Below are 57,671 nucleotides of genomic sequence, written 5' to 3'. Positions count from 1 at the left end.
AGTGGTAGATCATGTACCGCCAATCCTCTACGCAGAGCCTCCACGCAGGGCATTGAATTACAGCGGCAGATTTTCGATCAACAAAAAACCTTGTTCATCGTTGAAGCGCATTGTCGAAAAGTGTAGCACGCAGGCAGCATTTCACTGCCTGCGACAACAACAAATCAATTGGCCGTCGCGGCAGTTTCTTTCGATGACTCGGCTTGTTGCTTGGCCTGGACAACGGCTTGCGCAAACACCGCATCAAAATTGATTGGCGCCAGCATTAACGGCGGGAAGGTGCCGCGATTCAAAATACTGTCGATCGCCTCGCGCGCATAAGGGAACAGAATTTGCGGACAAGCAGTGTTGATCACCTGGCTCAACTGAATACCTTCAAAACCGGAGATGGCAAAGATACCGGCCTGCTTCACTTCCACCAGAAAAACGGTGCGACCTTCGATCTTGGCGGTGATGGTCAGCAGCAGCACAACTTCGTGAGTGCCTTCATCCAGTTGATTAACCTGTACGTTCAAATCCTGCTGGATGTTTGGCTTGAATTGTTTGGTAAACGCTTCAACACCCATGGGGGTCTCAAAGGAAATATCCTTGAGGAAAATACGCTGAATGGCAAAATTCGGACCGTCGGCCTGCTCGTGATTATTAAGTTCTTGTGAATTATTTTCTTCGGACATAATGCACTCTATTAATTACTGTTACTGAAAGATAAAGCCGGAAGTGACTACAGCGACAAAGATTATTTTGCCAATAACTCATCCAGCTTGCCGTTTTTATCCAGCGCCCACAAATCGGTAAACCCGCCGACATGCACATCACCAATCCAGATTTGCGGCACCGTGCGCTGTTTACTTTTTTCCATCATTTCCTGCCACAAATGAGGCTCACGATCGACGCGAATTTCTTCTGCGGCTACGCCTTTTTGCGCCAATAATTTTTTGGCGTTATTGCAATAGGGACATACTGCTGTGGTGTACATCAAAACCCGCGCCATGGTGACCTCCCGTGCCAACTACTTTTTTACCAGCGGCAGATTCTGCGCTTGCCACTCCGCAATACCACCGGAGAGGCGACGCACGACAAAGCCCTGCTTTTCCAGCGTACGCCCGACACTACCGGCGTGCTGACCCAGCTTGTCGGCAACGATGATGATCTTGCTTTTGTGGCTTTCCAGTTTATCCAGCTCAGCGGCAACCTTGCTGAATGGAATATTGATGGCACCGACAATGTGGCCCGCTTTGAATTCTGCATTGTCGCGAACATCGAGCAGAACAGCAGAATCCTTGTTGAGCAATTGGGTGACTTCATGCACGGAGATGGGACGACCACTCTTGATGCGCTCACGCCAGGCGTAGATATAAATCAAAACCACCAGCGTACTAACCAACAGCCATTCTTGACTGATAAATACAAAGAAATTCACAGGTTACAGATTCCTTTAGCAATGAGCCGCAACAGGTCGCATCACCTTGTCATCATCGCTGACAGCGATAAGCCTGCGCTGAATGTGGAGGCAGGCAGGTGGATATCAAGGCGATAAACGCGCTATTTGTTACAGATAAATTTTTTCAAACGGACCCGGACACCAAATCCCGGTAACATGGACCGCAGCTAACACGATGACCCGAATATCCGTTATGGGGCGCAAAGAAGGGCGGCAGTATACACCATGCACCGGGTATTTCTCAGTCATTGTCATAGTGTTCACTGGTTTAACCGGTTAGAATATGCCGCACTCGCCGATGGACAGCAGGGATGAAAAATCATCCTGATGTCGGCAAATTCCTGAATATTTCCCCCACCTCTGGATTGTAGAAGCGACGACTGAGTATGACCGCGACCAAAAAACCTCTCGTATTGATTATCCTCGACGGCTTTGGCCATTCGGAAAACACCGAACACAACGCCATTTACGCGGCAAATACGCCGGTATGGGACAAGGTCTGGGCCAACAACCCCAAGAGCCTCATCGCCACCTCGGGCCTTGAAGTCGGCCTGCCGGAAGGCCAGATGGGCAACAGCGAAGTGGGCCATATGACACTGGGTGCCGGGCGCGTGGTTTACCAGAGTCTCACCCGCATCAACAAAGCCATCAGCGACGGCGATTTTTTTACCAATCCGGTGTACGTCGAAGCCATCGACGCTGCGGTCGCCAGTGACAAAGCCGTACACATCCTCGGCCTTCTGTCAGACGGCGGTGTGCACGCCCACCAGGACCATATCTACGCCATGATCAGGTTGGCAGCCCAGCGCGGCGCCAAACATATTTACCTGCACGCCTTCCTCGATGGCCGCGACACAGCGCCACGCAGCGCCGAAGCATCACTGCAACAAGCTGAAGACCTGTTCCGTGAACTGGGCGTAGGCAAGGTTGCTTCCATCGTCGGCCGCTACTTCGCCCTCGATCGTGACAATCGCTGGGATCGCGTAAAAGCAGCCTATGACGTAATGGTAACTGGCGCTGCCGAGTTTGATGCGCTGACCGCAGTCGAAGGACTCAAAGCAGCTTACGCGCGCGATGAGAACGATGAATTTGTGAAAGCCACCATCATTTGCGGTGAAGATGAAGAAGCCGGCACTATCCAGGATGGCGACTCAGTGATCTTTATGAACTTCCGCCCCGACCGTGCCCGCGAGATTACCCGCGCCCTGATTGAGCCTGAGTTCGATGGTTTTGAGCGCGAGTTAGCGCCGAAGATCGCGCACTTTGTCCAAACCACCGAATATGCCTCTGACATCAAGGCACCCATTGCTTTTCCGCCGGAAGATCTCACCAATTCCTTCGGTGAATACCTGTCCAACCAAGGCAAAACCCAGTTGCGCATCGCTGAAACGGAAAAGTACGCACACGTGACTTTCTTCTTTAACAGCGGCACAGAAACCGTTTACCCCGGCGAAGATCGTATCCTCGTGCCGTCGCCCAAAGTGGCGACTTATGATCTGCAACCGGAGATGAGCGCGCCGGAAGTCACTGACAAACTGGTGGCTGCGATTGAGTCCGGCAAGTACGACGCCATCATCTGTAACTACGCCAACGGCGATATGGTTGGCCACTCCGGCATCTTTGAAGCGGCGGTGAAAGCGGTGGAAGCGCTGGATATTTGCCTGGGTCGCGTGCTGGGCGCGCTGGAAAAAGTGGGCGGAGAGGCCTTGGTTACCGCCGACCACGGCAACGTGGAGGAGATGTTCGATGCAGAGTCGGGCCAGGTCAGCACACAGCATTCCACCTTGCCGGTGCCTTTTGTGTACTGTGGCAAACGTCAGGTGAATATCGCCGATGGCGGCTCTCTGGCGGACGTGGCACCGACCATGTTGCACTTGATGGGAATGCCGCAACCCGCCGAGATGACCGGGCGCAACCTTATCACCGTAAAATAATGCGTTGCGTGAAAGACTGTTAATAAAAACAACTGCTATGCCATCCGGGCCGCTCTGCGGTCCGGGAATCTCTCCGCAGGAACTGGTTCCATGAGCAGGTATTCATCAATCTCCATCCTCTTCAATTTACGCGTTTACGCCGTCACGCTCCTGTGTTTACTGGCTTCCGTCAGTGTCGCTGACCAACAGGAAGACATGAAGGTACTGCAGGAAAATATCCAGCAATTGCAGAAGGAACTGAAATCTATTCAAGGTGAACGCAGCGAACTGCAAAAAAACCTGCAAAAGTCCGAAACGGAAGTCGGCGAGCTATTGAAGAGGATCGAGCAAATCAATCGCAACCTGAAGGATCAAAACAATCAGCTCAAGGAATTGCAACAGGAGCGCGAAACCCTGCAGGGCGCCAAACGTTCGCAGCAGGCAGAGGTCGCAAAGCAAGTTGCTTCTGCGTATCAACTCGGCCAGCAAAGCCAGATCAAATTGCTACTCAACCAGGAATCGCCGGAACGCGTGAGCCGCATGCTCAAGTATCACCAATATTTTCTCGCGGCGCGCGCTGAAAAACTGGCCGCTTACATGGCCACCCTGGAACAACTGGACGAGCTGGAACCGCGCATTGCTGCCAAGACCCTGGCACTGGGTGACAGCCAAAAAGCATTACAAGCGCGCCATACCGAATTGAAACAGCGCCAGAAAGATCGCCAGCAAGCCCTGGCGAAAATCAACAGCACCCTGAAAAACAAAGATCAGGAGTTGCGCCAACTGGAAGAAGACCGCGAGCGTCTGCAAGCCTTGTTGCAACAAGTTACTCACACTGTTGGCTCCGTGCCCTTGCCCACCGGGAATGAAAAATTCAGCAGTCGTAAAGGCCGCCTGCCCTGGCCTACCGACGGTAAGGTAATCCATCGTTTCGGCAGCCCGCGAGTGAGCGGCCAGATGCAATGGAGCGGATTGATGATTCGCGCAACCGAAGGCAAACCCGTGGTTGCCGTACATCACGGCCGCGTTGTCTTTGCCGATTACTTTCGCGGACATGGTTTGTTACTGATTGTCGATCATGGTGAGGGTTATTTAAGCCTTTATGCACACAACCAAAGCCTGTTCAAAACCACAGGCGATTGGGTGCGCGCCGGCGATGCCATCGCCAGTGTGGGCAATAGTGGCGGCCAGGCTGAAACCGGCCTGTATTTCGAGATCCGCCAAAACGGCAAACCTACCAACCCGGCCACCTGGTTGGCGCGGGCTTGACTGATTCTGCAGCCATTTATGCCAATCGGGCCGGTTTTTTTGCTGATTGAACGTTATATAACGCAAAGTGTGCGCCTGCTGCTGGCCAGCAGCAGCAACTTGTTTTAGATTGACCCTCTTTTTACCCGATACATAAGAATGCGGAGCTGAATACCGCAGGAGATTCCGATGTTCTACGCTCACCGCAAATGCTCATTCGTGTTGCTGGCTTTGGTCAGCCTGGCGTTACCGATCCAGGCCGAGGAGGCAAAAGCACCCAAGCAGGATGAGGGTTTGTTGCCCCTGGAAGACCTACGCACCTTCACCCGCGTTTATGACCATATTCGCAGCGGTTATGTGGAAGAAGTCAGCGACGCCAAATTACTGGAATATGCCATCAAAGGCATGATTGCCGAGCTGGACCCGCACTCCAGTTATCTCGACAAAAAAGCGTTTGAAGACTTGCAGGAAAACACCACGGGTGAGTTTGGTGGCGTGGGCGTTGAAGTGGGTATGGAAAACGGTTTTATCAAAGTGATCGCGCCCATCGACGACACGCCCGCACAAAAAGCCGGCATCGAGGCCGGTGATCTGATCATTCGCCTGGATGACAAACCGGTTAAAGGCATGAACCAGAACGATGCCATCCAGATGATGCGCGGCCCCAAGGGCAGCAAACTCAAGATGACCATTGTGCGCAAGGGTGTAGAACAGCCGTTCGATGTCGAGATTGTGCGTGACATCATCCGCACCCAGAGCGTGCGTACCCGCCTGCTGGAAAACGATTATCTCTATGTGCGTATCGCTCAATTCCAGCTCAACAGCGGCAAGGATATGACGCGCAAGATCCGCGATCATCAGGAAAAAAATCCGGAATTGCGCGGGATCGTGCTGGATTTGCGCAATAACCCCGGCGGTGTGCTGCAATCCTCCGTCGAAGTCGCAGATGCCTTCCTCGACAGCGGCCTGGTGGTATACACCGAAGGGCGGCTGGAAAATAGTGATGTAAATTACCATGCGACCCCTGGTGATATTGCCAAGGGCTTGCCCATGGTGGTGCTCATCAATGATGGCTCTGCCTCTGCTTCAGAAATTGTGGCGGGCGCCTTGCAGGATCATAAGCGCGCCGTGTTGTTGGGCACGCGCAGCTTCGGCAAGGGCTCCGTTCAATCCATCATCACCATCAACGAAGACCGTGCGGTGAAACTCACCACCGCGCTGTATTTCACCCCCAGCGGCCGCTCTATCCAGGCCCAGGGTATCGAGCCCGATGTCATTGTTGAGCGCGCCCAGGTCACCGCGCTCAAACCTGCCGGTAATACCACAGAAGCCGATCTTGCCGGCCACCTGAGCAATACCCGCGGTGGCGACGAGAGCACCAGTCAAAAACGTGAGAAAGATCGCCTTGCCACCCAGGAGCTGCTGACCAAGGACAACCAGCTCCACGAAGCCCTGAACCTGCTTAAGGGTTTGCATATCTTCCGCCAACAGCAGTCCATCATGCTCCACGCCGCGCTGGACGCTGAAGTTGAAGCAGAGCCCACTGCAGACACACCGACGTTGACTACCGATCCCCAGGATTGATACCGGAGTGAGCTGGCGATTAAGTATCGCTATCCTGCTGTGGTGCTTTGTCCAGCCCGCTTTTGCTGCCCGGCTCGCCATCATCATTGACGATATTGGCTACAACGGACCCCTCGGCAGACGCGCCGCCGATCTGGATGGCGCGTTCACCCTCGCCGTCTTACCCTTCACACCCCATACCCGGGAACTCGCCCAGCGCGCTCATGAGCAAGGCAAAGAAATTATCCTGCATGCTCCCATGAGCAATACCCGGCATATGCCGCTGGGCAAGGGGGGGCTGGAGAGCGGCATGGATTATGATGAATTCATGATCACCCTTCGCGCCGATCTGGCTGACGTTCCTCACCTCGCGGGGGTGAATAACCACATGGGCAGCCAACTTACCCAGGAACCGGAACCTATGGGATGGGTGATGGATGAACTGGTTCGTCGCAACCTCTATTTTGTTGACAGTCGAACCAGCGCCGCCAGTCAGGCGCTGGCAGTCGCAGAAGCTTATGGCGTTCCATCGTTAAAGCGGGATGTATTCCTCGACAACATCCGCACCCGGGAACATATTAGTGAGCAGCTATTGAAAGCCATACAACTGGCCAAACGGCGGGGCAGTGCGGTAGCCATCGGCCACCCTTACCCGCAAACACTGAGTGTGCTGGAACACGCACCCAGGTTATTGGCAGCCCATGGCGTCGAACTGGTTTTTGCGTCGGATTTAATGAGAGAAGCATCACAGCTTATAGCGAAAACAGGAACCTCCTGCCTGGCGCCACCTCCAAAATTGTGGAAACGGCCATCCGCCCAATCAGAACCTGTAACCATCCACAGCCTGCTCGAAGGTGTCGTGGAATTTGGTTATCAGTAGTAAGAGATGACAGATCAACTCGATATATCCATTTTCAGGGACGCAGGTTTATAATCTTTTAGTGGTGATTTTTATCTAAAAGACCTTACTTAATTATCAAGGACGGCCTTGGATGGCTACCACAACTGGCTGTGTATTCAGTCGCATCAAGCCAACAGTAACTACAGGAACCAGACTATGAACAATCGAGCAGGCGAACAAGGCAAGGTCCCCATTCGTAGTGGCCGCTTCTTGAAGAAAGAAGGTTACTGGTACTACAGCACGCGCGAGGGGGTGGATATAGGCCCATTCGACAGCCGTGAGGATGCAGAAGTGGGTGTGGGTGAATTCATTGATTTCATCTGTGCATCCGAGCCAAAGGTCTTGGCGGCGCTTAAACAATACCGCGCCGCGTGATTCGGTAACTCCGCAGTCATTACACAAACATCCTAATAAAAAAGGACGCTTCAAAAGCGTCCTTTTTTATTACCTGCTTTATTACCTGCGTCAAATATCTTTATCAAAGACGTACTTCGATTCCTTTTTCCTGCATATAAGCTTTGGCTTGGGGAACCGTGAATTCGCGGAAGTGGAAGATACTCGCGGCAAGCACAGCGTCAGCGCGGCCCTGCGTAACACCATCCACCAGATGTTGCAGGTTGCCAACACCGCCGGAGGCGATGACCGGCACGGGTACCGCATCGCTGATCGCGCGCGTCACCCCGAGATCAAAACCGTTTTTGGTTCCATCGCGATCCATACTGGTTAACAATATTTCCCCCGCACCGTAGCGCGCCATACGCGCCGCCCACTCCACCGCATCAATACCCGTTGGCTTGCGTCCGCCGTGGGTGAAGATCTCCCAACGCGGTGTTTCACCTTCTGCGCTGACTCGCTTGGCATCAATGGCGACCACGATACATTGCGCACCAAAGCGGTCCGATGCCGCTTTCACAAAATCCGGATTGAACACAGCAGCAGAGTTGATACTGACTTTATCGGCACCGGCATTCAGCATGCGGCGAATATCGTCCACGGTGCGAATACCACCGCCGACGGTGAGCGGAATAAAGACTTCGCTGGCAATTTTTTCTACCGTATGAACCGTGGTATCCCGCTCCTGATGGCTGGCGGTGATGTCGAGAAACGTAATCTCGTCGGCACCTTCCTGGTTGTAGCGCTTGGCAATCTCTACCGGGTCGCCGGCATCGCGGATATCGAGAAACTGCACGCCTTTAACGACGCGACCATTGTCGACGTCGAGGCAGGGAATAATGCGTTTTGCGAGGGGCATGGTTTACCTGTCAAAGATGATTCAGATTAATTGGCATCACACCAGGCTTGTGCTTCGGCCATATTGAGTGTGCCTTCATAAATAGCGCGACCGGTAATAGCGCCGCAGATACCTTGGTGGGCTTCTGCTTTGAGCGCTTTGATGTCGTTCATGTCAGTAATACCACCGGAAGCGATTACCGGAATACTGGATGCCTGGGCCATAGCCACGGTGGCTTGGACGTTAACGCCTTGCATCATGCCATCGCGGGCGATGTCGGTGTAGACAATGCTGCTTACGCCGTCCTGTTCGAAACGTTTGGCCAGTTCGCTGGCCTGGATATTGGACACTTCGGCCCAGCCGTCAGTGGCAACCCAACCGTCTTTGGCGTCGAGGCCGACGATGATATGGCCGGGGAATTGTTTGCACATGTCGGTGACGAATTGCGGTTCTTTTACGGCTTTGGTGCCGATGATGACGTATTGCACTCCGGCCTGGAGGTAGTGCTCGATGGTTTCGGCGCTGCGAATGCCGCCACCGATCTGGATCGGCAGTGTGGGGTAGGCTTTGGCGATAGCGGTGACGACGCCACCGTTAACAGGCTTACCTTCGAAGGCGCCGTTGAGGTCAACGAGGTGGAGGCGGCGGCAGCCTTGGTCGACCCATTGTTTGGCCATGGCGACGGGGTCGTCGGAGAAGACGGTGGAGTCGTCCATGAGGCCTTGGCGGAGTCGGACGCATTGGCCGTCTTTTAAGTCTATGGCGGGAATAATCAGCATTAATCTTTCTCTTTAGTGAAGGGTCCGTCGGCAGTGGAGAGAGATTCCTGAGACGCGCCGTGAACCCTTCCCTGGGGGCTCGGATGCGGCATCCCTGCCGCATACGGTCTCAGGAATCTCTCTCCACTACCGCTACATAAACCGGAGTCAATTCCGGCCATCCCAATGTAAAAAATTCTTTAACAGTTGCAAGCCGGCAGTGTGGCTTTTTTCCGGGTGGAATTGCACGGCGAACAGGTTGTCGCGCGCCAGGGCGGCGTCGAAGCGTACGCCGTAGTCGCAGCTGGCGGCGACCAGCTGGCGGTCCTGGGCGTGCACGTAGTATGAGTGCACAAAGTAAAACCGGCTGGACTGGGGGATGTCGGCCCATAGGGGGTGGGGGTTTTGTTCGACCTGGTTCCAGCCCATGTGGGGGACTTTGAGGGGCACGCCGTCTTGCAGGTGTTCGCCGAAGAATTTGACCTGGCCGGGCAGGATGCCGATGCAGTCTACGCCGTTGTTTTCTTCGCTGTATTCCATGAGTGCTTGCATGCCGACGCAGATGCCGAGTACCGGTTTGCCGGTGGCGATTTGTTCGCGCAGGAGTTGGCCGAAGCCGAGGCGGTTGATTTCGGCCATGCAGTCGCGGATGGCGCCGACACCGGGGAAGATGACGCGGTGGGCGTCGGCGACCTGTGCGGGGGCGTCAGTGACGATGACGCGCATGTCGGGCGCGACGTGGCTGAGCGCGCTGGCAACGGAGTGGAGGTTGCCCATGCCGTAGTCGATGACGGCAACTGTTTGTCTGGTCATAGGTTTAATCAAAAAAATTCGGGTTCAGTGCGGCAGACGTGCCGATTTACTACTGTCAATTACAGCGTTCCTTTACTTGTAAGGTTCCTTTTACTTACAAGGTGCCTTTGGTGGACGGCATCATGCCGGCCATACGCGGGTCGAGTTCCAGCGCCATGCGCAGGGCGCGACCGAAGGCTTTGAATACCGTTTCGATCTGGTGGTGGGCATTGTGGCCGCGCAGGTTGTCGACATGCAGGGTAACGCCGGCATGGTTGACGAAGCCCTGGAAAAATTCCCAGAACAACTCGGTATCGAATTGGCCAATACGCTTTTGGGTAAAGGGAATCTGCATCACCAGACCGGGGCGCCCGGAGAAATCGATCACTACACGCGATAAGGCTTCATCCAGCGGCACATAGGCATGGCCATAACGACGGATGCCTTTTTTATCGCCCACCGCTTTGGCAATGGCTTGGCCAATGGTGATGCCGATGTCTTCTACCGAGTGGTGGTCGTCAATGTGGGTATCGCCGTCGCAGGTGACATCCAGATCGATCATGCCGTGGCGGGCGATCTGGTCCATCATGTGTTCGAGAAAGGGCACCCCGGTGTTGAACACCCCTTTGCCGGCGCCATCCAGATTGAGGCTGACGCTGATTTTGGTTTCGAGGGTGTTGCGGGTAACTTGGGCGATACGGTCAGACATAAATGACTCCAGCATGCGCACACCAACCTGATGACGGCGTGTCGCGACAGATGTGCGCGAATTATATAGATAAGCGCTGCTGAATTCACCGCTGGCGGTTTAATCGGTGTGATTGCCTGCGTGCATCAGCAAAAATCCGTTAAGCTTGGGTACAGGTTTCTCGCACTAGTATCCCGTTCAATAACAGGCGCCAAAGGAGTCCCTATGCCTACACTGTTCCGTTTAGCCCGTCTTGCTTCCCTGCCATTGCTGTTAGCGGCCACACCCGTTCTTGCCCAGGATGTTTACGAAAGCCGCACCTATGGCCCCACCAGTGGCTGGAGCTGGTCGGCCCATGTCGATCACATCAATATCGATGCTGACGCCGCCGCCGAGCAGGGTGTAGAGGATTATTTTACGGCGATCGGCGGTGCTGCCGAGTATTACACCAATGAAAGCGACATGACCTTGTCGATCGGCTTGAGCATCATGTTGTACGAGGATAACGCCGAGTTCAGCCAGTATGTAGAGGACTGGTGGGGCGATGAATACTATGAAAGCTCCGATGCCACTGGCGGCCAGGCATTTATCGAATATGGTCCCAAATATAAGTTCGGCGCCAACGACAGCAGCTTTTTTGTGGTGCGCGGCGGCTTGAGCGGCATCTTCTTTTCCGAACGCAGTATCAGCAGCTGTAACAATTGTTATTCAGAAGATATTGATATCGATGGCGGGCTTTATGGCGTACTGGGCGTAGGCCACAAACTTGGCTATTTCGATATCGGACTGCAATTCCACCAATATTTCACTGGTGACCTCGATAACGGCTTTCGTCTCAAGCTGTCATCTTCTTTCTAGCGGGGCGACCTGCGGGGGAGGCTCATGGACATAAGAATACCCTGCAAGGACGCAGACCTTTAAACCCTTCCATTATCCATCTGTCCAAATGTTGATCCCGATCAATAACCTTAGGGATCAACCGCTCCAGGATACGTTAAACGTCATCAACAGGAGGACATCATGGAAATCGCCGGTATTATTGCGATTGTTTGTTTGGTCGGCAGTTTGGCTCTGCTTGCATTGGGTGGGGCGCTGCTCATCCCTATCGATAATCACCTTCACCCGGACAATTCTCATCATCATTAATTCAGTAAGCCGCGGTGGCTTAAAACCTACCGGTCTGGCCTGCTCGTAGTAGCGCACCTATAATGCCCGCACGCTTTTGATGGGCATACGCATTCAGCGGCGCCCCTTGTTAACGGACGCTGCTGTTACCTATGTCCTACCATCCTGTCACGCACACTGGAACGCCTGCCGATCCGGTATCACTTATCGATACGCAACCCGATTGTAATGGCCTGCGGATCTGTCTGCTGGGTTATCGCAGCCATCCCCATGTCGGAGGACAGGGGATTTATTTGCATTACCTCAGTAAAGCGCTGGTTGACTTGGGTCATCAGGTGGATGTGATCTCCGGCCCGCCCTATCCCGAACTGGATAGTCGGGTGAAATTAATCCGCTTACCCAGCCTTGATTTATACGCCGTTGAAAAACCGTTTCGCGCGCTGCGTTGGCACCACCTGCGTTCGTTTACCGATGTGTATGAATGGTGGAGCAAAATCAGCGGCAGCTTTGCCGAGCCCTATACCTTCGGTCGACGCTTGGTCCGCTACTTCCGTCAGCAGCCGACGCGCTATAACATCATCCATGACAATCAAAGCCTGTGTTACGGATTGTTGAAACTACAACAACAGGGATTGCCGGTCGTGGCCACGGTTCATCATCCGATTACACGCGATCTGGAGCTGGCTTTAGCCTCCGCAAAAAGTCGCGGTCACCGCTGGCTGATCAAACGTTGGTATAACTTTTTACCGATGCAGAAAAAGGTCGTGCAACAACTGCGGCATGTGATTACCGTTTCTGAACAATCGCGATGTGATATCGCAGACGCCTTCGCGCGGTCAATGCATAAAATTCAGGTCATCCCCAACGGCATTGATGTAGACACTTTCAAACCCCTGCTGGATATTCAACGCAATCCCTGGCAATTGATGACGACGGCATCTTCCGATCAACCCTTGAAAGGGCTATCAGTTTTGTTGCGTGCGCTGGCCAGGTTGCGTAAAAAAAATCCCCGGGTATCACTGCTGGTTATCGGAAAATTAAAACCCGATGGCACCACCGAACAGGAACTGCAACAACTGAGTTTATGTGATTGTGTGCAATTTGTTTCCGGCATCTCCGCTGAAGACATGGTTAAACATTACGCTGCCTCGTGCATTGCTGTAGTGCCGTCGCTCTATGAAGGCTTCGGGTTGCCCGCCGGCGAAGCCATGGCGTGCGGCATCCCTCTCGTGTGCAGCGATGGTGGTGCGCTGCCGGAAGTGGTGGGCAATGCCGCACGCCTGGTCAAGGCCGGCGATGTGGAAGATTTATATCAAGCGCTCGATGATTTATTGCAACAACCTGAACAGCGCGCATTGTTAGGCCGACGCGGACGAGAGCACATATTGCAACAGCTAAGCTGGTCGGTGGTTGCGCAACAAATGACGGCTTACTATCGCCAGATGCTGGGCCAACATGCCAGCGCTGAATCGATCACGCCCTTGGCCGATAATCCTTCCACAGCCGTGGTCACGGAAGCCTATGTTAACGATTGATTTTAAATATTTTCCGTTGCAAACCGGCGAGCGCGTGCTGGATATCGGTTGCGGCGAAGGGCGGCATGTTATCAATGCCTATCTACAGGGTGATGTCACGGCTATCGGTATCGATTTAAATCCCGCTGACTTGCGTGTTGCACGCGAGCGCTTCGCACCTTTTGCACAACTGGAAAATCCACAGAAAATTTTTTCCCTGCAAGTTGCAGATGCTACGCGCCTTCCTTTTTTAGATAACAGTTTCGACAAAATTATTTGCAGTGAAGTCCTGGAACATATCCACAATTACGAAGCTGTGCTGGGTGAAATTCGTCGTGTACTAAAACCCCATGGGCTATTGGCAATCAGCGTGCCGCGTTACTGGCCGGAAAAAATTTGCTGGCAACTCAGTCGCGCCTACCATGAAGTAGAAGGCGGTCACATCCGCATTTTTAAAGCAGCGCACTTGCGGCGCGTTGTGGAAACGCACAACATGCAATTTCTCCATCGTCACTGGGCTCATGCGTTGCATTCGCCGTTCTGGTGGCTGAAATGTTTGTTGTGGGATAAACAGGATGACTCACGCCTGATAAAACTCTACCATCGCCTGCTGGTGTGGGACTTGATGCAACGCCCCTGGCTGACCCGCACACTGGAGAAATGCCTGAACCCGCTGCTGGGCAAAAGTGTGGTGATGTATTTTCAACAGCGCGCAACGGACAAGGCGACCGAATCGTGAATGAATTATTGCTGAGCAAAGGATTTTTCCCCGAGTCACTGTTGCGGCCAACTGTGAACTACATCCTGCAAACCCAATTACCCAATGGTTGCATCCCCTGGTTTCCCAACGGCAAGGCAGATCCCTGGGACCATATTGAAGCGACCATGGGACTCACCATCGGCGGAGAATATACCGCAGCACAACGCGCCTACCGGTGGTTAGCCAACGAGCAATTGGCCGACGGCAGTTGGTGGGCCAATTATTACGCCGACCAGCCAGTGGATCGCAACCATCGTGAAACCAATTTTATTGCGTATATTGCTACCGGGCTCTGGCATTATTTTTTAGTCACGGAGGATAAAGCATTTCTGGTTGAACTCTTTCCCTGCGTTGAACGAGCCATTGATTTTGTCCTGCGTTATCAATCTCCCACCGGCGAAATCTATTGGGCCGTAGCGGAAGATGGCTCACCCAAAGAAGACGCGCTGGTTACCGCCTGCGCATCCATCTACAAGAGTCTCGAATGCGCAAATGCCATCGCCGACACCTTGGTTATCGACAAACCTACCTGGCGCAAAGCACAAATCCGACTGGGCAAAACGCTGCGCGAACACCCGGAATGTTTTGACCGCACCTGGGAGAGCAAAGAACGTTTCTCCATGGACTGGTTTTACCCGATCCTTACCGGTGTTATCAGCGGCAAAGCGGCGCAACAGCGCATCGATAAAAAATGGTCTTTATTTGTTGAAAACAATATCGGTTGCCGCTGCGTAAGCGATGAACCCTGGGTAACCGTAGCGGAATCCTGCGAACTGACCCTGGCGTTACTCGCCGCTGGCGACCACGCGCGCGCGCTGCATTTATTCAGTTGGCTGCATCAGTTTATGGATGAAGATGGTGGCTATTGGACGGGCTATAACTTTCGCGACAAAGTCATTTGGCCGAAGGAAAAAACTACCTGGACGGCAGGGGCCATTTTATTGGCGGCGGATGCGTTGATAGAACACACTGGAGCGGCTCATTTATTTACCAAAGCCGTAGAAACTCCAAATACAATCGAAAATAATTTTCTACATAAATAAAAAAACCGTGTTTCCCCAAGTCTAACGCTCGCACAATGCAAGTTTGGCGTTGGGCCTTTTGTTTCGAAACCCTCAAGTCAGGGACGACTTGAGGGAGCTACAGGGATGTATTCATGCGTTTTCGAAACAAAAGGCCCAATGACAAACGACCTACGAAGCACACTCAATGCAAATCCATTATTTAACCACAGGTGTTCTCGGCGTTTCGTTAACCGCCATAAAACGAATCGCCATGGGGTAATTGCGAATCACGCCGTCTTTCGCATTGATTGCGCCCATCACCGTAAAGATGATCGAGCAGACGATCAACGCCAGCAACAGGAAGACGCCCACTACAATCACCATCAAGATGATGCAGCCAATGGTGTAGATAAAGGCACTGATAATCCAGTTAAAAATTACCCGCCCTTGCTGATCAATGTAGTCATCGTCCTTCTTGGTCAGCCACATAATTAAAGGAACTACCCAGCCGAGCACCGGTAAAAAAATACAGCAAAACTGCGAGAAGTGCATGATCATGCTGTAGTTGCGGCTGTCCATATTACTTAAATCAAAAGACTGCACCGGCTTGTCTTCCAATGCCTGGGCTTTGCCCTTCTGGAATTCCTCTTCGGTAATGATCCCTTTTTCCTTCAACTCATTAAGCTTTTCTATTTTTTCGAGATCCATAATGGCTCCTTGTTGTCGAGAGTGAACCGGTCAGCGGTTTACATCCGCCGGTATTTAAACAGTTGTTCGTACTGCCAGTTGCGCAGGGCGAGCACCAGAGTGTAACCCTGTCGTTCGGGCAGCGCCAGACCGGCATCGGCGTTATTCAGTTGATCGAATTCCCGCGCCAATCGTTCAATTTTTTTCTGCAACTCGCCGTTCGATTGCGGCGATAACATGCCGTTGAGTACTACCAGCCGGTGGTCTGGTTTATCGAACTGCGCCTGGAATAATTCTTTCTCGATGGTACTGAGGAAGAACCGCTGGATAGGGCCGTTCTTGCGCCAGCTGAAGTTGGGGGCGACCAATAGTTTGATGCGGTTTTTCGGCAGTAATTCGATGATCTTCAAACGATCCAGTCGCGCCAGCTTCTGCACACATTCGTGCTCGGTAAAGGTGTAATGGCGCAGCATGTCTTCGAGGGTCCAGCGGTTGAGCACACATACGGTGATGATCAGGAAGCCGGGATCACGCACGATTTCTTCTTCCTGTTCTTCACTCAATTCCTGCAAACGCGCCTGTCGTTCCACCATCAACTGCACCAGGTCGGAGATTTCCATGCCCATCATCAGGCATACTTGCTGGATTTGTTGCAGGCTGAAGGTGCGGCTGCTGAACAGGCGTTTGATCGAGGCTTCCGATAGCTCCATCGCCTGAGCGACATCGCGGTATTTGAGGTTGTGGGATTTCAGGGCGGATTTAAGGGTCTCCACCAGGGCATCGACTTGAGCCATAAGAAACTCCAAGGGTATCATTAAACAATACCCTTGAGTCTATACAGCGCAACATGGAATGCAAAGGTCGAAGATAAAAATACAGTCTGGCAGAGTGCAGCTATCCCAAAGCCACACCTTCATAAAAAGGAATACGTATGTCACAGCTCGTCAAGATTCGCGGGTTTATCCCTTACCTGCTGGTGGTTTTCCTCAATGCGTTTGTGGATCTCGGCCACAAGATCGTTATCCAGAATACAGTCTTTAAAGTCTATGACGGACAACAGCAGATTATCCTTACCGCCATTGTCAACGCCCTGATCCTGCTGCCGTTTATCCTGTTGTTTTCTCCCGCCGGTTTTTTCTCTGACCGTTTCCCCAAAAATAAAGTGATGCGCTTCAGCGCCTGGGCGGGGGTAGTCATTACCTTGATGATCACCGCCTGTTATTACGCTGGCTGGTTCTGGGCCGCGTTCGGCCTGACATTTATGCTCGCCATCCAGAGCGCTATCTACAGCCCGGCGAAATACGGTTACATCAAGGAATTGGTTGGCACGGAACGCCTGGCCCATGCCAACGGTGCGGTACAAGCCATTACTATTGTTGGCATTCTCCTGGGTACTTTTGTGTTTTCCGGCTTGTTCGAAATTCTGCTGCTGGAACGCAGCACCGATAACACGACGGTGATATTGGAACGTATTGCGCCGTTGGGTTGGTTGCTGGTGTTGTTGGCCAGCATCGAACTGGTGTTGAGTTATCGGTTGCCCCAACAATCACGCCCCGATGTGCAAAAAATATTCTCCGTTTCACGTTATGTGAAGCTGGATTACCTGCAACAAAATCTGCGTGCGTTGCGCGGCCGCCCGGTCATCTGGTTGTCTATCGTCGGACTCTCTACTTTCTGGGCTATCTCACAAGTTTTGCTCGCCGCCTTTCCCGATTTTGCCGAAACACGCCTGGCCGAAACCAATACCCTGGTGATTCAGGGGCTGCTTGCGTGCAGTGGTTTGGGCATCATGATCGGCGCCGTCCTCGCTGGCCGTTTTTCGCAAAAACATATCGAAACCGGGCTCGTTCCGCTCGGCGCCCTGGGCATTGCCATCACCCTGGCGCTCTTACCCACGCTCGACTCTTACACGGCACTGGCTTTCAATTTTACGGTGCTGGGGATGATGGGTGGCCTGTTTATGATTCCGCTGAATGCGTTAATTCAATACCACGCAAAAGAACAGGAGTTGGGTACCGTACTGGCTGGCAATAACTGGGTGCAGAATGTGACCATGCTCAGCTTCCTGGGCCTCACTGTTGCCTTTGCTTATTTTGGTTTTAACAGCGCGATGCTGCTCGGATTATTAACGCTGGTGGCTGTTGTTGGTACGGGCTATACCGTAAAACAATTACCGCATTCGTTTGTGCGTTTCCTGGTGAGCTTGTTGTTTAAACATCGCTATCGCATTGATGTTTTACATTTCGACAATTTGCCGGCGCGCGGCGGTGTATTGCTGCTGGGCAATCACATCAGCTGGATTGATTGGGCACTGGTACAGATCGCGTGCCCACGGCCGGTGCGTTTTGTGATGCAACGGGAGATTTACAACCGCTGGTACCTGAAACCCTTGCTGAGTCGTTTGGGCATGATTCCGATTTCCTCCGGCAACAGCAAAGAAGCGCTTGGCCGTGTTAATGAATTGCTGCGCAACGGCGAAGTGGTTTGTTTATTTCCGGAAGGTGCCATCAGTCGCAATGGTCATTTAGGAAAATTTCATTCCGGTTATGAACGCACGGTCGAAGGTGTAGAGAATGCCGTGATCGTACCCTTTTATTTACGTGGATTATGGGGTAGCGCCTTCTCACGTTCAGCTGGCAAATTGCGCGATGAAACCTCATTACTGGATCGCAGTCTCGGTAATCGTCGCGATATCATTGTTGCCTTTGGCAAATCATTACCACTCACCACCAAAACCGCTGAACTCAAACAAAAAGTCTTCGAACTTTCTGTGGATGCCTGGGAAGAACACACGCACAACCTGGACCCGCTGGCCTTAACCTGGCTGAAGACCGCCAAGCGCAATCGTCTGCAACATTTTATGGTTGATGGCGAAGGCACAACCTTCAATTATGGACGCACTCTCGCAGCCACACTGGCCTTTGCTAAAGCGATGCGCGGTTATACCAACGACGCGAACGTTGGCTTGGTACTACCCGCTTCCAGCGCAAGCCTGATCAGCAACATGGCCGTATTGCTCAACGGTCAAACCACCGTAAATATCAACTACACCAGTAGCGTCAGCGCCGTGCAGGCAAGTTTGCGCACAGCCGCTATCAAGACCGTGTTTACCTCGCGTCGTTTTATGACAAAGCTGGAGCAACGTGGCATAGCCATCGAGACCATGCTGACGGATGTACAGATTGTTTTTCTTGAAGATGTGAAAGCTGCATTAAGCAAATGGGATTTGCTGCGCGCTATGTTGTTCTCATTATTACCTGCGGACATCATTTATTGGCTGTTGGGAAGGCAGCGTAAACTGGATGATCCGGCGGCGATTTTATTCAGTAGCGGCAGCGAAGGTACACCAAAAGGTATCGTATTGAGCCATCGCAACATCATCGCCAACTGCAAACAAATCAGTGATGTATTGGATACCCGCAAAAGCGATGTCTTTATGAATTCGCTGCCTCCATTCCACTCATTCGGTTTAACCGTCACCACCATGATGCCGATGCTTGAAGGTATCCCTGTCGTCTGTCACCCCGACCCGACCGACGTTGTCGGTATCGCCAAAGCCATCGCCCGTTACCGCGCTACCGTGTTGTGTGGTACTGCCACCTTCCTGCGCCTGTATACTCGCAACAGCAAAGTTGAACCACTGATGCTCGATTCACTGCGCATCGTCGTCGCCGGTGCGGAAAAGTTACAGGAACGGGTGCGCAGTGAATTTGAAATGAAATTCAGTAAAAAAATCTTTGAAGGTTACGGCACTACTGAAACAACGCCGGTTATCAGCGTTAACATTCCTGACATGCTGGATACCGTTTATTGGAAACTGCAAAAAGGCAACCAACCCGGCACCGTCGGCATGCCATTACCGGGTAGCAGTATTCGCATCGTCGATCCGGATACGCTTGAAACCTTGCCTCAGGGTGAAGATGGTTTGATCCTGGTTTCCGGCACGCAATTGATGCTCGGCTACTTGAATGACGATGAAAAAACGGCCCAGGCTATCGTCACCCTCGACAACCGTCGCTGGTACAAAACCGGCGATAAAGGTCATCTCGATGAAGATGGTTTTCTCACCATCGTCGACCGCTATTCACGCTTCGCCAAGATCGGCGGCGAGATGATCAGTCTCGGTGCTGTTGAAGAGAAAGCGCGGGATATTTTCGATAATCCCGATATTGAATTAGCCGCCGTTGCGTTGAGCGATGAGAAAAAAGGGGAGCGCATTATTCTTTGCGTTACCGGCAACTCTACTGACACAACGCCTGCTGAACTGCGTCAACAACTGCTTAACGGCGGCATGGAAGGTTTGATGCTACCGGCAGAGATTCAGGTGATGCCAGAGTTGCCAAAACTCGGCACCGGAAAGATGGATTACAAAGCGCTGTTACAGCAATTACTGGCGTAAGCCTTGACGCTAATCGGTAGGGACCGGTTAGCGTCATGACAAGATCAGCTTTGCAATCTCGTTCTGAACATACTTTTCTTCCACCCACTCATTTAAATGGTCATTCATGAATTTCAGGAACTGGTTTGCCGCTGCCGGAAGACGTTTATCACCGCTCCTTACCACATACCAATGACTGAGCAACGGAAAACCTTTTACATTCACAACGGCCAGGTTTGCATTAGCCTGCGCCAGAGTATGCTCAGAAAGAACCGCCAGACCCAAGCCTGTTTCCACACTCAGGCGAATCGCTTCATTGCTTTCAATTTGCAGGGTTTTTGTCAGCTGGATATTGTGGTCACGCAACCAGGTCTCGGTCACCATGCGCGTTGCGCTGCCGGGCTCGCGCATCAAAAAACGTTCGTTGATTAACGCCGCAATATCCACCTCGTCCCGCCGTGCGGCCCAGTGAGTGACAGGGGCGATCATCACCAGCGGATTACGCAAAAACCTCCCGCTTATCACGTTGTTGCCTGTCGGCGGGTGGCTGAACAGATATAAATCATCCCGTTGATTATCAAACCGTTTAACAATCGTCTCACGGTTTCCGATATTCAGTGTAACGTCCACACCCGGGTATTGTTGCGCATAAGGACTGAGCAAACGCGGCACAACATATTTGGCAGTCGTGACAATACCCAGACTGAAATGCCCTCGGTTGCCCTGCTCCGCATCATTGAGAAAAAGCTTGAAGTCATCAAAACGGGTCAGCGCATCCAATGCCGCGCGGTATAGCTCTTTCCCAACCAGGGTTGGTTTGTACAAACCCTCTCGGTTCTCAAGCAGCGGATGACCCACGGCTTCGGTTAACCGTTTTATCTGGAGGGAAACGGTTGGCTGGGTCAGGTGTAAATCCATCGCCGCCTGGGATATGGAGCCTGTCCGGATGACGGCCACGTACACCTGCAGCAAGCGAAAGGTCAGATGGCGAACATTCATGTGCCATTCCTATATAGATGATCATAAATGTATACCATCATAGACATTAATTATCTTTTATGAAAAGAGCACCTCATACTGCGGCCACGAAATAGAGCACGAACTCAGAAGGGGATGGCTATGCCGGATATTGTGGTTGCGTTTTTCCTGTTAGGTATTCTTGCCGGGCTGGCAAAATCAGATCTTGTGGTGCCGAAAGCGGCTTATGACACGCTCAGCATTCTGTTGATGCTGACCTTGGGCATCAAGGGCGGGCTGGCATTGCACGGGCAGGTGAGCTGGGAGTTAGCCGCGGAAGCGGTCGTGGTCATTTTGATAGGCGCTGCAATTCCGCTCGCGCTTTATCCCTTACTGCGCAAGGCAGTAAAACTCAGCGAAGCCAACAGCGCAGGTGTGGCGGCCCATTATGGTTCAGCCAGCGCCGGCACATTTGCGGTCGCTCTCGCGTTTGCAGAAAGCCAGGGGCTGACTATCTCCCCGCAGACCACGCTTTATCTGGTTCTTCTGGAGCTGCCTGCGATTGTCGTAGCCATCATGCTCTATCAACGTATTCACGGTGGCGAAGGCAGTGCGGCAGCCGTATGGCACGAAGCGCTGACGAGCCGGGGCGTGTTATTGCTCGCCGGTGGGGTGTTGATCGGGTATAGCTACGGCCCGCAGGGCAGCGCCGATATCGCTCCACTTTTTCTTGGCGCTTTCAAAGCACTGCTCGCCCTATTTTTGCTGGAGATGGGTCTGTGCGCATCCAAGCACCTGTACCCCTTGCCTCTTCACCACTGGCGCCTGATCAGTTTTGCGCTTATTGCTCCTGTCTTTCTGGCCATGTTGGGTCTGGCTGTGGGTGTGCTTCTCGACATGCCGCTGGGCAGCACACTTATCCTTAGCTCTCTGGTTGCGAGTGCTTCCTACATTGCAGCACCTGCCGCGATACGCAGCGCAATAAAAGAAGCCGATGTAGGCATCGCCATTTTTGCCTCACTAGGTATCACTTTTCCTTTTAATGTATTGATAGGTATACCGCTGTATTACGAAATGCTGGTGTGGGTGACGGGTTAACAGTAAGGCTGCGTTATGCAGGTAATTGGGTGACGTCTCCGGATTGATTTTTTAACTACTGCAACATCTGCTGAAAGGGGCATCAATATGCACGGGGAAGATTCCAGGCTGACCAGAACCATGAGTTTGATCATCCGCTACGTTGCCAAAACTACAGCGGTCATCATGGTGTTTGTGATTATCTGGGGCGTTGCGGATATCGTTTATGTGCTTTATCAACGACTCAAAGAGCCACCTTTTCTGTTGCTTGAAATCAACGATATCCTGGCAACCTTCGGTGCATTTATGGCCGTTCTTATCGCCATCGAGATCTATCACAACCTGGTGCTCTACGTGCAGGACAATCATAACTCGCGCCTGGCCGTAGAGATTGTACTCGCGACGGCGCTTATGGCGGCGGCCAGGAAAGTGATCGTGTTCGATTACAACGAAATGGCATACCACTATGTTTACGCGACCGGTGCAGTCATCCTGGCGCTGTCGATTGCTTACTATTACATCGTCGTTGTTTCACAAAAGCATGCCAAATAACAGTGATCGCCTCAGCCAGGTTTGTTAAAAGTTAATTTTATAAGATTTACACTCATTGGCAGCTACACACTGCTAGAGAAGCATCCGGCATTAATATTGGACGAGGACATGATCTCAGAAGAAACTGAGAAAACAGTTCGCGAAAACTTAACTTCCGCCACAGTTGATAAAGCATACATTGATATCCTGCTGAAGGCTGCGGAAAAGTTTGGCAAGGGTGCAGAGGATTTTGTGATCAATAACGATTTACTGGATTTTCAGATAACACCTGACACGCAAAAGAAATTGTTCAAGATAAGTTATAACCATGAAAGCCAAGAGGTTAAACGAATTTGTGAAAAGAAGGATGTAGAAAAGCTTTACGGAAAAACTGACTGGGATAAACTAAATTCCTATATCAAAGACATACTAATTGATTTGAAGTTTCGTGGTGACTATACCTCTTCAGCAAGACAGATCATACAGAAGAGCGTGGCTGACAATGATATCGTCACCTTTAAGAAAAAAATCAAAGACGAAAGCCACTGGAAAAACGTACCCAGCGATAGATTCAAGCGCAGGGTTTCTTTTATTGACAAAGCACCCTTGCCCGCTTCGAAATAGAGCCAATATCATGAAGAAACTACCCAGGCTATCCACATTCATTTTCTTATTTTCTTGCTGTATTTCTTGTTCAGCCGACACAGCAAACAAACAACCTGTTATTCCACTTTCGGTAGATCATGTTGAAACACACCGTGTTGGCGAGCATTTGGTAAGGGTTATTCAGCACAATATGGAACTGCTTCCACAGATTGATCTGGAGCTATTGTCTGTTCCAACGGTATCTTTGATAGATAGTATCGCTATCGATAGTATTCAATTGGACGGGAAAGAACGACGTTTTTCAGATTCGTCCGGTGTCTTTATTGAAGGTATCAACATCGAGAACAACAGTATCCAGATCAAGCTGGATTACTATTTTTCAGACGAGGATGCAGCCATAGTCAGCTGCTCTGTGCGTATCACAGATACCTTTCAATCCCCTGAGTGCTCAAAGGAATAGCCTCCAATTCCCTTGCCAATATAGCAATCCTGGCGGCATACCAGCCAGGATCGTTAAAAAATGTAAGTCACGGTGCAGCCTTGCAGCTGAACTCCTACACTCCCAGCCCTCATACCAATAACAATTCGCGAGGAGAAAGTGCATGTGTTCCCGTTCATTTTTATCTATTAAAAATTTAATCGCCTTACTCGGCGTGATGCTGGCTGTGCAGGTGTTCGCGCAGGCGGAAGATCCGGTGGCCAGTGATCGCAAGACGTATGAAAAAATCGGGCGTTTTGACGTAAGTCAGCTGAAAAACAAGCAGGATATTATCCGCGTGAAGGGCCATCAATTTGTCGATGCGCAAGGCAAGGTGTTTGTGTTTCGCGGTGTAAGCGTGGCCGATCCGGATAAGTTGGTGAAAGATAAACAATGGAAAGCCAGTCTGTTTGCGGAGTTAAAAAATTGGGGAGCCAACACCGTGCGCTTGCCGATTCATCCACGCGCCTGGCGCGAGCGCGGACAGGATGAATATCTCAAACTGATCGACCAAGCGGTAATCTGGGCGAACCAGCACCAGCTGTATCTGATCCTCGATTGGCATTCCATCGGTTTCCTCGCGTCCGGCAACTATCAGCACCCGATGTATTACACCGACAAACAGGAAACCTTCCGTTTCTGGCACGACATCGCCTACCGTTATCAAGGCGTGCCAACCACAGCGGTGTATGAATTATTTAACGAACCGACAACCTTGCAAGATCCTTGGGGTAAAACCGAGTGGGCGGAATGGAAAGCACTGAATGAACAGATGATCGATATCATTTATGCCATTGATAAAGATGTTATTCCGTTGGTCGCGGGCTTTAACTGGGCCTATGACCTGACGCCCATCGCCGATGCGCCTGTTGATCGTCCGGGCGTGGCTTACGCGTCCCATCCTTATCCGCAAAAAGAGCAACCCACCCCGCCCACCAAAGAAAATTTCTTTAAAGCCTGGGATGCGAAGTGGGGCTTTGCCAGCAAGAAATATCCGTTGATTTGCACTGAACTGGGTTGGGTGCAGCCCGACGGCTACGGTGCGCATGTGCCGGTGAAAAATGATGGCAGTTACGGGCCGCAAATTATTGAGTTTATGGAAGCGCGCGGCATCTCCTGGACGGCCTGGGTATTTGATCCGCAGTGGTCGCCGACCATGATCAATGACTGGTCGTTTACGCCGTCGGAGCAGGGGGCGTTTTTTAAGAAGGTGATGCAGGAAAAGGCGGGAAAGTAATCAGCAGCTTTTGTCGGGTTACGCTGCGCTAATCCGATCTACGGGTCGGGGAGCGAAGCGGTAATTGGTTATTTTTAGTGCTGTTTACTGATGGGCTATTCTGAGACAATAGCGGGCAATTTTTTGGGGCTGCAACGGCAGCCCTGTGGTTAATTTCCGGGTTCTTATGAATAGCTTCGCCAAAAATCTCTTCTCTTATGCTCGCCCTGCCGGGGCTGCCTACCAGCCTGCGCCGTTTTTGCCCATGTCCCGCGCCGAGATGGATGCGCTGGGCTGGGATAGCTGCGACATTATCATCGTGTGTGGCGATGCCTATGTGGATCATCCCAGTTTCGGTATGGCGGTGATCGGGCGTTTTCTGGAGTCACAGGGTTTTCGCGTCGGCATCATTGCGCAGCCGGATTGGCGCAGCGCCGAACCGTTTAAGGCATTAGGCAAACCGAACCTGTTCTTCGGCGTCAGTGCCGGCAATATGGATTCCATGATTAACCGCTACACCGCCGATTTGCGGCTGCGTTCGGATGATGCTTACACACCCGGCGGCCAAGGCGGTAAACGCCCGGATCGCGCCGTAACGGTATACAGCCAGCGCTGCAAAGAAGCCTACAAAGATGTACCCATCGTACTCGGCGGTATCGAAGCCAGCTTACGGCGTATTGCGCAGTACGATTACTGGAGCAACGAAGTGCGTCGCTCGGTATTGATCGATGCTACGGCGGATATTTTGTTGTACGGCAATGCCGAGCGCGCCATCGCGGAAATTGCCCATGAGCTTGCCGCGGGAAAAAATATTAAAGAACTGGACAGCATTCGCGGCACCGTCATTATAAAAAAAGAAGCGCCGGGCGGCTGGACGGAAATTGATTCTTCGCGTATCGATTGGCCGGGCAATATCGATAAATTACCCAACCCCTACGAGTACCAACACAACAACAAATCCGTCGTGGATGCTGCGCAAGCGGATATCAACAACTCGCAAGTTGGCCTCCGCCAATTAGATCCGGAAAAAATGTCTGCGCAGATTGCGCAACTGAATCCTGATAATGCGCTAACCACCCAGGGCTGCCCTGCACAGGGTGAGATGTCCAGTATTAACCCCGACGAACCGCAACCGATTCGCATTATTCCGATGCCGCTGCAAAGTCGCAGCGAAATTCCTGACGAAGAGAAGGTGTATATCCGCCTGCCGTCGTTTGATAAGGTGCGCAAAGATTCCGTGCTTTATGCACATGCATCGCGCGTACTGCACCAAGAAGCCAACCCGTTTAACGCGCGGCCTTTGATTCAGAAACATGAGAATCGTGAAGTTTGGGTAAACCCGCCGCCGATTCCATTGGAAACAGACGAGCTGGATGGTGTGTTTGATTTGCCTTATCAGCGCGTGCCGCACCCCGCCTATGGCAAACAAAAAATTCCCGCGTACGACATGATTAAAACCTCGGTGAATATCATGCGCGGTTGTTTTGGTGGCTGTACATTTTGTTCGATTACCGAACACGAAGGACGCATTATCCAGAGCCGCTCACAGGAATCCATCCTGCGAGAGATCGAAGATATTCGCGAAAAAGTGCCGGGCTTTACCGGTCATATCTCGGATCTCGGCGGGCCTACTGCCAACATGTATCGCCTGACGTGCAAGGATATGCCGACGCTGAGCAAATGCCGACGCTTGTCCTGTGTGTACCCGACGATTTGTAAAAATTTAACCACCGATCACAAGCACACCACCGCACTCTATCGCGCTGCGCGGCAGGTAAAAGGGGTTAAACGTATTTCGATTGCGTCGGGCCTGCGTTACGACCTGGCGGTACAAGACCCGGAATATGTGAAGGAATTGGTAACACATCATGTGGGTGGTTATTTAAAGATTGCGCCTGAGCATACCGAAGAAGGTCCGCTGGCGCAGATGATGAAACCCAAGATGAGCAGCTACTACGAATTCAAACGGTTGTTCGATAAATTTTCCAAGGAAGCGGGTAAAGAACAATTTTTGATTCCTTATTTTATTGCGGCGCACCCCGGCACCACCGATGAAGATATGCTCAACATGGCGCTGTGGTTGAAGAGGAATAATTTTGAAGTGGATCAGGTGCAGACGTTTTATCCATCGCCCATGTCGCTGGCGACGGCGATGTATGTATCAGAACGCAACCCGCTGAAAAAGCTGACTTACAAAAGCAAAAAAATCAGTATTCCTCGCGGGCTGGATCAACGTCGTTTACACAAGGCTCTGTTGCGTTATCACGACCCGGCTAACTGGCCGGTTATTCGCGAGTTGCTCGTTAAAATGCGCAAAAATAATTTAATCGGGTCCGGCGTTGGCGCATTGATTCCCGCCGAGAATGCATCACCGACCGGTGCGCGCGCCAATCCTCGCGGCAAATCCAGACCACACAAAGCAGCAAAAGCTTTTGGCGATAAGTTCGAAAGCGCGAAGAAATTTAACGCTGGCTTCAAAGGAAAGAGCAAACCCACCACAAAATTTGCTAAACCAAAAACCCCAAAAAAATAACCCCGTAGATCGCGTTAGACGCCTGCAAGGCATCGTAATCCGACAAAAAACTCGCCAAATAATTGCGGTGCGAAATATTCATGATGGGTATCGGATTACGCTGGCGCTAATCCGACCTACGGTGTGTTTCGTAGCAATGGCGGAGGAACTTTTCGATGGCGGTGATGGTGTATTCGGTGCGCACGCTGTGGAATAAATCGAAGCCGTGTTCTGCGCCGTCCAATTCTGTATAGACCACTGGCGCGAGCGATGTCTGGCGCAGCTCCTCAACAAATTCGCGCGCATCTTCAACAAAGACCAGGCTGTCAGTAGTGCCGTGAATCACAAACACCGGCGGCGCATTTTTAATAATCTGGTGACGTGGTGAGGCGATACGCAAAATGTCCGGTGTAGCCGGCATAATTTTTTTCTGCAAAAAACGGCCAACCATTCCTGACCAGGTGTGGGAATCTTCGGTGAGATCGTACACGCCATAAAGCGATACCACCGCTTGCACGCGGGTGTCAGCCGTTGCGTCCCATTGAAACTCCTCATGGCCGGCAGTCAACGCCGCGAGCATGGCCAGATGTGCGCCGGCGGATTCACCGGCTAAGGCAATAAATTGCGGATCGCCGCCGTACTCAGCGATATGTTGCTTCACCCAGGCGATGACGGTTTTTACATCCTGCAAGCAATGGGGATAGGGATGATGCGGCGCAAGCCGATAATTAATATCCACACACAGCCAATCATGTTGCGCAAGGAAATGCAGCAAAGGTTGCGCCTGCTGATGTTTGTGGCCAAGCATCCATCCACCGCCGTGCACCTGGATTAGCACCGGTCTTGGTGTGGCTATATTCTGAGTTGCGGAATTCCGGGTTGCGGGGCGATAAATATCCAATTGCTGACGCGGATGCGGACCGTATGCAATGTCACGCAAGTGCTCAACACCCTGCCGATGATAATAAAATGGATTGAGCCAGTGCCGCCACTGGATGACCGACGGCGCGATAACGTCTGACTCATCCAGTTCGGGTAAATTCTCACGCAGCGCATTGCGCAGGGATTTATCGGCGTGAAAGGTTTTGCAATGCAAATCGTACCAGCCCCACAATGTCAGCGCTGACAGAAGCAATGCCATAACATTTTCAGCAGAAAAGGGATCGACAAAAAACAGCAGGAAAAAAATAACAACGGATTGAAGCAGCGCCGCCGCCCAGGGTAATTCACTGGGCAGCAGGCTGAGGAAAAACCAGATGATTCTGATTATGCCGTTGCGAGGAGAACGATAACGGGCTATCAGCAACAGTAACAACATCACAATGCTGAAGCTTAGTAACATACCTCTTCCTTAACCTCGTAAGCGCCGCTGGCGAATATCGTGGATAAATGCAATCACCACGTAAAGCACAACGATCGGCAAGAGCCCGTAGATAATACCGCTTTGCAAAGTATTTAAATAAGGTTGCGACAGTGCCATAGCAACCAGGTACCAAACATATGCCACGTAAAGCGCAAGAAATAATAAACCTTCAACACGATGCAGGATGGAGCCGATAAAAAACAAGGGTACACACAAAATCGCCACACCAACCATTACCGGGATATCGATATTAGCCAATTGTTCACCCGCGAGTAGCGGCGTCGGTGACACCAGACCCGATAAGCCCAACACGCACAGAATGTTAAAAATATTACTGCCTACCACGTTGCCCACTGCAATATCGCGCTGGCCTTTGATGGTGGCAACCACCGATGTGACCACCTCAGGCAGGGAAGTTCCCGCCGCCACAATCGTTAAACCAATCACCGCTTCGTTTACACCCCAGGCAGTGGCAATCTCGACTGCGCTTTGCACTAACCAACGCGCGCCCCACACCAGCAGCGCCAAACCGCCGACAACCATCAGAACATTTTTCCAGGTCGGTACCGGTGTTTTCAGCATTTCTTCCACTTCTTCATCAGAAACATCTGCGCCTTGTTTTTTGCCCTGAAAAAATAAAAAGGCGGTGTAGCCAAATAAACCCAAAGCCAATATAGCCGCTTCAAGTTTGTTGATATTGCCGTTGAGCGTCATGAGCAAGGCCACCACGGACACTACAACCATGATGGGTACATCCTGGCGAATTAATTGTTTGGAAATAATCAGCGGCGAAACAACCGCCGCAACACCGAGGATAAACAGTACGTTAAAAATATTACTGCCTACCGCATTGGCAATGGCCAGCTCTGCCTGACCGGAAAACGCGGCTTTAACGCTGACAGCCAATTCCGGCGCACTGGTACCGAAGGCTACCACGGTCAAACCGATCACCAGACTGGGCACGCCGAAGTTGGCGGCGAGCCGCGCGGCGCCTTTAACCAATAAGTCTGCACCAATGACCAACAACACCAAACCGGCACCCAACAATAACCACGTCATGCTTGAAACTCCGATGAAAAAGATGGGCGCTAATGTAGCGAATTTGGTGATGGGAATATAGCGGGGGGTGTTTTTATTTTTTGGGCGGGAGGAGAAGGGTTTGGTGGCTGTGTCGGATTACACCACGTTGTGGCTAATTCGACCTAGGGTGCGACGGTGTATCCAGGTAGGTCGGATTAGCGGCGTGCAACGCCGCGCAATCCGACCTAATCAATCAGCCGTGCGATCTTCTTCATCGTCCTCAGCAGCAACGTAATCTTCACCCGCTTCCGGCAGCGATTCCAGGGGTTCATCTGCATCGCCATCCCAGGGTTTTTTATCGAGCGGATCGCGCCGCGCCAGTTCTGCTTCATCAAAACCGTGTCCGCCACCTACATCATATTTTTCCGTGAGATCCCACTCCGCCGGTTCCTCACCGCCGGGTTCTTTGGATGAGCGCGCGCCGTCTTCTGCTATCAGGTTTTCCGGTGTCAGATCATCATTCGTGTAATCATCATCGGGCACAGCGGCGCCACTCAAACCAGCCTCACGCGCACGTTCGGCGGCGCGATAATGTTGCACATCAGCCGGGTCAGGTGTATCGCCGGCTTTGCTCGGGCGCTCTTCCTCTTCAAAATCCAATTCATCAATTTCCGCCGGACGATTATTGTCGTCCAATGATTGGGTTTGTATCGGCGATTGCGTTTGTCTCTGGTTACCCTGCTGCTGACTCATGCCGTCTTGGCGCATACTTTGTTTCATGACGCTTCTCCTGTTTATTTAACCTCGTTAAATAATTGACGAACACTGCCGTGAATAATTCCCGCCCTTAATGTTTTGTTTACAGGCTTTTGTGTATTGCTGGTCAGCATGTCGATAAGTTCTTGAACCACAAGATGATTAACGCGCGACGCGTTTTACCAGAGTGTGGTGTCGCACAGAGCTGGCCTGGCATAGTTGTCATCATGAATTCGTCAAACTGTCATTAGGTGGTCATCTTGCGCTTGTTTATCGGCGCCCTTGTTAAGGACTGGGCGAGGCACTATGTCAGCACACACTTTTCGTCAACATAAATTATTGACTGCGCTCGGCATCCTCATCGGTGTGCTGTTTCTGGCGATCATCCTGATCATTATTTTTTCTGAACCTTTGGTGCGTTCATTGACGGAAAATCAGGGAAGCAAACGCCTCGGCCGCGAACTGGTGATAGCTGGCGATCTGGATATTGATTGGCATTTCACGCACACCGATGTGCATGTGGAAAAATTACGTCTCGCCAATGCGCCGGGGTACCCCGATGAAAACATGGCGAGTATCGAGACGCTGGACTTCAGTTTCAAACCGTTAAAATTATTAATAGGAAAATTGGAGTTCGGCGATATTGTATTGGTTGAGCCGCGCCTGACTCTCGAAAAAAAATCTGCCGACGAAAACAGCTGGCAATTCCCTGCATTATCCACGGCGAACGCTGCGCAGGAAGCGGTTGAGCCAGATAGCCGCCATGATTTTCCTTTGATCGGTATGCTGGAGTTGCGCGAAGGCCAGGTTATCTACCGCGATCACACGAAAGGACTTACTCTGGATTTGGCATTGGACACCGTCGTCGGAGAAGGCGGTGAATCAGACAATAAGAAAACAGAACGAAATTTTACGATAACCGGTACCGGCAGCATTCAGGACGAAACCTTTGAATTGGAAGCCTCCGGCGAATCCCTCGAAACCCTGCGCGATTCCACGCGCGACTACCCACTGACTTTACGGGTAACCATGGGTGATACCGAAGTCGTTGTCGACGGCAGTTTCCGCGATCCGATAAAACTCACGGGAGTTGATGCTTCGTTAAATATTGCCGGCGATAACATGGCAAATTTGTTTTATCTCACGGCTATTCCACTGCCGCCAACACCACCTTATACACTGGCGGGCCAACTCACCAAAAAAGACGGCGTATGGGGTTATGAAGCGTTTAAAGGTGAGGTCGGCGGCAGCGATCTCTCCGGCAACCTCACTTACGACACGCGCGGTGAACGCGGATTTTTGAAAGCGAATTTAACGTCCAATTTACTCGACAGCCAGGATCTCGGTGGTTTTATCGGTTTGTCACCGTCCGGCGAAGAAGCCTCGCCGGAACAACAGCAAGCTGCCGCCGAAAAAGAAGCCAGCCCCAATCTGATTCCCGACGTGCCATTGCGTGTTGAACGTCTGCGCGGCACCGACCTGGATGTCACGCTGCACGCCGCACGTATTGAAGCGCCCAATCTGCCATTCAAAGGGATGGATGTGCGTTTTGATTTGCAGGACGGTTTATTAAAGCTTGACCCCTTAAAAGTCGTACTGGCCGACGGCACCATCGATGGCATGATTGAAGTGGACGCTCAACAGGATGTGCCGCCAATGAAGCTGGATCTCAACCTGCGCAACCTGAGCCTCGCGCAATTTTTTGCCGGCACACGCTTTGCCGACACCACCGAAGGTTTATTCGGCGGCCAGATTACCCTCACCGGCCAGGGCGCTTCGCTGGCGGAAGTGCTCGCCGCGAGCAACGGTGAACTGGCGATTGTGATGGCCGATGGCAAGATCAGTTTGTTATTAATGGAAGCGTCGGATCTCGACATCGGTCAGGCATTACCACTTTTTCTGGGCCAGGATAAATCCACGCGTATTCGTTGCGGCCTCGCCGATTTCAATGTGGAAGATGGCTTGCTGACGTCGGATGTGGTGGTGCTGGATACCGAAGACTCTCTGCTGGTCGGCAACATGACCATCGATATGGAAGACGAAGTCATCAATGCCAAGCTGGATGCAAAACCCAAGGATAACAGCCTGCTTTCCTTGCGCGTTCCGGTAGTGGTATCGGGCCGGTTAAAAGAACCGGAAGTTGGCCTGGATACTGAACGCACTTTGTCGCGCGGCGCGGCTGCCGTAGCCTTGGGAACCCTGCTATCGCCCTTCGCGGCGATCCTGCCATTTATCGAAAGCGGCGATGCCGAAAACACCAACTGCCGCGAGTTGATCAATCGTAGTAGGTCGGATTAGCGCAGCGTAATCCGACGCGAATATCCCGGGCACCGCCCTATAGACCACATTGTCGGATTACGGCTTTGGCTAATCCGACCAACAAAATCCCCGTTGAATGTTATTGGTGCACGGCAGGTGCGGTGTCGGATTACGCTGCGCTAATCCGACCTACATGTAGTGCACCTTAATAAAGCATGTGAGTGGTGCATGATGCGTGCAAATTTTTCAGGCGCAACGAGTAAAACCAAACTTCGTTTTCAACGTTCAGTTTTTAGATATACAGGCATTATTTTTGAGCACCAAATAAGTTCATTGTGCTTTTATTTAGGGCGAATCCGCTTTTTTCGACGCGATACCCACTGCCAAACGCGTGGCAAAACCTGCCTAAGCCCTTGATTCTTCGTAAATCCTCATACTGGCATAAGCATTGCTAAATCAAAAACGCCACACAACTGCGCACTCTCTGAAACTGAATACCCGTCGCGCTCATATTGTGGCAAAAACCATGACCCAAATTTGAACACCGGCTGACGCTTGTCCGCCGACTTGCCCAATGGATGATGTTTCATGAGCTCCGTTAAATTGAATCTGCTCGACCTGTCGCAACCTTCCATCCGCATTCTGCATTTGTCCTGGTTTGCGTTTTTCCTGACCTTCATGATCTGGTTTAACCTGGCACCACTCAAGCCGTTGATCATGGAAGCTTTCGCCATGACAGACGCGCAGTGGAAAGCGTTATTAATCATGAACATTGCGCTGACCATTCCCGCGCGGATTGTGATCGGCATACTGGTAGATAAATTCGGGCCCCGAGCGATTTACAGCGGTTTGTTGATCGCCTCCGGCCTGTTGTGCCTCGCATTTGCCAGCGCGCAATCTTTTGAACAGTTAGCACTGTTTCGTTTTCTACTCGGCTTTGTCGGCGCGGGTTTTGTGATCGGTATTCGTCTGGTTGGTGAATGGTTTCCCGCACGGCAAGTTGGTTTAGCCGAAGGCATCTACGGCGGCTGGGGTAATTTCGGTGCAGCGGCAGCGGCGTTCCTCGTACCTTTGTTAGCATTGACCCTGTTTGGTGGTGAACTCGGCTGGCGTTACGCCATCGGCACCACGGGTGTATTTGCCATCATCTTCGGCGGCTTCTTTTATTACGCCGCACGCAACACCCCCAAGGGTTCTACCTATTTCAAGCCCAAAAAATCCGGCGGCCTTGAAGTTACCAGCAAAAAAGATTTCTGGTTTTATGTGGCGATGAATGTACCCATGTACGTTGTGCTGGCCATCCTCGCGTGGAAATTATCGCCCCATGAATTAGGCTTGTTGAGTTATGCCACCAGCTATGTGCTTTACGGGGTTTTGCTGGCGTTATTTTTATTCCAGTTCTCGCAAATCTATCGTGTCAATAAAGACATGCTGAAAAACGGCGCACCGCAGCACGATAAATATGAGTTCAAACAGGTTGCTATTTTAAACTGGGCTTACTTTGTTACCTTCGGTTCCGAGCTGGCCGTGGTGTCGGTATTGCCCGCTTTTTTTCTGGAAACCTTTACGGATTTGTCATTGGCGCAGGCGAGCATGCTGGGCGGCTCTTTTGCGATTATGAATCTGGTGGCGCGTCCCGGTGGCGGCTGGTTCAGTGACCGTTTTGGCCGTCGCCGTTCCATGTCAATTATCCTTGCCGGTGTTGCGGTAGGTTATTTGTTGATGTCACAGATCACCGCGACCTGGCCGTTGGTTTTTGCTTTCGCGGCTGTGATTATTTGTTCGCTGTTTGTGCAAGCTGGTTGCGGTGCGGTGTTTGCGATGGTGCCGTTGGTCAAGCGCCGCATGACTGGCCAGATCGCGGGTATGACCGGTGCGTACGGTAATGTGGGTGGCGTCACCTTCCTGACCGTGTACAGTTTTATGGATATCGGCACGTTCTTTTTGATCATTACGGCAACGGCAATTACGGTGCTCGGATTTGTGCAACTTTTGAAAGAACCGCAAGGGCATATGACGGAAGTAATGGCCGATGGCAGTGTGCAGCAGATTGAATTGACCTAAGCACGTTATGGAGCATTTGCAGTCGGCGTTACAGATTCGTTTTGCGCAGCGCAGTGAGGCGGGGCGTAAACCGGAGAATCAGGATACGGTGGGCGCGCGCCTGCCGGACGGTGCGGCCCTGACCAGCAAAGGCATCGCCATTGCGATTGCGGATGGCGTCAGCAGCAGTGAAGCGGCGCGCGAGGCAAGTCAAACAGCCATCACCGGTTTTCTCACCGATTATTACGCCACGCCGGATACCTGGCGCACGCAACAATCGGCTGTGCGCGTGATTCAATCGCTCAACAGCAGTTTGTGGGGCCGCAGCCAGAACAGTGTGTATGGCGAAGGTTACCTCAGTACCTTTTCTGCATTGATCTTAAAAGGCGACAGTGGTTTTATTTTTCATGTCGGCGATACGCGGGTCTATCGCTTGCGCGATGGCTCGCTCGAACCGCTCACCCGCGACCACACCCAACGCATTGATCGCACCACCAATTATTTAAGCCGCGCACTGGGCGCTGACCCGTCATTGGAAATTGATATGCACACCGTGGAGTTACAGGTGGGCGATCTGTTTATCCTGACTTGCGACGGTATCCACGAGGTGATTCCCACCAACGAATTTTCTGCGTTGATTCAGCAACACCGCGATGACCTTGATCAATTATGCAGCGCCGCCATCGCGGCAGCTTTACAGCACAACAGCGACGATAATCTCAGTATTCAGGTGGCGTGTATCGAGCAACTGGGCAGCGCCAGCCAGACAGATGCGATGCAGGTTTTATCGCGTTTGCCGTTTCCGCCCTTGTTATCGCCCGGCCAGCAACTCGATGGATTGACGGTAAAAAAAATCCTGCACGAATCCAATCGCAGCCAGGTGTATCTGGTCAGCGACGAAAAGAATCAGCTGCTGGTCATGAAAACACCTTCGGTGATTTTTCAGGATGACCCGGCGTACATCGAACGCTTTGCCCTGGAATCCTGGATCGGTGCGCGCATTCAAAGCCCCCATGTCGCGCGGGTGGTAACACCACCGGCGGCGCGTTCCTGTTTGTATTACCTCACCGAATATATTCCCGGCCCGACGCTCACCCAATTACTGAAAGAACGCGGCACCCTGGCGATCAGCGATGCGGTGGAATTAACCGAGCATTTAGCGCGCGGCATCCGCGCCTTTCATCGCAAGGAAACCCTGCATCAGGATTTAAAACCGGACAATATCGTGATCAGCAGCAAGGGCGCGATGATTGTGGATTTCGGTTCCTGTTGGGTGGCCGGTATTCAGGAGATGGGCGCGCCGTTTCTGCGCGATAAAATTCTCGGTACGCTCGATTATTCCGCACCGGAATACCGTTACGGCGGCAAGGTCGGGCCGCGTTCGGATCAGTTTTCGCTGGCGGTGTTGCTTTACGAAATGCTCACCGGCAAGTTGCCCTACGGCAGCCAGTACAGCGCGGCGATGGATTTAAAAAGTTTTCAGCGGCTGACTTACAACTCTGCCATGCAATACAACCCGCTGGTGCCCAACTGGCTGGATCAGGCGCTGGAAAAGGCGCTGGATATTCACCCCAATGGCCGTTATGAAGCGTTGTCTGAATGGTTGCAGGACATCAAGCGGCCTAACCCCGCGTGGCTTACGGCAAAGCAAAAACCGTTGATGGAACGGCATCCGGAGCGGGTATGGAAGTGGATTGCTTTGGCCGGTTGGACATTGGCCCTGGTGATGGTTTATCTCTATTTTTAAGGCCGGTGTCGGATTACGGCGCGGCGCGCCTAATGCGACCTACGCATTCCCATCATCGTACCTTACAACACCGCATCTCCATCCAACACCTCACCTATGTCACCCATCGCACTGAGTTTCACCGGAGCCTATTGGATACTGCGGAGGCCGGCGGCGGTTTAGCGCCATTCCCGGGCGATCACAGGACTTATGAAGGGAGATGGCATCCTGATGCTCTGGTTTCTCGTGCTGCATATCATCGCACTGCTGTTCTGGTGTGCAGCCTTGCTGTACTTGCCGGCGTTGATTGCGTCCAATACACGCGAGAAGCTGGATATCCGCGAGCTGCGGTATGAGCATAACGCCGTCGCGCGCTTTGTGTTTGTGCGCATCGCAACCCCCTCTGCCCTGATTGCCATCATCGCCGGCACGATTGTGTTTCTGGTGAACCGCACCGTGGAAGTCTGGCTGATTGCCAAGCTGACGCTGGTGACGGCGCTGGTGATCTGCCACATGTTTACCGGCCTGTTGATCCTGCGCGCCGAGCGCCAGAGCGAAGGGCGCGTGCATTTCTGGTGCTGCCTGCTGGGCGGTGTCCTGTGCCTGTTGATGGTGCTGATAGTGTGGTTGGTGTTAGCCAAGCCCATGCGGGGTGCCTGGGTATGACATGGCTCGCTCTACAACATCCCCGGCGGCTCCTCCACCTCCACCCCCACCGCATGTTCGTACACCAGGCGTCCGCCCAGATAGCTGGCGCTGGCGATCAACACGCCGGTCAGCAGCGACAGGTAGAGTCCCCAAGGGAAGATATTCACATCTGCGGTATCCAGGCGAAACAACCAGTTGAGCGAGGCGAGGGACAACAGCATCACCGCCAGGATCGCGTGGCACCAGGCGGTGATCAGGCGGCGGATCTGGCTCACGCTGAGCAGATCGATCAAACCGGCAAACCCCGAGACCCAACCGCCCAGTGCACCGACGCCCGCGAGCCAGAGACTGGCCCGCGCCCAGAAGTAATCCCCGCTGAAGATGTAAGCCAGGTCGGTGGCAATCAGTCCCAGCAAGGCCGCTACGGGGAAGTGGATCAACATCGGGTGAATAGGATGGCCGCGAATGGCCATGCGGCTGTTGATGGCTTCGATCACCATGGCGTGTCTCCTGTGGCGACGGGGTTGGCAGAACCGATGCCGGCCATCCTAGCGCGCGAAGCGGCAACCATTCCGTGCGCCAGCATCCACTGGCAATGCGCGGCGAAAAAATGGGGATTGGCATGTGTCGGCATCTGCCTGACAGCCTGCTCCGGCCCCTATTCCGCCCTCGACCCCGCCAGCAGCAGCGCCCAAGCGGTGGCCATCTTATGGTGGAGCATGTTTACGTTTTCCGCGCTGGTGTTGTTGTGCGTGGTGGGTTTCTGGCTCTACGCCATCCGGCGCACCGGGGAACCGGGCAATGACCCGGACGAACTGCGCGCGCAACGTCGCTGGATTATCGGCGGTGGCTTGATCCTGCCCACCGCCAGCGTGATCGTGCTGCTGGCGTTTGGTATCCCCATCGGCCACCGCATGTTGCCCTTGCCGCCGGAAACCGGCGAGGCGCTGGTGATCGAGGTGACCGGCCACCAGTGGTGGTGGGAAGTGAACTACCCGGATACTGGTATCGCTTTGCGCAATGAGGTTCATATTCCCATCGGCCAGCCGGTAGATATCCACCTCACCACCGCCGACGTGATTCACGCCTTTTGGGTACCGCGCCTGGGCGGCAAGCTGGATGCCATACCCGGCCGCACCAATGTGTTGCGCTTACAGGCCGACCGGCCCGGCAGCTATCGCGGCCAGTGCGCCGAGTTCTGCGGGCTCAACCATGCCCATATGCAATTTACCGTCGAAGCCCATCCTGTGGAGGCGTTTAACCAATGGCTGGAGACTCATGCCCGTGACTGACAACCGCTTGCCCGAGGCAGAACTCGACCGCCGCTTCGCCAGCATCTGGGACAGCCCCACCGGCTGGCGTGCGCTGTCAGCCGTAAACCATACCGCAGTGGGATTGCGCTTTATTGTCACGGGGGTGGTGTTCTTCCTGATCGGTGGTGTGCTGGCGATGATCTTGCGTACCCAGTTGGCGCTGCCCAACCAGGACATCGTCAGCGCCTCCACCTACAACCAGATATTCACCATGCACGGCACGGTGATGATGTTCCTGTTCGCCATCCCGGTACTCGAAGGGCTGGCGATGTACATGATCCCCAAGATGCTCGGCGCCCGCGATCTGGTGTTCCCGCGCATCAGTTCGCTGGGTTATTACTGCTATGTGTTCGGCGGCGTAATCATCCTCTCCAGCCTGGTACTGGAGATGGCGCCGGATGCGGGCTGGTTTATGTATACGCCGCTGAGTGACAAGAATTTTTCGCCCGACAAAGGGCCGGACTTCTGGTTATTGGGCATCACCTTTGTGGAGATCTCGGCCATGGCGGCGGGGATCGAGCTGGTGGTGTCGATCCTGCGCACCCGTGCACCGGGCATGACCCTGGGCAAGATGCCGATCTTCGGCTGGTACATCCTCGCCATGTCGCTGATGATCATCTTCGGCTTTCCGCCCCTGATCCTCGCCAGCATCCTGCTGGAACTGGAACGGGCGGCCGGCTTTGCGTTTTTTGATGTGAGTCGCGGCGGTGATCCCTTGCTCTGGCAGCACCTGTTCTGGCTGTTCGGCCACCCGGAGGTGTACATCATCTTCCTGCCGGCAGCGGGCATTGTCTCTACGTTGATTCCCGTGTTTGCCCGGCGGCCGCTGGTCGGTTACCGCTGGATTGTGCTGGCCATCATCCTTATGGGCTTTATCAGTTTTGGCCTGTGGGTTCATCACATGTTTACTGTGGGTATTCCACACCTGGCCCAGGCATTCTTTTCTGTGGCGAGCATGTTGGTAGCCATCCCTACTGCGATTCAGGTCTTTGCCTGGCTGGCCACGCTGTGGAGCGGACGGGTGGTGTTTGCCTTGCCGATGCTGTGGATCATCGGCTTCCTGGTGATCTTCGTCGCCGGCGGCCTGACCGGGGTGATGCTGGCACTGGTGCCGTTCAACTGGCAGGTGCACGACACCCATTTTGTGGTGGCCCATATGCACTATGTGCTGGTGGGCGGCATGCTGTTTCCGCTGATCGCCGGCTTCTATTACTGGTTGCCGCACCTGTCCGGGCGGATGCCCTCGGAGAAGTTGGGCCGCTGGGGCTTTTGGCTGACCTTTATCGGCTTTAACGCGACCTTCCTCTTGATGCACGTCACCGGCCTGATGGGCATGCCGCGCCGGATTTACACCTACGACACCGGGCTGGGCTGGGACTGGCTGAATCTCCTGTCGTCGGTAGGCGGGTTTGTGATGGCGGCGGGGATCGCCATGATCCTGTTGGATATCAGCCTGCATTTTCGCTTTGGCCGCAAAGCCAAGCCCAACCCCTGGGGTGCGGATACGCTGGAGTGGGCGGTGTCCATGCCGCCCAATTCCTACAATTTCGCCAGCCTGCCGGAGGTGCGTACCCGCCACCCCTTGTGGGATCACCCGGATCTACCCCAAACCATTCCCGCCGGTGAGCACCATCTGGCCACCTTCGAACACGGCCGACGCGAAACCTACGGCATCGACGCCATCACCGGCAAGGTGAAGGAGATCATCCACCTGCCCACCAACTCCTGGCTGCCCTTGCAGGTGTCGCTATTCCTGGCGGTGGTGTGTATCAGCCTGTTAGTAGGCGCTTACACATTGGCGTTACTGGCGGTCATCGGGGCACTGGTGTTTATCCTGCGCTGGAGCTGGCACAACGGCGCTCATCCCATTGCGGAACCCGTGCGTGCCGACGACCCGACAGACCCGCCCTTACATTCACGCACCGATAATGGCCCCGGCCTGTGGGGCATGGTGGTGGGGCTATTGGCCAATGGCACGCTCTACCTGTCGCTATTGTTCGGCTGGTTTTATCTGTGGACGGTAGCGCCCAATTGGTCGGTACCGGAAGAAAACCCTATCGCCTGGCTGCCGCTGGTAGTGAGTGGTGGCTTACTTACGCTGGCAACCTGGGGGTTCAATCAACTGACGGCCCGGTTGCGCGAGGGCCAGACCAAGGGGTTGGAACTCAAGCTGTGGCTGGCCGCGTTCCTGAGCCTGCTGCATGCCGGCAGTTTGTTATGGGTGCTGCTGGCCGCTGACTTACAACCCCTGCGCCTGGCCCACGATGCGGTGCTGTTGGTGATGCTGATCTACCTGATGATCCACAGCAGCCTGCTGCCGATCCTCACCGCCATGCAGGCTATGCGGGTGCGTCTGGGTTATGTCGGTGCCGGGCTGCCTTATGAACCGGTCGTGCTGCGTCCTTTCTGGATCTATACCTTGGGCATTTTCTGGGTGAGCTGCGCGGCCTTTCTTTTACTTCCCATCAGTTGGGGAGGTGCATGATGCGCGTCATTGTTCATCCCATCCAAATGGCCATGGGCTTCATCATCTGGAGCGTCTGGTTTGTCGTGGTGTATGGCGGATTGTCGGTCGCCTGCGCGGTATCGCCACCCTCGTTAAGACTGGGTAATGTGACCTGGATCAACGCGATGCTGCTGGGGATAACCTTGTTCACGACCTTGTTCCTGCTGGGTCTGGCCTACCGTTGTTGGCAGGCGCGGCCGAGTACCGATAATCGCCGGTTCGTCGTGTGGGTTGCCTTTGCCGGCTACGTTACCGCCGCTATCGCGACCTTCGCGGTTGGCCTGCCGATCCTGGGTTTACCGCCGTGCCTGTAAAGCGACAGCGCAAGGGGCTTGGCACGTTGATCTGGATTGCGCTGCTGCTCTTGATTGAACCGGTATGGGCACACAGTCCAGTGAATGGCACCGGCAGTGAACGCATCGCAGGCTTGCTTAGCGCGGGCTTGTTGGCGGGCTTCTGGCTGGTTTATCTAATCGGCACCTGGCGCCGCCCGGCCCGGCGGTTTAAAACAGTCTGGTTCCATCTCGCCGCCCTGATCTGCGCTGCCGCGTTACTCGGCCCTCTCGACCATTGGGCAGAAACCAGCACGGCTGCCCATATGACCCAACACATGTTACTGCTGGTGGTCATCGCGCCCTGCTGGGTAATAAGCCGCCCTTTGGCCCAAGTGATTGCCGGCAGCGGACGCCTCTTGGTGTGGGGCTGGAAGCCGATGCTGAAACTCACCCGTCACCCGATGCTGGTGGCCTACCTGCAAGGTGCGGTCATCTGGTTCTGGCATACGCCTTACTTCTACATGCTGGCGGTGGAAGATCCCTGGTGGCACCTGGTGGAGCACAGTTGCTTTCTGCTGGGCGCCGGCCTTTTCTGGTGGGCGATTCTGCGCAATCGTCGCCGCCATGCGCCCTGGGCTTTGCTGGCACTGCTGTTTACCCTCATGCACACCGGGTTTCTTGGTGCGGTCCTGACCTTTGCCCGGGCACCGCTCTACGGCGAAGCGCGCAGCCTGATGGATCAGCAATTGGCGGGCTTGATTATGTGGGTACCGGGGGCAATACCTTATTTGCTGGCCGCCGCCTGGATCGGTCACGGCTGGTATCAACAACTGGTGGGGCGGATGGAAGAGCCGCCCAGCGAACCCTCAGCAGATTAATCTCCCGGCCATCACCGCCCTGTGGCAATCGCGGGTGCCAATCACTACTATGACGGCACCGCATGTGTTCACAAGGAAGCCCGACGATGAACCCCATTCCCCCTTCACCACGCGATGCGCTGGTGGACCTGATCGAGCAGGGCGCGCTGCCAGCGGAACATATTCCAGCAGCCGTGCAACTCGCTCATTTGCATCCCTCGTTAAAAGACTGGCGCCATTTCATTGATAAGTTACTGCTGTGGCTCGGCGGTTTGGCCATTGTTTTTGCGCTGTTATTTTTTATCGCTTACAACTGGACCGACCTCGGCCGCTTTGCCAAATTTGGCCTGGTACAAGTATTTATGGTGTTAAGTCTCGCCGTTTATTGGCGCTGGCATCAGGATGCGGTCATCGCCAAGGTTGCACTGCTGATTACCTGTATCAGCCTCGGCGTATTACTCGCACTCTACGGACAGATTTATCAAACCGGTGCCGACCCCTGGGAATTATTTTTTAACTGGGCCTTGTTGATGTTGCCCTGGGCGTTGATCGCCCGCTTTCCCGCCATCTGGATTCTGTGGCTCGCGTTGATCAACCTCAGCGGCGTGCTGTACTACCAAACCTTCGGTGGCTTTTGGGGCTTTATGTTGTGGTCCGACATTGGGCTCTTTTGGTTATTACTGGCAATTAATATTCCTGCGCTGATCGTGTGGGAATTGCTCAGTAAAAAATTACCTTGGCTTAACGAAGCCTGGGCGGTTCGTTTGATTGCCGTGGGCTGCGGAATCCCAGCCACCTGGCTCGCGCTTTACAATATTTTTGATGATGCTGAGACGCTCTGGCCACTGCTCGCCTGGTTACTGTTTTCGGCGGCATTGTTTTTCTATTACCGCAAAATCAAAATCGATGTATTTATGCTCGCTGGCGGCTGTTTATCCGGCATCGTGGTAATCGTTGCATTTATCGCGAACTTTTTATCCGGCGGCATAGATGAAGCCGGCATATTTTTATTATTGGCATTACTGATTATCGGTTTAAGCAGTGCTGCTGCCATCTGGTTGCGCAAGGTTCAGAGGGAGCAACAGGCATGAGTCGAGACACACAACATCTGTGGACACAATTGCATGCCGCCGGATTAGTCGACGGTGAATTGCCAGCGCGCGATGAAATGCCATCCCCCTGGTACATCAAAGTTTTGCTGGCATTTTCCGGCTGGTTGGCCGCCATATTCCTGATAGCATTTTTAGCGCTCGGCATTGAAATAATTCTGCGCGATACCACCGTCAGCCTCATCATCGGCATACTGATGGTCGCCGGCGCGTACGGTTTATTGCGCATACCGCGCAATGAATTTGTAGAACATCTCGCCCTGGCAATCAGCCTCGCCGGGCAAGGCTGGATTGCTTATTCGTTCTTCGAACTCCTCGACGACAATACCAGCAGCATCTGGTGGTTGATCGGGATAATGCAATGTCTGCTCGCGTGGGTCATGCCAAACTTTATTCATCGCGTTTTTTCCAGCTTCGTTGCCGCCTTGGCATTTTCTGTCGCGCTGACCTATGCGCAACTGCCCTATCTGTTCAGCAGCGTCATTCTGTTTGGCGCCGCCTGGTTATGGTTACATGAATTCAACTACGCGGCCCATCTACAAAAAATTCACGCGCTGGGCTATGGCTTGGTCTTCGCGCTAATTGTTCTGAAAGGCACCACACTGTTCGGCCAGGAACTGATGATCTGGCATTACCGATACAACGAGCAACCACCTCTTATTACCCCCTGGATGGGCGAGGCACTGACGGGACTGGTGGTGCTGTTTTTTATCTGGCAGTTGCTGCAACGTTATTTCACTAGGCTGTCACAACCCGCCCCTTTGGTGATTTTACTCGGCACGCTTGTGTTGTGCCTGGTCTCGCTGGAAGCGCGCGGCATTACCGTCGGCTTAATGATATTGCTGCTCGGTTTTGCCAACAGTCATCGCGTATTGATGGGCCTGGGAATTATCGCGTTGCTGTTTTATATCTCGACTTACTATTACCTGCTCGACACCAGCTTATTGAACAAATCCTTATCGCTGTTTGTTATTGGCGTTGTGTTACTTGCCTGGCGTTGGCTGCTACTGAGATTTGTTCCAGTAAAGCAGGAGAAATCCTATGAATAAAATCATTGCGCTAGTGGCATTGATCGCCGTACTCGGCATTGTGAATGCATCCATCATCGGCAAAGAAAAACATCTGGCAGAAGGGCAGGTCGTCTACCTCGAACTCGCACCGGTAGACCCGCGCTCGCTGATGCAAGGCGATTACATGGCATTGAACTTTCGCGTCGCGCAGCAAGTGTATGAAGCACTGCCGAAATCTGAAGAGTATCGCGGTTGGAACCGCAACGCTGAAGCCAGCGATGCTTATGTGGTGGTCAGCCTGGATGAAAAACGCATAGGCACATTTCAACATCTGCAAGATGAACAGCCACTAACCAATAACGAAATTAAACTGCACTACCGCGTGCGCAACGGCGCAGTCAAATTCGCCACCAATGCCTTCTTTTTTCAGGAAGGTCACGCGCAGGCTTATGAAGCCGCGCGTTATGGGGAATTCCGTGTGAACGAGAATGGCGAGTTGTTATTGGCGGCGATGTTTGATGGAAATCTGGAGAGGATTGAGCCGGAGGATCAGAAATAAAAGGATATACTGGCAGTCCTTACTACTTATTCAGCTAACATGATCTCCGGCAACTCTTCATCAAGAATAATTTCAATCACATTTCCATCCAGATCCAACAGGGATGCCGAATAACCTATTTCTCGATCTGCCGGGACGATTAAAGATTTACCGCCCAGTTGTATGGCTTGCTCATAGGCTGCTTTCACCTCCTCCCGAGAGGTCTTCGGTAAGCTGAAAATCACCTGACTTGAACGGCTTCCCTGTGTATCAATGTGGGTAAACTCCTGAAACTGCTGCTCCGTCACAAGCACCAGTGACAACCCATGTTGTAAATCAAATTTCGCGTATACCGGTTCCTCGTTGCCTGGACCCTTTGCAGTCAGTGGCAGGCCAAGCCCTTCTTGATAAAGTTTGATAGCGTTATTCAGATCTTTGGTCACTACCGTAATAAAATAAAGTGCTGGTTTCATTTTTATGCCTCCTGTTACGTTACTAACCGGTAAATTATGCTGAAATTGTATGTGGTTATGACTTAGATGGAATAACATTCAATTCTTGCAGGAGATCGCGCACCAACGCTAAGCGTGCTGAGGGTTTGCCCCAACGCTCCCACACATCTTCGCCTTCCATATTGAGTGCATAAAACCATACATCATTATTTCGCTCAACATAACCCACCAGCCAGGCGAGCTCGCGGGTGGGCGTAACATCGGCGGTGCCCGTTTTACCGCCGAGTCGATAGGCTGGGTTATCCTCCAGGATCATCAAATCTTTAACAATCGCCACGGACTGAGGTGAAATGTCCAATTCTCCGTTGTACATGCGCGCAAGGAATTGCACCTGCTCATCCGCTGAAATACGCAGTCCACCGTGAAGCCAGAATTGGTCCAGCCCACCGGCCGTGGAGCCATTACCATAATGAAATTGATCAAGATATGCCTGCATCCCTTCCGCGCCGATCTCGTGCGCTAATGATTGGTAATACCAATAAACCGAATGTTTGAACGCCGAGCGAAGCGTATGATCTTTCGACCAGTTAGGTGACCAGAACCCTGCCGCCGTCGCGCCATCCCACGGAATAATATGCTCAGCATTTTCGGCTACGCCGGTTTCCAGGGCTATGAGCGAATTGGGAATTTTAAACGTTGAGGCCGGGATAAAACGCTGCTGTGCACGCGCAGCGTTGTGCCTGATAAATTGATGTGACGCGGGGTGATAGACCACAAAGGTCGCATCAGCCGGGTCTATGCCAGAAAAAAAATTACCCAGATTAATATCTTGTTCATACGGCACAGAGCTTTCTGCCGTTGATGATCCGCCAGGTGATGTGCAGGCGAGTAAAGGCAATGTAGCTATTACTGTTATCCTTAATGCAAGGCGTCGCAAACCTGTTCTCCTGTCGATAAAAAATACTCTTTAAGAAACACAAAAGGCAGATTACTTTTGCAATCTGCCTTTCTTCTACTAATTATTCCGTAACAATCAACTACTCTGTAGCGCCGTTAAATTTCAGGACAAGATTTTTATCCAAATCTTTAACACCCTCATTAACAACTTTTGTCAATGCGCTACCGCCAGCAAATCCGGTACTGAACATGTGTTCACCTTTACTCTTAATAATGAAGATTGTTAGATGCCTGTTCGTAGATTGTCGACCGTGCGGTGTTCGATATTAAAGAGGTGTATTTCATGTTGCGCGGAATTCTCCAAAGGGCTTTGCACCTCTACGCCCACTTTTACACTGGGAGAAGCTGGCATTTTTGTCAACCGCGCCATGGTGTAGTGGCTGCCGTCCTCTGACCACAGCATGGAATATACATCCCCCTTACGAATGATGCGCAGCCAGGCCGAGTCGCTTTCAGCTAACACAGCACCGTTGGCATCATCGGATACACCCTTGGTGACGACACTGACAATACTTCTCCCGGTTGCATCTGATCGTTCAAAAGCAAACTTGATCCAAGTCGATTCGTCGATATGAACCATTAATGCCGCAGCATTCCAGGTATCGGAAAAATCCGGCTTAACGAGTGCTGTGGCAACAAAATCACCTTCAATATTTTTATATAAAAGCGGTGCAGTCGCAGTGGCTTTTCCGGATTCAGGGTCGTTGAAGAAGTCAGTCTTTGGCTCAGATGTAAAATACACAATGCCGTTGTTTACATTGAATACTGTTGGGCGGTTCATCCAGCTATAGCCATCGAGATTATCCACTCCACTATGATTCTCGATACGCTCAGGTTTCGTCGTTGAGTGAGCGTTCGCTGAAGCATCATTGCCTATATTGCTACAACCAGAGACCGCCAGCACAACATAAGACAGAAGCAGGAGTAAGTAAGTTATTATTTTCATACGCTCTCCGATATTTATTTGATGAAACCCTGAAAAGTCACACTCTCAATAACCCGCGAAAACCGCGGCTGCTGTAGTATGACTGCGCACCGTTGTGATACACAAACACCCTGCCGTAACGAGAGTCACCGAAGATAGCGCCGCCGAGCTTTCTGATTTCCGGTGGGACTTTTAACCAACTCGACGTCTTTGTATCGAAGGTGCCGAGCTGTTGCAGTTCTCGATACTGCTCTTCTGTCAAGAGATCTATTCCCATAGCGGTAGCCATATCAATAGCATTGTTTGCTGGCTTATGCTCTTTTCTAGATTCCAATCCTTCACGGTCATAGCACACACTTCGGCGTCCTTTGGGTGTTTCTGCCGAGCAGTCGTAAAAAATATATTCGCCAGTTTTTTTATCGTAACCCACCACATCCGGCTCGCCGCCGGTTTTCTCCATTTCATGAAGTGCATCCAATTTTTTGGTATTGGCTTCAAGCTTTGCCTGAACCTTATCCCACGCAAGCCCTTTATGGCGGTTCATGTTTTTTTCAAAACGGGCTTTCAATATGTCCAGCAATGCATCACGTTCTTTTGCTTTCATGCTTTTACCTTTCTCTCGCCATTTCGCTTATGAATACATAAGCTAGGAGTCAATCAGGATCAATGCCACTCTCCATCAATGCCATTCGCCGCCTTGAGCGACACAACCTTTTTTGGTATCGGCGAGCGTTTCAGCATCTCTTTTATAGTAATAAGCCGTCATGGGCGAACCAAATAAACCTTTACAGGAGCCCTGAGCACCAGCGGGACAAGCTGCAAGATAAGTGATTTTGGCTGGCTCTGCACCGAAGGCAACAGCGGCATTGGAAATACCTTCACAAGTCTCAACAAATTGCTCTTGCGCTACACCGCCGCTCTCCATGCAATCTTTAATTTGTGTGGTTTGCCCAAGCATGGTGAAGCTACCCTCCATTAAGCACGCGCTATTTTCCGCAAACGCGGGGGAAACCATGATGGCGAGGGAAGAGACAACGACTAATTTGCGGATACACTGGATCATGTAAATCTCCTTATGAATGAAAGTTTTGCTTACTATAACACCACTTTATTTCAGTGGCGAAGGTGCCCTGAGCATGGCCGTCATCGTCGGCGATGAGCCTGATTGAATCTCTCCAATTATCCGGAAACCATGCCGTTTATACAGTGGAATATTCCTGGGGTTAGATGATTCGAGATAAGCCAGGGAACCTTCACGGTCACATTGTTGTAATGCGTGGCTGAGTAACGCAGAGCCATAGCCCTGACCTTGCAGAACAGGGTCGACACCCATCAAGGGTAAATACCAATGCGGTTCGGCGGGATGGAACTGCTCCATTTTTTCAATCACCGCGTAGACATCACCCAGCATAGCCGGTGACACACTCGCCTCAATAATTTCGCCCATGGCATTTTCATCCGGGCTGGCCCCAGGAGGTAACCATAAGGCGGCACCACGGTGGTCGGCAGTGCAATGCGCGCTACCACGTTGAAACGCATCACCACCAAATGCCCGAATAAACTGCGGCATGACATTGAGGTATTGCGACGCATCCGGCCAGGACCAACGTGCCATGGGATCAGTAGCAAAAGCCAAAACAATGGTGTTAATAATGGACAACTCGTCCGATGCAGAAGCAGTCATTATTGTCGACGCCATAAACAGTCTCCTTAAACGGGGTGGTACCCGATAGTCGAACAGCGGGTTTTAAAATCGACATCCATTTATAAGAAATATGTCGACAAACTTATCAAACCGTTTTTATTGCCGAAGAATTGAATGACAGGCCTTTTGTTAGCTAGCTGATTTCCCTTGGCTTTCATACACCTGGTTTATAACTTGCGTGGTAATAAGACCAACGCTTATCTGGCGTCAGAGTAATAATATTTTTCAGGAGGATTTGGCAATGAGGAATTATCGGCTACTGTCTGCAGTTTTTCTTCTTTTTCTTACTTCGCTGTCACACGCTTATATTGTCGAGGATGTTTTAACGTTTAATAAGGTCTACAACCCCGGCCACTTCGTTACGCTGTCGCATGATATGCGCAAGTATGGTTTCGTTCCCGACGGCAACCTGCCTTCATTTACGCTCACGCTCGAAATACGTGACCCCAAAAATGGCAAATGGGAGTGGCCATTTTATATGGTGTCTCAAGGCCATGGGTTTGATTTTGGACGAGTTCCCCCGGAGGGTTTTGTGATAAACCCTGACCCGTTCTTTATTAACAAGGATGGCTACTCCACCGCGCGCTTTACGGTACTCGAAGGCAGTATCTGGATTGGCAGATCGATTTTGACGATGGATATTAAACCGATCCCCGCACCGGGTTCTGGTGTGTTATTGGTGGTTGGAGTGGTGGGTATGCTGTTGTTGCGGCGGCGGTATAAGCATTTAGCAAATGGTAGAAATTTTGGTAGGTTGGTGTGATTGGTTTTTGGTGTGAGGTAAATTTCTTCTGCCGTTGTATTGTCGGATTACGCCTTTGGCTAATCCGACCTACGTTTAATTAATGCTTGCGGGATTAAAAGAAGTAATAAGATAGAAGACCAGGTCGCTGTTTCTGCGGCTGATCTTCAAATCTTATCTGCAAAACTTTTAAGTGATCATCCGAGCTGACTTGCTACGGCGAATCAGCTCGAAGAATTTAATACCAAACGACTCGCTCTATAGCGAAGGTTTGTCAACAAAGTGTAAGCGACCCTCCGTGTCTCCCAGGATTACTTGGTTGCTATTCACAAAAGGTTCAGTTACTAACTGTGAATTGAGCCAAGAGAACCAGTTCAGACTTCCGCTACTGGAGAAAGAACGAACTCCATAAGAGCCGTCACGAATTAATATTCCTCCATCTGGGTCAATTACAGGAGAGCTAAGCGCTCGACTTTTCAGCTCTCCTTGCCATAAGAGGGTACCGTCGATATCGATGGCTTGGACATATCCACCATCATCGGGATACGTATCAACTGGTATATAGATGACGTCGTTCGAGTCTATAACGGGTGCTTGTCGTATTTCAGCCTCATCAGTTTGAAGCACCTCGCCAGCGTTATATTCCCACATTAATTCTCCGGACTCATCAAAGGCAAAAAGCGTTCCAAATGAACCACCGACAGCCACCATACCATTGCCGCTGACAACCGGGGATCGAATGAAGTTGTATCGCGCGGTATAAGGTGTGGTGTCGAAGCTCCACAGTATCGTGCCCTGCGGACTTAATCCATACAACAAACCGTCGTAATTCGCCACGTAGATCTGACCACTCGTACTCACGGCGGGAAAGTAATAAGCCATATTGTCATATTGCTTGAATGGAATAGACTGCATCCATAACAAGTTTCCTTGCTGATCAAGCGCATGCAATCTAAAGCCTGCTGACAAAAAATAGACAGTTCCATCAGGTGCAATGGCCGGCTTGGAAAATAGTTTACCTGTAGGCGTATAAGTCCAGTTAAGAGTGCCGCCGGAACTCAATGAATAGACTTCACCGTCGTATGCACCGAAATAGATATCGCCCGTCCCAGGGTTGACACTGGGCTGTGAAATTTGTGCGCCTACATTAAAACTCCATAGCACATTTTGGTTTTCGTCTAACGCAATCACTTGATCGTCATCCGTGGCAAAAATAATTTCGCCAGACAGCCCTCTAACTGGTGTAGTCAGAATACGATCACCAAAATCTACAGAAGATTTTTCAAAATTTTCATTCTCTCTAGGGGTAAGCCTGACCACAAACCCATTGTCATAATAATAGCCGCCCTTCCGCTGTTTTAATCGCCCAGTAATTACTCGACCATCATCTGAAATAGCAGTAACGGTATGCAATGTATAAGTTGAATTAGGATCATTTTCAGCAAAGTCAATTCCATATACTTCTTGAAGATAGTTCTGAAGTGAACGTGCTCCTAATCCTTTGGTCCAGATAAACGGTCCTGCATCTGAATTACCAACGACAATATTTCCATCGGCGCTGATATCAATGGGATCGATAAAGGCACCCGTATATGCAACACCTAACCCTTGCATTCCATATTCTGCTGACCAGATAAACGCCTCCATACCAATATCGGAGCTGGAATAACCCACAACCACAGAACCATCTGGCGTCATGTTGCCAGGGTGACTGCCCTGTGTTCCACCTTCAAGGTCTCCTAACAGAGCAATCCCTGAGCTTGCATCCCAACGCCACGCCTTGTGAGAACCGGTAATGAAATTGGGTTCATTTCCTCCAAAACCGACAATCACACCGCCTTGATCCGATGTGCGCAAGGCTTCCGTGTAATAATAATTTCCAAGTGAACCCAAGCTGGTAACAGCACCATTGTTATTCCATATTACCGCTTCGAATTTACCGGAAGGAGCGAATGACATACCGACAATAGTCTGAGCGTCTGCAGAAATATCCAGCGCATAGCTAGAGAAGGAGGCGCCCATCAAACCTGTCAGCTCCAAGCTCTCATTTAAACCACTTCCATTCTTAATCAGTAATGCGTCGTAATTCGAGCCGTTGGAAACGCTAGCAACTACTTCACCATTATCAGAAATTCGAAAATCGTAAGCACCCCGAACACTATTCATGTTCAATAAACCTGCTGTATCACTCCCAATAACAAGTGGATTATTTCCAGGATCTTGTTGGTGCCCAACAAAAAATGCTCCATCAGAGGATACATCCGTGACCTCTTCCATACTGGGGATAATTTCTACGGCGCTACTTTCGTCACTGGTTACGACTACGCGAACAAATCGTGAAGCGAGGTTACCATTACTGTCAGTAATCAGTGCAACCACCGCATGTTCGCCGGGAGGCAATGCAAATTCACCAGTGTTGGAGTCGGGTGTAAAGCTACCCGATAAATCCGACTCCCATTGCACATTTTCGGAAATATCACCAAATACAGCATCATTCGCAAGCGCACCAAAAATCAGTGGTGTTCCTGCTGTAATTAACGTATCCGTAGCTGGAGAAAGAATCGTTACATTAGCTACCGCACTGTGTAAGGTGGGGTATTTATCACTGTTATCGCCTACACCATCGTTATCGCTATCGGTAGTTTCTGTAGGGTCATTAGGAAATGCATCGGCGTTGTTACCCACACCATCACCATCGGAATCAGCCGTCTCGGAGGGGTTGCTTGGGAAAACATCACTGTTATCACCTACACCATCGTTATCGCTATCGATAGTTTCCGTAGGATCATTTGGAAATGCATCGGCATTGTCTCCCACGCCGTCCTCATCGGAATCGGCTGTCTCGGAGGGATCATTCGGGAAAACGTCACTGTTATCACCCGTACCATCGTTATCGCTATCGATAGTTTCTGTGGGATCATTAGGAAATACATCAGCATTGTCTCCCACACCATCGCCATCGGAATCAGCGGACTCGGACGGATCGTTCGGGAATGCATCACCGTTATCACCTACGCCATCACTGTCGATATCCAACCACTCTGTCGGATCTAACGGAAAAACATCTTCGTTATCCATAACACCATCGTTATCGGTATCCAGTTGCGATGGAGCACAACCATCACTGTTTACCGATTCACCTGTCGGTGTTTCGGGACATAAGTCAACGCCATCAATCACGCCGTCCGCATCCGCATCTTCCTCAGGAATAAAATGAGAATTTATCTCCACTGAATCGATTGCCATATCGCCAGTAAACCCACCAGCGGCGGTGGCGCGAAAGCGTATTTGCGAGACGCTGTATTCACTTAGATCTACATCAACTGTAGACCACGCGGCATTGTTAGATAATTGTTGCTGACCACTGAGAGACCATACATCATTAATCCAGCTGCCTTCCGATAATACGTCAACGGACAAGGTGCCAATATCAGCACCATACATGTGATACTGGAAAACAAGATGAATATTAAGATCGCTAATTGATGGACTGAGCAGTATTGCCGAGTCGCCGGTGTAATACGCTTGGCCTGACGACGTTTCGAGATAGAGGTAATAAGCCGTTGAGTTAGCGCCAGTGGCTGGACCCGTACCTGAGGATGGCGTACCGAGGGAATCACGTAGCCATTCCCGATTATCACCGGATGCGGTATTACTCCAGTTACCGAAACCTGCTTCAAAAACATCGCTGAACAATATAGTCGGAGCATAGTTAACGTCTATCTCCAATATTGCACTATCCGTGAATTGGCCATCGCTAACCTCGATCTGAAATGAGTTAAGCCCCAAGTCCACCTGATTAGGTATTCCACTTAACTCTCCGTTTGCTGCAATACTTAACCAGGCAGGACCGGAAATTTTGGTATAAATCAATGAATCGTTGTTGGCATCACTGGCATCTCCAGCAAGGCTATTGTTATAAACTTCATCTGGAATAGCACCGGATTTGATAATTGGATCACTGTTAAATGCCGGTGCCACCGGACCACTTGGGGTGGACAGAATGGCAACATTATCTATCGCCATATCCCCCAAAAACCCTCCAGCAGCCGTAGCGCGAAAACGTATTTGAGATACAGAATAATTGCTTAAATCAACTTCAACAGAAGACCAGGCGGCACCGTTACTGTTCTGTTGTTGACCGGAAACGGACCATATATTATTTATCCAAATGCCATTAACAAGCACATCAACGGCCAGCGTACCAATATTGGTACCGTATAAGTGATATTGAAAAGCCAAGCTAATTCCCGCATCGTTGATAGCGGGACTTTGCAATATCGCAGAATCACCTGAGTAATAAGCAGAGCCTGAAGATGTTTCCAAATACATGTAATAACCGCTGCCATTAGCTCCTGTGTTCGGCCCCGTTCCAGACGATGGAGTAGGACCAACATGTCGCGTCCAGTTCCTGTTGTCATCTAAGCTGACATTAGACCAGTTCCCGATGCCCGCCTCAAAGTCATCAGAAAGCACTGAAATTTGTGCGACTGATAATGAAGAAAAGAGCAGCAGAAAAATGACGGTAAAGTAATATAATCGATGCATGATAAAACTCCTGTTTAGTTGTTTCTTCCGAAATAATGAGAGGGGGGGATTAGATAACCTTTTCCATGTATGTATTTCCTTTTTAACTTTTAAAAGAATGGTAGGTATAAATTTAGCCTATTTTTCAGCTAAAGTTTATTATTCACTATATATCTTTGCCAAAACCTCCAAAGCCGTATCCTCTGGCTCCGAGCCATCCGTATATACGATGTGCTTCGCAAGTTCATAATTCGACTTTTGGTCTATTAAATGCTTATTTAAATTTATATCTTCTTCTGATTTGAGGCGCTGAGCGTATTCGTTATCATAGCCCATCTCTTCGTAGTAACCCCATCGATACTTGTCTATCGAACATTGGGGCATATTAAGCCTCTTTGAAAGCAGCTTGCCAATTGTGCTTTTGCCGGCACCAATTGGACCGATCAGAATGATTCCATTTTCACTCAAAGTCTCGGTTCCTTTCGATTATTTATCTCTGTGCCAATGACACCCCGGCAGCATGGACATCAGGCAGTTCAAAAACCACGGCATATCAATGTTGAGCTTCAATCCATACAACTCTATTTTTCATCTTTTCTACAAGACAAATAAATCCGCCCCCGGCATCCCCTTTTATGTTGAAAGCTATCCAATAATTTAGATCATTCTCATAAACATGAGCTTTAGCGCGAGGAGTACCAATGTTCCAATCAACTAAGAATTCATTGTTTTCGATACTTACTGATGCATCCAAACAACCCTCTATTGCGCGATACACTGGCGATGATATCTCTTGAACAACAGTCGCATGCACTTTACAAACGCCTCCGCTTGCATATAACTCGTCAGGGTGATCCGAACAAATTTGTATGTCAGCCGTATCAGCCATAGCGTTTGAGAAAATAATCAGGCAGAAAGATAGCCCAAAAAGCAAACCGTAGAAAAACTTTAATTTATTCATTTATATTGCCCAAAGTTTAAACTCTGCTTGATTACATCTCTCTACTTTTATTAGCCAACTGTTAAGCAGTTTTTCTAATCAGGAAAGAATTCCAAGTTTTCCCTAAGACCAAAGGCGCAGTGAGAGCAGGTATACCAATGAATGCTAGATGCTGTTATAGATTGAGTATATGTATCCCTGCTCCACAATTAGTCCTCTACTGAGATAGGTACATTCGGACTCACGCTGCATGCCGGCACCAAAATACCCGAACCACACGAGCGTGTTTTTCTCTTGCGCTAACACCAATGTCTTTAAAGCCTCTTTATGCAACTCGGCATTCATTGGTTTACCTTTATAACGCTGCCATTTTTTCGCATCATAATAGCCGGACACCCTGATCAACTGGCATTCAGCTTCATCCCAGGAATGACCTTCTGCGATATTCAGGGTGACATTAAATTGGGGACCGTTGGTTACCAAACTTTCAACCGTCACTGGAAATGCGTTGCCACCTGCATAACTTGCAGAGGATAGAAGTACAACCACTGACATCAAAGAATATTTCATAGTGGCTAACGTCCAAACAGTAATGAAATATATAGTAATACTGCGCTATGAAGCTCCCTTGCCGCATCGTATTAGAAGCAAATACGCTGACACGCCTCCCACAGAACATTCCTATTCGAATCGTACTTTAGCAGCAAGTGAGCCTCATCAGCCGAAACCCATCTTAATTCCGAATGTTCGTCCGAAATAGTTTCATTACCGGAGCAATGAGCCATAAAAGCATATTCAGGAATGACGTGCTTAATGCCAGTCCAGCTTTCATGGCCACGATAATATATTTTTGGAAGAGTGCACATGCTTTCCAACTGGACCCAGTTTTGCCCTTTTAACCCCGCTTCCTCATACAGCTCTCGTTGAGCTGCCTCCAAGGGGTTTTCGGCGTACTCGCCTCCACCGGAGATTGCTTGCCAATACCCGCCATCGGCTCGTTTGCCGATGAGGAATTGAAGTTCGCCATCCTGCATTCGGTAAGGAAACATAATGACTTGAAATAGTGCTCTAATCAATTATTTGACAATTTTCTAGAAGATCACAAATCTCGTACGAGCCGTACGTACTGAGGACCATCGTTCAATGTGTAGCAATAGGTTGATCCATTTTGAAAGTAAGTTGCCATTGCGTAACCACCGCAGCCTCCATCAGACCAAAAAGCTGCTTTTGTAGGTGTGTCAGGAAAAATTTCTGTATTGATTGTCGGAGCTGTGAATTCACCTTCGCACCCTCCTCCATCACTTTCTTCATCTAGCCTTGCACGTAACCCGGAACTACAAATGACGAGAGAGCTTAACTCTTGAGGCGTGGGGAGCCTCCAACCGGCTTCATCATTATAATTAAATTCTTTCGGCATCCCTGTCGCTGGATCTACAGCAATGGCCTCACCTTCGCATTTGTTCATAGAAGGAGTTTGCCCTAAAGAACAACGCGTCCAAAGTATATTAAATTCAAGATCTAATACCACAGATTCATTCTTAATAGTGAAGCGACTGGTATTGCCTTCGCTGGATAAGCAAGTTGTCGATAAGAAGAAGATCAGAACAATAGTTAGAATTTGGCTTGCAGAAACAGACATTTCAAGCTCCATTGAGATTATTTAGTATGAAAGGCAAGGCATTATGATCCAAGTGAAGCTGTAATGATAAGCTATAGTACTGAATGCCTGTGTTAGTCAGCTTTGCGCTTAATTTTTTTCATGAGAGCTTCGGCATCGCCATTCCCGGTATCGCCAGTTATTGATTCAAAGTGTTTAATAAACTTGTATCCTTGATCGACGATTTCAACTTCACCGAGTGCCTTGGCTGTGAGAACTAAGGAAATAAGACCACGATATGCATAATCCCAATAGTTATACGCAAATTCTCCTTGGCGGTATGTCCCTGCCATACCCGATAAAAAATAATGCGGCGGGTTACCTCCTATCATTTCGCATATGTGGCATGATGCCCCATGAACATAACCGCTATATGTCTGACTAAGAGTTCGGGATATTTCTCGTTGGTCATGTGGATTAAGGCCGCCTTGGGCAGAGTTAGCTATAATCGCCAAGATTTTCTTTCTCGGAACCAGATCTCTTTTCTGCGTAGATAGGATTGCACTTTCCGGATTATCAAACTCCTCCTGAAAAAATTGCTCAAGATACTTTTTGTGCGTTTCCGTTATCTTAATTCCACCCACAATTGGCAAGGCAAGAAATACTATATCTTGCTGGAACTCATCCAGCGTTCGAAAAATTGCACCAAGTTCTTGGGTATACCCCGACTCTAACAGCAATAATGACGCGTTTAAGCCGCTAATATATCTGGCGAGCTTTTGAATAATTGCTAATTCAAGGCAACGATGTTCTTCACGATACCGCAGAACCCAACGTTCCCCATACTTTACTCTGATAGGAGAAGGTATCGAAGCTTCCATAGCGCGGAAACTGTTTTGTAAAAAGGATTTAGTTTCGTGGTAGATTTTCATGAATATGAGTAGTACCTAACCTTCCATTAAAAGTGGTGCATACGAAGCGAGTACCTCGGCAGCACTGGTCTTGGGTCCTCCAGGCGGTGCA

General features: G+C 51.2%; 56 protein-coding genes. 29 read left to right on the top strand and 27 right to left on the bottom strand.

The features are described 5' to 3' along the window. Positions 1-164: 164 nt before the first annotated feature. From secB to CBR65_RS15495, 3 genes are all read right to left on the bottom strand, one after another. Positions 165-674 (bottom strand): protein-export chaperone SecB, encoded by a 510-nt coding sequence (secB, locus tag CBR65_RS15505; protein ID WP_087467699.1) that lies wholly within the window; start codon positions 672-674, stop codon positions 165-167. Between the two features lie 62 nt (positions 675-736). Next, on the bottom strand, positions 737-991 hold the full coding sequence (gene grxC, locus CBR65_RS15500) for a glutaredoxin 3 (RefSeq protein ID WP_087467698.1): 255 nt from the start codon (positions 989-991) through the stop codon (positions 737-739). 18 nt (positions 992-1,009) lie between these two features. Then, positions 1,010-1,420, bottom strand: coding sequence for a rhodanese-like domain-containing protein (locus tag CBR65_RS15495; RefSeq protein WP_087467697.1), 411 nt, complete (start codon positions 1,418-1,420; stop codon positions 1,010-1,012). 407 nt (positions 1,421-1,827) lie between these two features. On the opposite strand from CBR65_RS15495, the gene gpmI reads away from it, so the two are divergent. The 5 genes from gpmI (at position 1,828) to CBR65_RS15470 (ending at position 7,441) form a co-directional block, all read left to right on the top strand. Continuing rightward, positions 1,828-3,375: a 2,3-bisphosphoglycerate-independent phosphoglycerate mutase gene (gene gpmI / locus CBR65_RS15490; protein ID WP_087467696.1), complete on the top strand. Its 1,548-nt coding sequence runs from the start codon at positions 1,828-1,830 to the stop codon at positions 3,373-3,375. A 90-nt stretch (positions 3,376-3,465) separates the two neighbouring features. After that, on the top strand, positions 3,466-4,623 hold the full coding sequence (locus CBR65_RS15485; RefSeq protein WP_087467695.1) for a murein hydrolase activator EnvC: 1,158 nt from the start codon (positions 3,466-3,468) through the stop codon (positions 4,621-4,623). 168 nt (positions 4,624-4,791) lie between these two features. After that, the gene (locus tag CBR65_RS15480) at positions 4,792-6,186 is read left to right on the top strand and encodes a S41 family peptidase (RefSeq protein ID WP_087467694.1); all 1,395 of its coding nucleotides are present in this window, start codon (positions 4,792-4,794) and stop codon (positions 6,184-6,186) included. Positions 6,187-6,193: 7 nt separating this feature from the next. Next, positions 6,194-7,045: a divergent polysaccharide deacetylase family protein gene (locus tag CBR65_RS15475; RefSeq protein ID WP_232461216.1), complete on the top strand. Its 852-nt coding sequence runs from the start codon at positions 6,194-6,196 to the stop codon at positions 7,043-7,045. A 177-nt stretch (positions 7,046-7,222) separates the two neighbouring features. Continuing rightward, positions 7,223-7,441 carry a DUF6316 family protein gene (locus tag CBR65_RS15470; RefSeq protein ID WP_087467693.1) on the top strand — a complete coding sequence of 73 codons (219 nt, stop codon included), beginning with the start codon at positions 7,223-7,225 and terminating at the stop codon, positions 7,439-7,441. A 103-nt stretch (positions 7,442-7,544) separates the two neighbouring features. Here CBR65_RS15470 and hisF read toward each other — a convergent pair whose 3' ends face one another. The 4 genes from hisF to hisB all read right to left on the bottom strand — a co-directional run bounded on the left by hisF (position 7,545) and on the right by hisB (position 10,556). Further along, on the bottom strand, positions 7,545-8,318 hold the full coding sequence (hisF, locus tag CBR65_RS15465; protein WP_087467692.1) for an imidazole glycerol phosphate synthase subunit HisF: 774 nt from the start codon (positions 8,316-8,318) through the stop codon (positions 7,545-7,547). Between the two features lie 26 nt (positions 8,319-8,344). Continuing rightward, positions 8,345-9,076, bottom strand: a complete 732-nt coding sequence (hisA, locus tag CBR65_RS15460) for a 1-(5-phosphoribosyl)-5-[(5-phosphoribosylamino)methylideneamino]imidazole-4-carboxamide isomerase (protein WP_087467691.1) — start codon at positions 9,074-9,076, stop codon at positions 8,345-8,347. A gap of 147 nt (positions 9,077-9,223) precedes the next feature. Continuing rightward, the gene (hisH, locus tag CBR65_RS15455) at positions 9,224-9,868 is read right to left on the bottom strand and encodes an imidazole glycerol phosphate synthase subunit HisH (RefSeq protein ID WP_087467690.1); all 645 of its coding nucleotides are present in this window, start codon (positions 9,866-9,868) and stop codon (positions 9,224-9,226) included. Between the two features lie 94 nt (positions 9,869-9,962). Then, positions 9,963-10,556 (bottom strand): imidazoleglycerol-phosphate dehydratase HisB, encoded by a 594-nt coding sequence (hisB, locus tag CBR65_RS15450; RefSeq protein ID WP_087467689.1) that lies wholly within the window; start codon positions 10,554-10,556, stop codon positions 9,963-9,965. Positions 10,557-10,760: 204 nt separating this feature from the next. Here hisB and CBR65_RS15445 point away from each other — a divergent pair, with 204 nt between their 5' ends. From CBR65_RS15445 to CBR65_RS15430, 5 genes are all read left to right on the top strand, one after another. Further along, positions 10,761-11,393: a hypothetical protein gene (locus CBR65_RS15445; protein ID WP_087467688.1), complete on the top strand. Its 633-nt coding sequence runs from the start codon at positions 10,761-10,763 to the stop codon at positions 11,391-11,393. A 162-nt stretch (positions 11,394-11,555) separates the two neighbouring features. Continuing rightward, complete coding sequence (locus tag CBR65_RS22590; RefSeq protein ID WP_255377160.1) at positions 11,556-11,681, top strand: hypothetical protein; 126 nt, start codon at positions 11,556-11,558, stop codon at positions 11,679-11,681. 131 nt (positions 11,682-11,812) lie between these two features. After that, on the top strand, positions 11,813-13,195 hold the full coding sequence (locus tag CBR65_RS15440) for a glycosyltransferase family 4 protein (protein WP_087467687.1): 1,383 nt from the start codon (positions 11,813-11,815) through the stop codon (positions 13,193-13,195). Then, positions 13,182-13,913: a class I SAM-dependent methyltransferase gene (locus tag CBR65_RS15435; protein ID WP_087467686.1), complete on the top strand. Its 732-nt coding sequence runs from the start codon at positions 13,182-13,184 to the stop codon at positions 13,911-13,913. The genes CBR65_RS15440 and CBR65_RS15435 overlap by 14 nt, the downstream gene beginning before the upstream one ends. Beyond that, positions 13,910-14,977 carry a prenyltransferase/squalene oxidase repeat-containing protein gene (locus CBR65_RS15430; RefSeq protein WP_087467685.1) on the top strand — a complete coding sequence of 356 codons (1,068 nt, stop codon included), beginning with the start codon at positions 13,910-13,912 and terminating at the stop codon, positions 14,975-14,977. Before CBR65_RS15435 ends, CBR65_RS15430 begins: the two co-directional genes overlap by 4 nt. A gap of 177 nt (positions 14,978-15,154) precedes the next feature. Here CBR65_RS15430 and CBR65_RS15425 read toward each other — a convergent pair whose 3' ends face one another. Beyond that, the gene (locus CBR65_RS15425; RefSeq protein WP_087467684.1) at positions 15,155-15,646 is read right to left on the bottom strand and encodes a DUF4870 domain-containing protein; all 492 of its coding nucleotides are present in this window, start codon (positions 15,644-15,646) and stop codon (positions 15,155-15,157) included. 38 nt (positions 15,647-15,684) lie between these two features. Further along, the gene (locus CBR65_RS15420) at positions 15,685-16,419 is read right to left on the bottom strand and encodes a helix-turn-helix transcriptional regulator (protein WP_087467683.1); all 735 of its coding nucleotides are present in this window, start codon (positions 16,417-16,419) and stop codon (positions 15,685-15,687) included. 137 nt (positions 16,420-16,556) lie between these two features. Between CBR65_RS15420 and CBR65_RS15415 the strand changes: the two genes are divergently transcribed. Then, the gene (locus tag CBR65_RS15415; protein WP_087467682.1) at positions 16,557-20,024 is read left to right on the top strand and encodes an acyl-[ACP]--phospholipid O-acyltransferase; all 3,468 of its coding nucleotides are present in this window, start codon (positions 16,557-16,559) and stop codon (positions 20,022-20,024) included. A 33-nt stretch (positions 20,025-20,057) separates the two neighbouring features. On the opposite strand, the gene CBR65_RS15410 is transcribed toward CBR65_RS15415, so the two are convergent. Continuing rightward, positions 20,058-21,002 carry a LysR family transcriptional regulator gene (locus CBR65_RS15410; protein WP_087467681.1) on the bottom strand — a complete coding sequence of 315 codons (945 nt, stop codon included), beginning with the start codon at positions 21,000-21,002 and terminating at the stop codon, positions 20,058-20,060. Positions 21,003-21,122: 120 nt separating this feature from the next. Here CBR65_RS15410 and CBR65_RS15405 point away from each other — a divergent pair, with 120 nt between their 5' ends. The 6 genes from CBR65_RS15405 to CBR65_RS15380 all read left to right on the top strand — a co-directional run bounded on the left by CBR65_RS15405 (position 21,123) and on the right by CBR65_RS15380 (position 27,401). Continuing rightward, complete coding sequence (locus tag CBR65_RS15405; protein WP_087467680.1) at positions 21,123-22,058, top strand: sodium-dependent bicarbonate transport family permease; 936 nt, start codon at positions 21,123-21,125, stop codon at positions 22,056-22,058. A gap of 120 nt (positions 22,059-22,178) precedes the next feature. Next, complete coding sequence (locus CBR65_RS15400; RefSeq protein WP_232461215.1) at positions 22,179-22,589, top strand: phosphate-starvation-inducible PsiE family protein; 411 nt, start codon at positions 22,179-22,181, stop codon at positions 22,587-22,589. Between the two features lie 108 nt (positions 22,590-22,697). Beyond that, positions 22,698-23,192: a hypothetical protein gene (locus CBR65_RS15395; RefSeq protein ID WP_157672100.1), complete on the top strand. Its 495-nt coding sequence runs from the start codon at positions 22,698-22,700 to the stop codon at positions 23,190-23,192. 10 nt (positions 23,193-23,202) lie between these two features. After that, entirely contained in the window at positions 23,203-23,634 is a 432-nt protein-coding gene (locus CBR65_RS22150) for a hypothetical protein (RefSeq protein WP_157672099.1), read from the top strand. Positions 23,635-23,776: 142 nt separating this feature from the next. Then, positions 23,777-24,889, top strand: a complete 1,113-nt coding sequence (locus tag CBR65_RS15385) for a glycoside hydrolase family 5 protein (RefSeq protein WP_232461214.1) — start codon at positions 23,777-23,779, stop codon at positions 24,887-24,889. Between the two features lie 166 nt (positions 24,890-25,055). Beyond that, positions 25,056-27,401: a YgiQ family radical SAM protein gene (locus CBR65_RS15380; RefSeq protein WP_087467676.1), complete on the top strand. Its 2,346-nt coding sequence runs from the start codon at positions 25,056-25,058 to the stop codon at positions 27,399-27,401. A gap of 106 nt (positions 27,402-27,507) precedes the next feature. On the opposite strand, the gene CBR65_RS15375 is transcribed toward CBR65_RS15380, so the two are convergent. From CBR65_RS15375 to CBR65_RS15365, 3 genes are all read right to left on the bottom strand, one after another. Next, the gene (locus CBR65_RS15375; protein ID WP_087467675.1) at positions 27,508-28,722 is read right to left on the bottom strand and encodes an alpha/beta hydrolase; all 1,215 of its coding nucleotides are present in this window, start codon (positions 28,720-28,722) and stop codon (positions 27,508-27,510) included. Positions 28,723-28,731: 9 nt separating this feature from the next. Next, entirely contained in the window at positions 28,732-29,802 is a 1,071-nt protein-coding gene (locus tag CBR65_RS15370; protein ID WP_087467674.1) for a calcium/sodium antiporter, read from the bottom strand. A gap of 210 nt (positions 29,803-30,012) precedes the next feature. Next, the gene (locus CBR65_RS15365) at positions 30,013-30,543 is read right to left on the bottom strand and encodes a hypothetical protein (protein ID WP_198300759.1); all 531 of its coding nucleotides are present in this window, start codon (positions 30,541-30,543) and stop codon (positions 30,013-30,015) included. Between the two features lie 282 nt (positions 30,544-30,825). Between CBR65_RS15365 and CBR65_RS15360 the strand changes: the two genes are divergently transcribed. The 4 genes from CBR65_RS15360 to CBR65_RS15345 all read left to right on the top strand — a co-directional run bounded on the left by CBR65_RS15360 (position 30,826) and on the right by CBR65_RS15345 (position 37,213). Then, entirely contained in the window at positions 30,826-32,817 is a 1,992-nt protein-coding gene (locus tag CBR65_RS15360; RefSeq protein WP_087467673.1) for an AsmA family protein, read from the top strand. Positions 32,818-33,366: 549 nt separating this feature from the next. Then, positions 33,367-34,842: an MFS transporter gene (locus tag CBR65_RS15355; RefSeq protein WP_087467672.1), complete on the top strand. Its 1,476-nt coding sequence runs from the start codon at positions 33,367-33,369 to the stop codon at positions 34,840-34,842. A gap of 7 nt (positions 34,843-34,849) precedes the next feature. Next, positions 34,850-36,568 (top strand): bifunctional protein-serine/threonine kinase/phosphatase, encoded by a 1,719-nt coding sequence (locus tag CBR65_RS15350; RefSeq protein WP_087467671.1) that lies wholly within the window; start codon positions 34,850-34,852, stop codon positions 36,566-36,568. Between the two features lie 210 nt (positions 36,569-36,778). Then, the gene (locus CBR65_RS15345; protein ID WP_087469102.1) at positions 36,779-37,213 is read left to right on the top strand and encodes a CopD family protein; all 435 of its coding nucleotides are present in this window, start codon (positions 36,779-36,781) and stop codon (positions 37,211-37,213) included. Positions 37,214-37,224: 11 nt separating this feature from the next. Here the strand turns inward: CBR65_RS15345 and CBR65_RS15340 are convergent, their stop codons facing one another. Then, entirely contained in the window at positions 37,225-37,695 is a 471-nt protein-coding gene (locus tag CBR65_RS15340; RefSeq protein WP_087469101.1) for a DUF2231 domain-containing protein, read from the bottom strand. 36 nt (positions 37,696-37,731) lie between these two features. Here CBR65_RS15340 and coxB point away from each other — a divergent pair, with 36 nt between their 5' ends. The 7 genes from coxB to CBR65_RS15305 all read left to right on the top strand — a co-directional run bounded on the left by coxB (position 37,732) and on the right by CBR65_RS15305 (position 44,824). After that, positions 37,732-38,487, top strand: a complete 756-nt coding sequence (coxB, locus tag CBR65_RS15335) for a cytochrome c oxidase subunit II (RefSeq protein WP_198300758.1) — start codon at positions 37,732-37,734, stop codon at positions 38,485-38,487. Further along, positions 38,408-40,993 (top strand): cytochrome c oxidase subunit I, encoded by a 2,586-nt coding sequence (ctaD, locus tag CBR65_RS15330; protein ID WP_198300757.1) that lies wholly within the window; start codon positions 38,408-38,410, stop codon positions 40,991-40,993. The genes coxB and ctaD overlap by 80 nt, the downstream gene beginning before the upstream one ends. Next, positions 40,990-41,328 (top strand): hypothetical protein, encoded by a 339-nt coding sequence (locus tag CBR65_RS15325; RefSeq protein ID WP_087467669.1) that lies wholly within the window; start codon positions 40,990-40,992, stop codon positions 41,326-41,328. Before ctaD ends, CBR65_RS15325 begins: the two co-directional genes overlap by 4 nt. Next, complete coding sequence (locus tag CBR65_RS15320; protein ID WP_198300756.1) at positions 41,319-42,167, top strand: cytochrome c oxidase assembly protein; 849 nt, start codon at positions 41,319-41,321, stop codon at positions 42,165-42,167. The genes CBR65_RS15325 and CBR65_RS15320 overlap by 10 nt, the downstream gene beginning before the upstream one ends. Positions 42,168-42,253: 86 nt before the next feature. Then, positions 42,254-43,237 (top strand): DUF2157 domain-containing protein, encoded by a 984-nt coding sequence (locus tag CBR65_RS15315; protein WP_087467667.1) that lies wholly within the window; start codon positions 42,254-42,256, stop codon positions 43,235-43,237. Beyond that, positions 43,234-44,304: a DUF4401 domain-containing protein gene (locus CBR65_RS15310; protein ID WP_087467666.1), complete on the top strand. Its 1,071-nt coding sequence runs from the start codon at positions 43,234-43,236 to the stop codon at positions 44,302-44,304. Before CBR65_RS15315 ends, CBR65_RS15310 begins: the two co-directional genes overlap by 4 nt. Continuing rightward, positions 44,297-44,824 (top strand): GDYXXLXY domain-containing protein, encoded by a 528-nt coding sequence (locus tag CBR65_RS15305; RefSeq protein ID WP_087467665.1) that lies wholly within the window; start codon positions 44,297-44,299, stop codon positions 44,822-44,824. Before CBR65_RS15310 ends, CBR65_RS15305 begins: the two co-directional genes overlap by 8 nt. A gap of 26 nt (positions 44,825-44,850) precedes the next feature. Here the strand turns inward: CBR65_RS15305 and CBR65_RS15300 are convergent, their stop codons facing one another. From CBR65_RS15300 to CBR65_RS15275, 6 genes are all read right to left on the bottom strand, one after another. Next, a complete protein-coding gene (locus tag CBR65_RS15300; RefSeq protein WP_087467664.1) occupies positions 44,851-45,276 on the bottom strand; it encodes a VOC family protein in 426 nt (141 codons plus the stop codon). 55 nt (positions 45,277-45,331) lie between these two features. After that, on the bottom strand, positions 45,332-46,099 hold the full coding sequence (locus CBR65_RS15295) for a penicillin-binding transpeptidase domain-containing protein (protein ID WP_157672098.1): 768 nt from the start codon (positions 46,097-46,099) through the stop codon (positions 45,332-45,334). 336 nt (positions 46,100-46,435) lie between these two features. Continuing rightward, positions 46,436-47,158 carry a DUF1349 domain-containing protein gene (locus CBR65_RS15290; protein ID WP_087467662.1) on the bottom strand — a complete coding sequence of 241 codons (723 nt, stop codon included), beginning with the start codon at positions 47,156-47,158 and terminating at the stop codon, positions 46,436-46,438. Positions 47,159-47,195: 37 nt separating this feature from the next. Then, complete coding sequence (locus CBR65_RS15285) at positions 47,196-47,741, bottom strand: DUF4256 domain-containing protein (protein ID WP_087467661.1); 546 nt, start codon at positions 47,739-47,741, stop codon at positions 47,196-47,198. A 75-nt stretch (positions 47,742-47,816) separates the two neighbouring features. Then, entirely contained in the window at positions 47,817-48,200 is a 384-nt protein-coding gene (locus CBR65_RS15280) for a hypothetical protein (RefSeq protein WP_087467660.1), read from the bottom strand. Positions 48,201-48,245: 45 nt separating this feature from the next. Continuing rightward, entirely contained in the window at positions 48,246-48,836 is a 591-nt protein-coding gene (locus CBR65_RS15275) for an N-acetyltransferase (RefSeq protein WP_087467659.1), read from the bottom strand. A gap of 247 nt (positions 48,837-49,083) precedes the next feature. Between CBR65_RS15275 and CBR65_RS15270 the strand changes: the two genes are divergently transcribed. Then, a complete protein-coding gene (locus tag CBR65_RS15270) occupies positions 49,084-49,605 on the top strand; it encodes a PEP-CTERM sorting domain-containing protein (protein ID WP_087467658.1) in 522 nt (173 codons plus the stop codon). A 237-nt stretch (positions 49,606-49,842) separates the two neighbouring features. Here the strand turns inward: CBR65_RS15270 and CBR65_RS15265 are convergent, their stop codons facing one another. The 7 genes from CBR65_RS15265 to CBR65_RS15235 all read right to left on the bottom strand — a co-directional run bounded on the left by CBR65_RS15265 (position 49,843) and on the right by CBR65_RS15235 (position 57,580). Continuing rightward, positions 49,843-54,132 carry a PQQ-binding-like beta-propeller repeat protein gene (locus CBR65_RS15265; RefSeq protein ID WP_087467657.1) on the bottom strand — a complete coding sequence of 1,430 codons (4,290 nt, stop codon included), beginning with the start codon at positions 54,130-54,132 and terminating at the stop codon, positions 49,843-49,845. A gap of 138 nt (positions 54,133-54,270) precedes the next feature. Then, the gene (locus CBR65_RS15260; protein ID WP_157672097.1) at positions 54,271-54,579 is read right to left on the bottom strand and encodes an AAA family ATPase; all 309 of its coding nucleotides are present in this window, start codon (positions 54,577-54,579) and stop codon (positions 54,271-54,273) included. A gap of 85 nt (positions 54,580-54,664) precedes the next feature. Beyond that, positions 54,665-55,072: a hypothetical protein gene (locus CBR65_RS15255; RefSeq protein ID WP_087467656.1), complete on the bottom strand. Its 408-nt coding sequence runs from the start codon at positions 55,070-55,072 to the stop codon at positions 54,665-54,667. 144 nt (positions 55,073-55,216) lie between these two features. Continuing rightward, entirely contained in the window at positions 55,217-55,621 is a 405-nt protein-coding gene (locus CBR65_RS15250; protein ID WP_087467655.1) for a hypothetical protein, read from the bottom strand. Between the two features lie 71 nt (positions 55,622-55,692). Further along, the gene (locus tag CBR65_RS15245; RefSeq protein ID WP_198300755.1) at positions 55,693-56,085 is read right to left on the bottom strand and encodes an NUDIX pyrophosphatase; all 393 of its coding nucleotides are present in this window, start codon (positions 56,083-56,085) and stop codon (positions 55,693-55,695) included. Positions 56,086-56,150: 65 nt separating this feature from the next. Further along, on the bottom strand, positions 56,151-56,690 hold the full coding sequence (locus CBR65_RS15240; protein WP_157672096.1) for a DUF1566 domain-containing protein: 540 nt from the start codon (positions 56,688-56,690) through the stop codon (positions 56,151-56,153). A 92-nt stretch (positions 56,691-56,782) separates the two neighbouring features. Beyond that, positions 56,783-57,580 carry a hypothetical protein gene (locus CBR65_RS15235; protein WP_087467653.1) on the bottom strand — a complete coding sequence of 266 codons (798 nt, stop codon included), beginning with the start codon at positions 57,578-57,580 and terminating at the stop codon, positions 56,783-56,785. Positions 57,581-57,671: the final 91 nt, after the last annotated feature.

This window comes from Cellvibrio sp. PSBB006, from assembly GCF_002162135.1.
GTDB lineage: Bacteria > Pseudomonadota > Gammaproteobacteria > Pseudomonadales > Cellvibrionaceae > Cellvibrio.
Note: the sequence above shows the minus strand (reverse complement) of the source record. Positions and strands in the feature narration are given on the sequence as shown.

Bases quoted from the DNA above. Each gene is read 5' to 3' on its own strand.
- CBR65_RS15240 (WP_157672096.1), bottom strand. From the start codon at position 56,690: ATGTCTGTTTCTGCAAGCCAAATTCTAACTATTGTTCTGATCTTCTTC.
- hisB (WP_087467689.1), bottom strand. From the start codon at position 10,556: ATGTCTGACCGTATCGCCCAAGTTACCCGCAACACCCTCGAAACCAAA.
- hisF (WP_087467692.1), bottom strand. From the start codon at position 8,318: ATGCCCCTCGCAAAACGCATTATTCCCTGCCTCGACGTCGACAATGGT.
- CBR65_RS15425 (WP_087467684.1), bottom strand. From the start codon at position 15,646: ATGGATCTCGAAAAAATAGAAAAGCTTAATGAGTTGAAGGAAAAAGGG.
- CBR65_RS15395 (WP_157672100.1), top strand. From the start codon at position 22,698: ATGATCTCAGAAGAAACTGAGAAAACAGTTCGCGAAAACTTAACTTCC.
- CBR65_RS15340 (WP_087469101.1), bottom strand. From the start codon at position 37,695: ATGGTGATCGAAGCCATCAACAGCCGCATGGCCATTCGCGGCCATCCT.
- CBR65_RS15485 (WP_087467695.1), top strand. From the start codon at position 3,466: ATGAGCAGGTATTCATCAATCTCCATCCTCTTCAATTTACGCGTTTAC.
- CBR65_RS15280 (WP_087467660.1), bottom strand. From the start codon at position 48,200: ATGATCCAGTGTATCCGCAAATTAGTCGTTGTCTCTTCCCTCGCCATC.
- CBR65_RS15380 (WP_087467676.1), top strand. From the start codon at position 25,056: ATGAATAGCTTCGCCAAAAATCTCTTCTCTTATGCTCGCCCTGCCGGG.
- CBR65_RS22150 (WP_157672099.1), top strand. From the start codon at position 23,203: ATGAAGAAACTACCCAGGCTATCCACATTCATTTTCTTATTTTCTTGC.
- CBR65_RS15470 (WP_087467693.1), top strand. From the start codon at position 7,223: ATGAACAATCGAGCAGGCGAACAAGGCAAGGTCCCCATTCGTAGTGGC.
- CBR65_RS15255 (WP_087467656.1), bottom strand. From the start codon at position 55,072: ATGAATAAATTAAAGTTTTTCTACGGTTTGCTTTTTGGGCTATCTTTC.
- CBR65_RS15385 (WP_232461214.1), top strand. From the start codon at position 23,777: ATGTGTTCCCGTTCATTTTTATCTATTAAAAATTTAATCGCCTTACTC.
- hisH (WP_087467690.1), bottom strand. From the start codon at position 9,868: ATGACCAGACAAACAGTTGCCGTCATCGACTACGGCATGGGCAACCTC.
- CBR65_RS15435 (WP_087467686.1), top strand. From the start codon at position 13,182: ATGTTAACGATTGATTTTAAATATTTTCCGTTGCAAACCGGCGAGCGC.
- hisA (WP_087467691.1), bottom strand. From the start codon at position 9,076: ATGCTGATTATTCCCGCCATAGACTTAAAAGACGGCCAATGCGTCCGA.
- CBR65_RS15310 (WP_087467666.1), top strand. From the start codon at position 43,234: ATGAGTCGAGACACACAACATCTGTGGACACAATTGCATGCCGCCGGA.
- CBR65_RS15250 (WP_087467655.1), bottom strand. From the start codon at position 55,621: ATGAAATATTCTTTGATGTCAGTGGTTGTACTTCTATCCTCTGCAAGT.
- CBR65_RS15410 (WP_087467681.1), bottom strand. From the start codon at position 21,002: ATGAATGTTCGCCATCTGACCTTTCGCTTGCTGCAGGTGTACGTGGCC.
- ctaD (WP_198300757.1), top strand. From the start codon at position 38,408: ATGCCCATATGCAATTTACCGTCGAAGCCCATCCTGTGGAGGCGTTTA.
- CBR65_RS15445 (WP_087467688.1), top strand. From the start codon at position 10,761: ATGCCTACACTGTTCCGTTTAGCCCGTCTTGCTTCCCTGCCATTGCTG.
- CBR65_RS15265 (WP_087467657.1), bottom strand. From the start codon at position 54,132: ATGCATCGATTATATTACTTTACCGTCATTTTTCTGCTGCTCTTTTCT.
- CBR65_RS15350 (WP_087467671.1), top strand. From the start codon at position 34,850: ATGGAGCATTTGCAGTCGGCGTTACAGATTCGTTTTGCGCAGCGCAGT.
- CBR65_RS15275 (WP_087467659.1), bottom strand. From the start codon at position 48,836: ATGGCGTCGACAATAATGACTGCTTCTGCATCGGACGAGTTGTCCATT.
- CBR65_RS15440 (WP_087467687.1), top strand. From the start codon at position 11,813: ATGTCCTACCATCCTGTCACGCACACTGGAACGCCTGCCGATCCGGTA.
- CBR65_RS15285 (WP_087467661.1), bottom strand. From the start codon at position 47,741: ATGAAAGCAAAAGAACGTGATGCATTGCTGGACATATTGAAAGCCCGT.
- CBR65_RS15315 (WP_087467667.1), top strand. From the start codon at position 42,254: ATGAACCCCATTCCCCCTTCACCACGCGATGCGCTGGTGGACCTGATC.
- CBR65_RS15480 (WP_087467694.1), top strand. From the start codon at position 4,792: ATGTTCTACGCTCACCGCAAATGCTCATTCGTGTTGCTGGCTTTGGTC.
- CBR65_RS15360 (WP_087467673.1), top strand. From the start codon at position 30,826: ATGTCAGCACACACTTTTCGTCAACATAAATTATTGACTGCGCTCGGC.
- CBR65_RS15270 (WP_087467658.1), top strand. From the start codon at position 49,084: ATGAGGAATTATCGGCTACTGTCTGCAGTTTTTCTTCTTTTTCTTACT.
- secB (WP_087467699.1), bottom strand. From the start codon at position 674: ATGTCCGAAGAAAATAATTCACAAGAACTTAATAATCACGAGCAGGCC.
- CBR65_RS15405 (WP_087467680.1), top strand. From the start codon at position 21,123: ATGCCGGATATTGTGGTTGCGTTTTTCCTGTTAGGTATTCTTGCCGGG.
- CBR65_RS15345 (WP_087469102.1), top strand. From the start codon at position 36,779: ATGCTCTGGTTTCTCGTGCTGCATATCATCGCACTGCTGTTCTGGTGT.
- grxC (WP_087467698.1), bottom strand. From the start codon at position 991: ATGGCGCGGGTTTTGATGTACACCACAGCAGTATGTCCCTATTGCAAT.
- CBR65_RS15370 (WP_087467674.1), bottom strand. From the start codon at position 29,802: ATGACGTGGTTATTGTTGGGTGCCGGTTTGGTGTTGTTGGTCATTGGT.
- gpmI (WP_087467696.1), top strand. From the start codon at position 1,828: ATGACCGCGACCAAAAAACCTCTCGTATTGATTATCCTCGACGGCTTT.
- CBR65_RS15415 (WP_087467682.1), top strand. From the start codon at position 16,557: ATGTCACAGCTCGTCAAGATTCGCGGGTTTATCCCTTACCTGCTGGTG.
- CBR65_RS22590 (WP_255377160.1), top strand. From the start codon at position 11,556: ATGGAAATCGCCGGTATTATTGCGATTGTTTGTTTGGTCGGCAGTTTG.
- CBR65_RS15290 (WP_087467662.1), bottom strand. From the start codon at position 47,158: ATGAAAATAATAACTTACTTACTCCTGCTTCTGTCTTATGTTGTGCTG.
- CBR65_RS15305 (WP_087467665.1), top strand. From the start codon at position 44,297: ATGAATAAAATCATTGCGCTAGTGGCATTGATCGCCGTACTCGGCATT.
- CBR65_RS15355 (WP_087467672.1), top strand. From the start codon at position 33,367: ATGAGCTCCGTTAAATTGAATCTGCTCGACCTGTCGCAACCTTCCATC.
- CBR65_RS15300 (WP_087467664.1), bottom strand. From the start codon at position 45,276: ATGAAACCAGCACTTTATTTTATTACGGTAGTGACCAAAGATCTGAAT.
- coxB (WP_198300758.1), top strand. From the start codon at position 37,732: ATGCCGGCCATCCTAGCGCGCGAAGCGGCAACCATTCCGTGCGCCAGC.
- CBR65_RS15420 (WP_087467683.1), bottom strand. From the start codon at position 16,419: ATGGCTCAAGTCGATGCCCTGGTGGAGACCCTTAAATCCGCCCTGAAA.
- CBR65_RS15235 (WP_087467653.1), bottom strand. From the start codon at position 57,580: ATGAAAATCTACCACGAAACTAAATCCTTTTTACAAAACAGTTTCCGC.
- CBR65_RS15375 (WP_087467675.1), bottom strand. From the start codon at position 28,722: ATGTTACTAAGCTTCAGCATTGTGATGTTGTTACTGTTGCTGATAGCC.
- CBR65_RS15325 (WP_087467669.1), top strand. From the start codon at position 40,990: ATGATGCGCGTCATTGTTCATCCCATCCAAATGGCCATGGGCTTCATC.
- CBR65_RS15365 (WP_198300759.1), bottom strand. From the start codon at position 30,543: ATGAAACAAAGTATGCGCCAAGACGGCATGAGTCAGCAGCAGGGTAAC.
- CBR65_RS15400 (WP_232461215.1), top strand. From the start codon at position 22,179: ATGAGTTTGATCATCCGCTACGTTGCCAAAACTACAGCGGTCATCATG.
- CBR65_RS15245 (WP_198300755.1), bottom strand. From the start codon at position 56,085: ATGCAGGATGGCGAACTTCAATTCCTCATCGGCAAACGAGCCGATGGC.